Source organism: Caulobacter hibisci (assembly GCF_016135805.1).
Classification (GTDB): domain Bacteria; phylum Pseudomonadota; class Alphaproteobacteria; order Caulobacterales; family Caulobacteraceae; genus Caulobacter; species Caulobacter hibisci.
Genome location: NZ_JADWOX010000021.1, coordinates 1 through 54,102 on the forward strand (window position 1 = coordinate 1; position 54,102 = coordinate 54,102).

At 69.2% G+C, this 54,102-nt stretch carries 55 protein-coding genes (1 of these 55 only partly in view); 29 read left to right on the forward strand and 26 right to left on the reverse strand.

All coding sequences use genetic code 11. The annotated features are described in order from the left end of the window. Window positions 1-71 precede the first annotated feature (71 nt). From I4Q42_RS21855 to pnp, 7 genes are all read left to right on the forward strand, one after another. Entirely contained in the window at window positions 72-530 is a 459-nt protein-coding gene (locus I4Q42_RS21855) for a MaoC family dehydratase (RefSeq protein ID WP_198578215.1), read from the forward strand. Between the two features lie 65 nt (window positions 531-595). Then, a complete protein-coding gene (locus I4Q42_RS21860; protein WP_198578216.1) occupies window positions 596-1,990 on the forward strand; it encodes a serine hydrolase domain-containing protein in 1,395 nt (464 codons plus the stop codon). Window positions 1,991-2,019: 29 nt separating this feature from the next. After that, a complete protein-coding gene (locus I4Q42_RS21865; RefSeq protein WP_198578217.1) occupies window positions 2,020-2,823 on the forward strand; it encodes a dienelactone hydrolase family protein in 804 nt (267 codons plus the stop codon). A 138-nt stretch (window positions 2,824-2,961) separates the two neighbouring features. Beyond that, the gene (rbfA, locus tag I4Q42_RS21870; protein WP_198578218.1) at window positions 2,962-3,417 is read left to right on the forward strand and encodes a 30S ribosome-binding factor RbfA; all 456 of its coding nucleotides are present in this window, start codon (window positions 2,962-2,964) and stop codon (window positions 3,415-3,417) included. Window positions 3,418-3,420: 3 nt separating this feature from the next. After that, a complete protein-coding gene (gene truB / locus I4Q42_RS21875; RefSeq protein ID WP_198578219.1) occupies window positions 3,421-4,353 on the forward strand; it encodes a tRNA pseudouridine(55) synthase TruB in 933 nt (310 codons plus the stop codon). A 14-nt stretch (window positions 4,354-4,367) separates the two neighbouring features. Then, a complete protein-coding gene (rpsO, locus tag I4Q42_RS21880; protein WP_198578220.1) occupies window positions 4,368-4,637 on the forward strand; it encodes a 30S ribosomal protein S15 in 270 nt (89 codons plus the stop codon). 250 nt (window positions 4,638-4,887) lie between these two features. After that, window positions 4,888-7,038, forward strand: coding sequence for a polyribonucleotide nucleotidyltransferase (gene pnp, locus I4Q42_RS21885; protein WP_198578221.1), 2,151 nt, complete (start codon window positions 4,888-4,890; stop codon window positions 7,036-7,038). A gap of 85 nt (window positions 7,039-7,123) precedes the next feature. Here pnp and I4Q42_RS21890 read toward each other — a convergent pair whose 3' ends face one another. Further along, the gene (locus I4Q42_RS21890) at window positions 7,124-9,175 is read right to left on the reverse strand and encodes a hypothetical protein (protein WP_198578222.1); all 2,052 of its coding nucleotides are present in this window, start codon (window positions 9,173-9,175) and stop codon (window positions 7,124-7,126) included. Between the two features lie 91 nt (window positions 9,176-9,266). Further along, window positions 9,267-9,959, reverse strand: coding sequence for a TorF family putative porin (locus I4Q42_RS21895; protein WP_198578223.1), 693 nt, complete (start codon window positions 9,957-9,959; stop codon window positions 9,267-9,269). Window positions 9,960-10,097: 138 nt separating this feature from the next. Here I4Q42_RS21895 and I4Q42_RS21900 point away from each other — a divergent pair, with 138 nt between their 5' ends. Next, window positions 10,098-11,723 carry a sensor histidine kinase gene (locus I4Q42_RS21900; RefSeq protein WP_332873132.1) on the forward strand — a complete coding sequence of 542 codons (1,626 nt, stop codon included), beginning with the start codon at window positions 10,098-10,100 and terminating at the stop codon, window positions 11,721-11,723. A gap of 13 nt (window positions 11,724-11,736) precedes the next feature. Here I4Q42_RS21900 and I4Q42_RS21905 read toward each other — a convergent pair whose 3' ends face one another. Next, window positions 11,737-12,333 carry a YqgE/AlgH family protein gene (locus I4Q42_RS21905; protein WP_198578224.1) on the reverse strand — a complete coding sequence of 199 codons (597 nt, stop codon included), beginning with the start codon at window positions 12,331-12,333 and terminating at the stop codon, window positions 11,737-11,739. Window positions 12,334-12,445: 112 nt separating this feature from the next. Here I4Q42_RS21905 and I4Q42_RS21910 point away from each other — a divergent pair, with 112 nt between their 5' ends. Further along, complete coding sequence (locus I4Q42_RS21910; RefSeq protein WP_198578225.1) at window positions 12,446-12,928, forward strand: peroxiredoxin; 483 nt, start codon at window positions 12,446-12,448, stop codon at window positions 12,926-12,928. A gap of 46 nt (window positions 12,929-12,974) precedes the next feature. Here I4Q42_RS21910 and I4Q42_RS21915 read toward each other — a convergent pair whose 3' ends face one another. After that, on the reverse strand, window positions 12,975-13,709 hold the full coding sequence (locus tag I4Q42_RS21915) for a M48 family metallopeptidase (protein ID WP_198578226.1): 735 nt from the start codon (window positions 13,707-13,709) through the stop codon (window positions 12,975-12,977). Between the two features lie 112 nt (window positions 13,710-13,821). Here I4Q42_RS21915 and I4Q42_RS21920 point away from each other — a divergent pair, with 112 nt between their 5' ends. Next, window positions 13,822-14,766, forward strand: a complete 945-nt coding sequence (locus tag I4Q42_RS21920) for a lipase family protein (RefSeq protein WP_198578227.1) — start codon at window positions 13,822-13,824, stop codon at window positions 14,764-14,766. Here I4Q42_RS21920 and I4Q42_RS21925 read toward each other — a convergent pair. Then, the gene (locus I4Q42_RS21925; protein WP_198578228.1) at window positions 14,763-16,028 is read right to left on the reverse strand and encodes a polyhydroxyalkanoate depolymerase; all 1,266 of its coding nucleotides are present in this window, start codon (window positions 16,026-16,028) and stop codon (window positions 14,763-14,765) included. The two genes, I4Q42_RS21920 and I4Q42_RS21925, sit on opposite strands and share 4 nt — an antisense overlap. A 108-nt stretch (window positions 16,029-16,136) precedes the next feature. Then, complete coding sequence (locus I4Q42_RS21930; protein ID WP_198578229.1) at window positions 16,137-16,730, reverse strand: SCO family protein; 594 nt, start codon at window positions 16,728-16,730, stop codon at window positions 16,137-16,139. Between the two features lie 56 nt (window positions 16,731-16,786). On the opposite strand from I4Q42_RS21930, the gene I4Q42_RS21935 reads away from it, so the two are divergent. Both I4Q42_RS21935 and spdR read left to right on the forward strand, forming a co-directional pair. Next, the gene (locus tag I4Q42_RS21935) at window positions 16,787-18,190 is read left to right on the forward strand and encodes an ActS/PrrB/RegB family redox-sensitive histidine kinase (RefSeq protein WP_198578230.1); all 1,404 of its coding nucleotides are present in this window, start codon (window positions 16,787-16,789) and stop codon (window positions 18,188-18,190) included. 89 nt (window positions 18,191-18,279) lie between these two features. Next, on the forward strand, window positions 18,280-18,837 hold the full coding sequence (gene spdR, locus I4Q42_RS21940) for a stationary phase response regulator transcription factor SpdR (RefSeq protein ID WP_198578231.1): 558 nt from the start codon (window positions 18,280-18,282) through the stop codon (window positions 18,835-18,837). 172 nt (window positions 18,838-19,009) lie between these two features. Here the strand turns inward: spdR and I4Q42_RS21945 are convergent, their stop codons facing one another. From I4Q42_RS21945 to I4Q42_RS21955, 3 genes are all read right to left on the reverse strand, one after another. After that, window positions 19,010-19,795, reverse strand: a complete 786-nt coding sequence (locus I4Q42_RS21945; RefSeq protein ID WP_198578232.1) for an SDR family oxidoreductase — start codon at window positions 19,793-19,795, stop codon at window positions 19,010-19,012. Window positions 19,796-19,857: 62 nt separating this feature from the next. Further along, window positions 19,858-20,145 (reverse strand): 4a-hydroxytetrahydrobiopterin dehydratase, encoded by a 288-nt coding sequence (locus I4Q42_RS21950; protein ID WP_198578233.1) that lies wholly within the window; start codon window positions 20,143-20,145, stop codon window positions 19,858-19,860. Between the two features lie 29 nt (window positions 20,146-20,174). Next, window positions 20,175-20,819: an HAD-IA family hydrolase gene (locus I4Q42_RS21955; protein WP_198578234.1), complete on the reverse strand. Its 645-nt coding sequence runs from the start codon at window positions 20,817-20,819 to the stop codon at window positions 20,175-20,177. A 157-nt stretch (window positions 20,820-20,976) separates the two neighbouring features. On the opposite strand from I4Q42_RS21955, the gene I4Q42_RS26210 reads away from it, so the two are divergent. After that, on the forward strand, window positions 20,977-21,612 hold the full coding sequence (locus I4Q42_RS26210; protein ID WP_232793348.1) for a hypothetical protein: 636 nt from the start codon (window positions 20,977-20,979) through the stop codon (window positions 21,610-21,612). Window positions 21,613-21,615: 3 nt separating this feature from the next. On the opposite strand, the gene rsmD is transcribed toward I4Q42_RS26210, so the two are convergent. Together rsmD and I4Q42_RS21970 are read right to left on the reverse strand one after the other, a co-directional pair. After that, window positions 21,616-22,179: a 16S rRNA (guanine(966)-N(2))-methyltransferase RsmD gene (gene rsmD / locus I4Q42_RS21965; protein WP_198578235.1), complete on the reverse strand. Its 564-nt coding sequence runs from the start codon at window positions 22,177-22,179 to the stop codon at window positions 21,616-21,618. Beyond that, window positions 22,179-22,835, reverse strand: coding sequence for a TMEM175 family protein (locus I4Q42_RS21970; protein ID WP_198578236.1), 657 nt, complete (start codon window positions 22,833-22,835; stop codon window positions 22,179-22,181). The genes rsmD and I4Q42_RS21970 overlap by 1 nt, the downstream gene beginning before the upstream one ends. 132 nt (window positions 22,836-22,967) lie before the next feature. Here I4Q42_RS21970 and I4Q42_RS21975 point away from each other — a divergent pair, with 132 nt between their 5' ends. Beyond that, window positions 22,968-23,921: a CPBP family intramembrane glutamic endopeptidase gene (locus I4Q42_RS21975; RefSeq protein WP_232793349.1), complete on the forward strand. Its 954-nt coding sequence runs from the start codon at window positions 22,968-22,970 to the stop codon at window positions 23,919-23,921. Here the strand turns inward: I4Q42_RS21975 and I4Q42_RS21980 are convergent. Both I4Q42_RS21980 and I4Q42_RS21985 read right to left on the reverse strand, forming a co-directional pair. Then, window positions 23,918-24,595 carry a lysophospholipid acyltransferase family protein gene (locus I4Q42_RS21980; RefSeq protein ID WP_198578237.1) on the reverse strand — a complete coding sequence of 226 codons (678 nt, stop codon included), beginning with the start codon at window positions 24,593-24,595 and terminating at the stop codon, window positions 23,918-23,920. The two genes, I4Q42_RS21975 and I4Q42_RS21980, sit on opposite strands and share 4 nt — an antisense overlap. Window positions 24,596-24,603: 8 nt before the next feature. Beyond that, window positions 24,604-25,590: a phosphatidate cytidylyltransferase gene (locus I4Q42_RS21985; RefSeq protein ID WP_198578238.1), complete on the reverse strand. Its 987-nt coding sequence runs from the start codon at window positions 25,588-25,590 to the stop codon at window positions 24,604-24,606. Between the two features lie 109 nt (window positions 25,591-25,699). On the opposite strand from I4Q42_RS21985, the gene I4Q42_RS21990 reads away from it, so the two are divergent. Further along, on the forward strand, window positions 25,700-26,371 hold the full coding sequence (locus I4Q42_RS21990; protein WP_198578239.1) for a CDP-alcohol phosphatidyltransferase family protein: 672 nt from the start codon (window positions 25,700-25,702) through the stop codon (window positions 26,369-26,371). A 3-nt stretch (window positions 26,372-26,374) separates the two neighbouring features. On the opposite strand, the gene I4Q42_RS21995 is transcribed toward I4Q42_RS21990, so the two are convergent. After that, complete coding sequence (locus tag I4Q42_RS21995; RefSeq protein ID WP_198578240.1) at window positions 26,375-27,685, reverse strand: pseudouridine synthase; 1,311 nt, start codon at window positions 27,683-27,685, stop codon at window positions 26,375-26,377. A 142-nt stretch (window positions 27,686-27,827) separates the two neighbouring features. On the opposite strand from I4Q42_RS21995, the gene I4Q42_RS22000 reads away from it, so the two are divergent. From I4Q42_RS22000 to I4Q42_RS22010, 3 genes are read left to right on the forward strand one after another with little or no spacing between them, the layout of a single operon-like run. Beyond that, on the forward strand, window positions 27,828-28,340 hold the full coding sequence (locus I4Q42_RS22000; protein ID WP_198578241.1) for a DUF7662 domain-containing protein: 513 nt from the start codon (window positions 27,828-27,830) through the stop codon (window positions 28,338-28,340). Beyond that, on the forward strand, window positions 28,330-28,761 hold the full coding sequence (locus I4Q42_RS22005) for a type II toxin-antitoxin system VapC family toxin (protein ID WP_198578242.1): 432 nt from the start codon (window positions 28,330-28,332) through the stop codon (window positions 28,759-28,761). Before I4Q42_RS22000 ends, I4Q42_RS22005 begins: the two co-directional genes overlap by 11 nt. After that, complete coding sequence (locus I4Q42_RS22010) at window positions 28,758-29,237, forward strand: nucleoside deaminase (RefSeq protein ID WP_332873133.1); 480 nt, start codon at window positions 28,758-28,760, stop codon at window positions 29,235-29,237. The genes I4Q42_RS22005 and I4Q42_RS22010 overlap by 4 nt, the downstream gene beginning before the upstream one ends. Here I4Q42_RS22010 and I4Q42_RS22015 read toward each other — a convergent pair. After that, window positions 29,234-29,638, reverse strand: coding sequence for a hypothetical protein (locus tag I4Q42_RS22015; RefSeq protein ID WP_198578243.1), 405 nt, complete (start codon window positions 29,636-29,638; stop codon window positions 29,234-29,236). The genes I4Q42_RS22010 and I4Q42_RS22015 overlap by 4 nt on opposite strands. Before the next feature lie 117 nt (window positions 29,639-29,755). On the opposite strand from I4Q42_RS22015, the gene pseB reads away from it, so the two are divergent. Both pseB and pseC read left to right on the forward strand, forming a co-directional pair. Further along, window positions 29,756-30,793, forward strand: a complete 1,038-nt coding sequence (pseB, locus tag I4Q42_RS22020) for a UDP-N-acetylglucosamine 4,6-dehydratase (inverting) (protein WP_198578244.1) — start codon at window positions 29,756-29,758, stop codon at window positions 30,791-30,793. Continuing rightward, a complete protein-coding gene (pseC, locus tag I4Q42_RS22025; protein ID WP_198578245.1) occupies window positions 30,793-31,956 on the forward strand; it encodes a UDP-4-amino-4,6-dideoxy-N-acetyl-beta-L-altrosamine transaminase in 1,164 nt (387 codons plus the stop codon). Before pseB ends, pseC begins: the two co-directional genes overlap by 1 nt. A gap of 4 nt (window positions 31,957-31,960) precedes the next feature. Here the strand turns inward: pseC and I4Q42_RS22030 are convergent, their stop codons facing one another. Together I4Q42_RS22030 and I4Q42_RS22035 are read right to left on the reverse strand one after the other, a co-directional pair. Next, the gene (locus I4Q42_RS22030) at window positions 31,961-32,272 is read right to left on the reverse strand and encodes an EthD family reductase (RefSeq protein WP_198578246.1); all 312 of its coding nucleotides are present in this window, start codon (window positions 32,270-32,272) and stop codon (window positions 31,961-31,963) included. A gap of 244 nt (window positions 32,273-32,516) precedes the next feature. Beyond that, window positions 32,517-34,223, reverse strand: coding sequence for a hypothetical protein (locus I4Q42_RS22035; protein WP_198578247.1), 1,707 nt, complete (start codon window positions 34,221-34,223; stop codon window positions 32,517-32,519). Between the two features lie 250 nt (window positions 34,224-34,473). Here I4Q42_RS22035 and I4Q42_RS22040 point away from each other — a divergent pair, with 250 nt between their 5' ends. The 5 genes from I4Q42_RS22040 (at window position 34,474) to I4Q42_RS22060 (ending at window position 37,997) form a co-directional block, all read left to right on the forward strand. Next, complete coding sequence (locus I4Q42_RS22040; RefSeq protein WP_198578248.1) at window positions 34,474-35,187, forward strand: response regulator transcription factor; 714 nt, start codon at window positions 34,474-34,476, stop codon at window positions 35,185-35,187. Beyond that, entirely contained in the window at window positions 35,156-36,811 is a 1,656-nt protein-coding gene (locus I4Q42_RS22045; protein ID WP_198578249.1) for an ATP-binding protein, read from the forward strand. Before I4Q42_RS22040 ends, I4Q42_RS22045 begins: the two co-directional genes overlap by 32 nt. After that, window positions 36,808-37,242 (forward strand): HPr kinase/phosphorylase, encoded by a 435-nt coding sequence (locus tag I4Q42_RS22050; protein ID WP_198578250.1) that lies wholly within the window; start codon window positions 36,808-36,810, stop codon window positions 37,240-37,242. The genes I4Q42_RS22045 and I4Q42_RS22050 overlap by 4 nt, the downstream gene beginning before the upstream one ends. A gap of 75 nt (window positions 37,243-37,317) precedes the next feature. Next, window positions 37,318-37,722 carry a PTS sugar transporter subunit IIA gene (locus tag I4Q42_RS22055; protein WP_058348726.1) on the forward strand — a complete coding sequence of 135 codons (405 nt, stop codon included), beginning with the start codon at window positions 37,318-37,320 and terminating at the stop codon, window positions 37,720-37,722. Beyond that, window positions 37,719-37,997 carry an HPr family phosphocarrier protein gene (locus I4Q42_RS22060; protein ID WP_058348727.1) on the forward strand — a complete coding sequence of 93 codons (279 nt, stop codon included), beginning with the start codon at window positions 37,719-37,721 and terminating at the stop codon, window positions 37,995-37,997. The genes I4Q42_RS22055 and I4Q42_RS22060 overlap by 4 nt, the downstream gene beginning before the upstream one ends. A gap of 5 nt (window positions 37,998-38,002) precedes the next feature. On the opposite strand, the gene I4Q42_RS22065 is transcribed toward I4Q42_RS22060, so the two are convergent. From I4Q42_RS22065 to bioB, 3 genes are all read right to left on the reverse strand, one after another. Continuing rightward, window positions 38,003-38,788 (reverse strand): alpha/beta hydrolase, encoded by a 786-nt coding sequence (locus tag I4Q42_RS22065; RefSeq protein WP_198578251.1) that lies wholly within the window; start codon window positions 38,786-38,788, stop codon window positions 38,003-38,005. A gap of 121 nt (window positions 38,789-38,909) precedes the next feature. Beyond that, the gene (locus I4Q42_RS22070; protein ID WP_408611116.1) at window positions 38,910-41,678 is read right to left on the reverse strand and encodes a M16 family metallopeptidase; all 2,769 of its coding nucleotides are present in this window, start codon (window positions 41,676-41,678) and stop codon (window positions 38,910-38,912) included. Window positions 41,679-41,790: 112 nt separating this feature from the next. Then, window positions 41,791-42,819 carry a biotin synthase BioB gene (gene bioB, locus I4Q42_RS22075; RefSeq protein WP_198578253.1) on the reverse strand — a complete coding sequence of 343 codons (1,029 nt, stop codon included), beginning with the start codon at window positions 42,817-42,819 and terminating at the stop codon, window positions 41,791-41,793. Window positions 42,820-42,926: 107 nt separating this feature from the next. Between bioB and I4Q42_RS22080 the strand changes: the two genes are divergently transcribed. Next, on the forward strand, window positions 42,927-44,420 hold the full coding sequence (locus I4Q42_RS22080) for a CYTH and CHAD domain-containing protein (RefSeq protein WP_198578254.1): 1,494 nt from the start codon (window positions 42,927-42,929) through the stop codon (window positions 44,418-44,420). Between the two features lie 6 nt (window positions 44,421-44,426). Here the strand turns inward: I4Q42_RS22080 and I4Q42_RS22085 are convergent, their stop codons facing one another. After that, window positions 44,427-46,523, reverse strand: coding sequence for an AsmA family protein (locus I4Q42_RS22085; protein ID WP_198578255.1), 2,097 nt, complete (start codon window positions 46,521-46,523; stop codon window positions 44,427-44,429). A gap of 354 nt (window positions 46,524-46,877) precedes the next feature. Between I4Q42_RS22085 and ahcY the strand changes: the two genes are divergently transcribed. After that, window positions 46,878-48,269 carry an adenosylhomocysteinase gene (gene ahcY, locus I4Q42_RS22090; protein ID WP_198578256.1) on the forward strand — a complete coding sequence of 464 codons (1,392 nt, stop codon included), beginning with the start codon at window positions 46,878-46,880 and terminating at the stop codon, window positions 48,267-48,269. Window positions 48,270-48,415: 146 nt separating this feature from the next. Further along, a complete protein-coding gene (locus I4Q42_RS22095; protein ID WP_198578257.1) occupies window positions 48,416-49,264 on the forward strand; it encodes a PfkB family carbohydrate kinase in 849 nt (282 codons plus the stop codon). On the opposite strand, the gene I4Q42_RS22100 is transcribed toward I4Q42_RS22095, so the two are convergent. Together I4Q42_RS22100 and I4Q42_RS22105 are read right to left on the reverse strand one after the other, a co-directional pair. Further along, window positions 49,261-49,653, reverse strand: coding sequence for a hypothetical protein (locus I4Q42_RS22100; protein WP_198578258.1), 393 nt, complete (start codon window positions 49,651-49,653; stop codon window positions 49,261-49,263). The two genes, I4Q42_RS22095 and I4Q42_RS22100, sit on opposite strands and share 4 nt — an antisense overlap. Window positions 49,654-49,730: 77 nt before the next feature. Next, window positions 49,731-50,639, reverse strand: coding sequence for a 2-hydroxyacid dehydrogenase (locus tag I4Q42_RS22105; protein WP_198578259.1), 909 nt, complete (start codon window positions 50,637-50,639; stop codon window positions 49,731-49,733). Window positions 50,640-50,710: 71 nt separating this feature from the next. On the opposite strand from I4Q42_RS22105, the gene I4Q42_RS22110 reads away from it, so the two are divergent. Further along, entirely contained in the window at window positions 50,711-51,850 is a 1,140-nt protein-coding gene (locus I4Q42_RS22110; protein WP_198578260.1) for a serine hydrolase domain-containing protein, read from the forward strand. A gap of 178 nt (window positions 51,851-52,028) precedes the next feature. On the opposite strand, the gene I4Q42_RS22115 is transcribed toward I4Q42_RS22110, so the two are convergent. From I4Q42_RS22115 to I4Q42_RS22125, 3 genes are all read right to left on the reverse strand, one after another. Then, window positions 52,029-52,358: a hypothetical protein gene (locus I4Q42_RS22115; RefSeq protein ID WP_198578261.1), complete on the reverse strand. Its 330-nt coding sequence runs from the start codon at window positions 52,356-52,358 to the stop codon at window positions 52,029-52,031. A 114-nt stretch (window positions 52,359-52,472) separates the two neighbouring features. Beyond that, window positions 52,473-53,390: an EamA family transporter RarD gene (rarD, locus tag I4Q42_RS22120; protein WP_198578262.1), complete on the reverse strand. Its 918-nt coding sequence runs from the start codon at window positions 53,388-53,390 to the stop codon at window positions 52,473-52,475. A 138-nt stretch (window positions 53,391-53,528) separates the two neighbouring features. Next, a protein-coding gene (locus I4Q42_RS22125) for an aspartate-semialdehyde dehydrogenase (RefSeq protein WP_198578263.1) crosses the window boundary here: on the reverse strand, window positions 53,529-54,102 show its 3' portion. The gene runs 455 nt beyond the window's last position; 574 of the gene's 1,029 nt are visible here — the last part of the coding sequence; its start codon lies beyond the right edge, outside the window; the stop codon is at window positions 53,529-53,531.

Sequence of the window (54,102 nt, forward strand, 5' to 3'; positions counted from 1 at the left end):
TTCTGCAAATGGCCCCCGTACTCCGGGGGCCATTTGTCGTTTCAGGCGTCATTCAGGCTCGGAGTCGCGCGATGGCCGACCGCTATCTGGACGATTTGACCGTCGGCGAGACCTGGACCGGACAGCCGTTCACGCTCACCGAGGCCGAAATTCTCGATTTCGCCAGGCTCTATGACCCACAGCCGATGCATGTCGACCTGGAGCTCGCCGCCGGCGGCCGGTTCGGCGGCATCATCGCCAGCGGCTGGCACGTGGCTTCGCGGGTGATGCGCGAATATGTCGACACCGCCCCGTTCGGGGCGACGCCGATGCTGGGGGTCCGCATCGACGAGCTGTGCTGGTTGAAGCCCGTGCGGCCCGGCGACGCCCTGACCGTCCGCCGCGAGATCGTCGAGGCCACGCGCTCGCGCTCCAGGTCCGACCGTGGGACGATCCGCACCTTCACGGCGGTGTGCAACCAGCACGGCGAGACGGTGCTGACCTTCTTCAACCTGATCCAGATGCCGGCCCACGCGGGCGTGACGCTCTAACGACGCTTGCCTTCGCGCCCAGCTCGCCGCCAAGTCTGCCGACGAGTGTGCGAGAGGGACTTTCGATGCGGCGACGGACGGTTCTGGCGGGCGGCTTGGCCCTCTCCGTGGCTTTGGCCCTCGTCTCGGCAGGCGTCGCCGCGCCGCTTTCGGCCGACAAGGCCCGCGAGATCGACGCCATCGCCGGCGAGGTGCTGGCCGCCACAGGCGCGCCCTCGGCTTCCGTCGCCATCGTCGAGGGCGGCGAGCTCGCCTATGCCAAGGCCTATGGCCAGGCGCGGCTGTCTCCGCCCGTCCGGGCCACGACCACCACCCGATACGGCGTCGCGTCGGTCAGCAAGCAGTTCACCGCCGCGGCCGTGCTGCTGCTGGTCGAGGACGGCAAGGTCTCGCTGGACGATCCGGTCGGGAAATACATCCCCGGCCTGACCGAGGGTGACAGGATCACCCTGCGCCAGGTGCTGTCGCACACAAGCGGCTATCGCGATTACTGGCCGCAGGACCTGGTGTTCGCGGCCATGCGCCAACCGACCACGCCGCAGAAGATTCTCGACGGCTGGGCGCGGATCCCGTTGGACTATCCGCCCGGGGAGCAGTGGCGCTACGCCAATACCGGCTTCGTTATCGCCGGCCTGGTCGTCGAGAAAGTCTCGGGCGAGCCGCTGGTCGCCTTCCTCAGGCGCCGGATCTTCGACCCGCTCGGCATGACCGGCGTCACCGAGGACGACACCGGGCCGCTGTCGCCGCCGGACGCCGGAAACTACACCCGCTATGGCCTCGGGCCCGTGGTTCCGGCCGACAAGGAGGCGCCCGGCTGGCTGTTCGGGGCGGCCGAACTGGCCATGTCGCCGTCGGACCTGGCGCGCTGGAACCGGGCGATGATCCGCCGCGAGCTGCTGAAGCCCGCCTCCTGGGAGGCGATGACTACCTCGGTCGACCTGTCGAGCGGCGTGCCGGCCGGCTATGGCCTGGGGGTGTCGATCAAGGTGCGTGACGACATCACCACGATCAGCCACGGGGGCATGCTGTCGGGCGTGCTGACCAGCAACACGGTCTGGCCCAGCGAGAAGCGGGCCGTGACCGTGATCGCCAATGCCGACTTCGGCGATCCGCAGGCGGCGATCTCGCAGCGCATCGCCTTCCTGCTGCGGCCCTCGACCGGCGCGACGGCGACGGCGCGCGCGCTGCTCGGCCAGCTGCAGGCCGGGCGCATCGATCCGACCCGGCTCACCGCCAACGGTCGCGACTGGTTCACGCCCGCGCGCCTGGCCGATTTCGGCAAGAGCCTGGCGCCGCTGGGGCCGTTGCGGATGCTCGAGGGCCAGGGTGTCCAAGTGCGCGGCGGTATGACCTGGTATGGCTTCGATGCGGCGTTCGGAAAGCGCACGCTGACGATCTCGATGCGGCTGACGCCGGACGGCAAGGTCGAGCAGTTCCTGATCGGGCCCAAGTCGGGCTGACGCGGCCGAGCCGCGGGGAGGAGGGGGCGATGTCGAAGCAGGCGAGCTACGAGGCGGCGTTCGAAGGCTTTTCCCGGTTCGAGTTCGAGGATGGCGGCCGTACGCGTCCGGTCTGGCGCATCGGCCAGGGGCCGGCGGTCATCGTCATCCACGAGGTGCCGGGCCTGCATCCGGGCGTGCTGGAGTTCGCCCGCGACGTGGCCGCCGGCGGCATGACGGCCTTCTGCCCCAGCCTGTTCGGTGACCCAGGACGGCCGGCCGACGCGCTCTACAAGACCGGACAGGCGCTGAAGGTCGCCTTCTGCATGCGCCGCGAGTTCAACGCCTGGCAGGACGGCCGCTCCAGCCCGATCGTCGACTGGCTGCGCGCCCTGGCTCGCCACGCCCACGGCGAATGCGGCGGCAAGGGCGTGGGCGCGGTGGGTATGTGCTTCACCGGCGGTTTCGCCCTGGCGATGATGACCGAGCCGAGCGTCGTGGCCCCGGTGCTGTCTCAGCCCTCGCTGCCGCTCAGGAACGGGCGCGGCCTGGACGCCTCGCCCAAGGAGATCGCCTGCGCCAGGGCGCGGTTCGAGGCCGAGGACCTGTCGATCATGGCCCTGCGCTTCAAGGCCGACGGCCTGGTCCCCGACGCCCGCATGGCGCGGCTGCGCGAGGAATTCGGCGATCGTCTGGAGGCGATCGAGCTCGAAACCGCCGACGCCGGCCAGCACGGCCCGTTCCCGCCGCACTCGGTGCTGACGCTGCAGCTCGACCGCAGCCGGCCGGACGGCGAGGGCATGAAGACGCTGCGGCGGGTGGTGGCTTTCTTCAAGGAGCGGACGGGGGCGTGATGCAGACCCTCTCCCCGAAGGGGGAGGGGCGCGCTGGACTGGACTTTTCGGCCTTACGCGCCTAGACACCGCGCCTTCGATTTCCCCCGCGCTACCGGCGTTCGATCCGCCGGCCGGGCTGCAAAGGCTATCCGCGCCATGAAGCGCCATTCCGACAAACCCAAGAGCGGACCCGTGGGTCCGTCGCAACGCCAGCTTCGCGCCGGCGAGCTGATCCGCCACGCCTTGGTCGACATCCTTCGCGAGGAGGAGCTGCAGGACGAGGCCCTGACGGGCGTCTCCGTCACCGTTTCCGAAGTGCGGATGAGCCCGGACCTCAGGCACGCCATCTGCTTCGTCGAGCCGCTCGGGGCGGGCCTGGTCGACCGGGGCCCGGGCCCGAACGTCGATGAGATCATCAAGGGCCTGAACCGGGTGGCCAAGTTCCTGCGCGGACGCCTGGGCCGGTCGATCGACATGAAGTTCACGCCCGACCTGAAGTTCCTTCACGACGAGAGCTTCAGCACGGCCGCCTATATGGACAAGCTGTTCCTCGATCCGAAGGTCATGCAGGACACCCGCCTGAGCGACGTCCTCGACGAAGACGAGGACTAGTCCATGGCGCGCCGCAAGAAGGGCGACGCCGTCTCGGGCTGGGTGTGCCTGGACAAGCCCTACGACCTGACCTCGACCAGCGCTGTTTCCCGCGTGCGCCGGGCGTTCAACGCTCAGAAGGCCGGCCACGCCGGCACGCTGGATCCGCTGGCGACGGGGATCTTGCCTCTGGCCCTGGGCGAGGCGACCAAGACGGTCCCGTTCCTGATGGACGCCGACAAGGCCTATCGCTTCACGATCGCCTGGGGCCGCTCGACCACGACGCTGGACCGCGAGGGCGAGACCACAGGCGAGTCCGACGTGCGGCCCGATCCCGCGGCGGTCGAGGCCGCCCTGGGCGCCTTCATCGGCGAGGTCGACCAGATCCCGCCGAACTATTCGGCCATCAAGGTCGACGGCGAGCGGGCCTATGACCTGGCGCGCGACGGGGTGGAGTTCGAGCTGGCCACCCGCAAGGTGACGATCCACGCCCTGCGCCTGCTGTCGGTTCCCGACATCGACCACGTCGAGCTGGAGATGGAATGCGGCAAGGGCACCTATGTGCGCGCCGTGGTCCGCGACCTGGCGACCGCCCTGGGGGCCTGTGGACATGTCAGCCAGCTTCGCCGCACGCGGGTTGGCCAGTTCACCGAGGAAACGGCGATAAGCCTGGAAAGTCTCGAGAATTTGAGCTATGAGGCGCGCCTGTCGGAGGCATTGCTTCCGGTCGAGACCGCGCTGGACGACATCCCGGCGTTGGCCGTGACCGATGAAGACGCCTTCCGGCTTGCGCAAGGACGCGCCATCGTTCTGCTACCCAGGCAGGTGGAAACGCTGAAAGCCGAGCTCACGCCCGGCGATCGTACCGTTTCCGCCATGTCCGGAGAGCGCCTGGTGGCCTTGTGCGAGATGCGCGCCGGAAAGCTCAATCCGGTGCGGGTCTTCCAACTCACCTGAGCGGAGACAACCCGATGTCGATCACTGCCGAGCGCAAGACCGCTCTCATCGCCGAACACGCTCGTACCGAGGGTGACACCGGCAGCGCCGAAGTCCAGGTCGCGATCCTCTCGGAGCGCATCTCGAACCTGACCGAGCACTTCAAGACCCACAAGAAGGACAACCACAGCCGTCGTGGCCTGCTGAAGCTGGTTTCCCAGCGTCGCCGTCTCCTCGACCACCTGAAGAAGTCCGACGAAGGCCGTTACGCGGCTCTCATCGAGAAGCTGGGTCTGCGCCGCTAAGGCGCATTTCCGCCGCCTTACTCCGGTAGGGCGGCGGAACGCTTTTTAGGGTCCTCGCTTCGAGACAGGCCGAAGCGGCCGATCCAAGGGTTCCAGGTCCTAAAGGACCGGCGCCCCGTACGTGTGAGGGTTCACGTCCTCAAACCCCCGCCTGTCACATTAGGATGAGGATCATCGGGCCGGCTCCATTGGCCGTCCGCCCCTGTCCACCCCCGACGGGAATCCGCCCGCGGGAACCGAAAGAAGAAAAATGTTCGATATCAAGCGCAAGACGATCGAGTGGGGCGGCAAGACGCTGGTCCTCGAAACCGGTCGCATCGCCCGTCAAGCCGACGGCGCCGTTCTGGCCACCATGGGCGAAACCGTCGTCCTGGCCACCGCCGTGTTCGCCAAGAAGGCGAAGCCCGGCCAAGATTTCTTCCCGCTGACGGTCAACTACCAGGAAAAGACCTTCGCGGCCGGCAAGATCCCCGGCGGCTTCTTCAAGCGCGAAGGCCGTCCGTCGGAAAAGGAAACCCTGGTTTCCCGCCTGATCGACCGTCCGATCCGTCCGCTGTTCGTCAAGGGCTTCAAGAACGAAGTCCAGGTCGTCGTCACCGTGCTGCAGCACGACCTCGAGAACGATCCCGACATCCTGGGCATGGTGGCCGCCTCGGCCGCCCTGGTGCTCTCGGGCGCCCCGTTCCAAGGCCCGATCGGCGCCGCGCGCGTCGGTTATGTTGACGGCGGCTACGTGCTGAACCCGACGCTCGACGAGCTGAAGGAAAGCAAGATGGACCTGGTCGTCGCCGGTACGACCGAAGCCGTCATGATGGTCGAAAGCGAAATCCAGGAACTCTCGGAAGAGATCGTCCTGGGCGGCGTCAACTTCGCCCACAAGGAAATGCAGACGGTGATCGACGCGATCATCGAGCTGGCCGAACACGCCGCCAAGGAGCCGTTCGACTTCCAACCGGAAGACACCGACGCCCTGAAGGCCGAAGTGAAGAAGGCCGTCGGTCAGGACCTGGCCGACGCCTACAAGATCCAAGGCAAGGCCGACCGCGTCGCCGCCCTCGGCGCCGCCAAGACCAAGGCCATCGAGACCTTCGCCAAGAGCGACACCAACCCGGCCGGCATCGACCCGCTGAAGCTGGTCTCGGTGTTCAAGGAACTGGAAGCGGACATCGTCCGTCGCTCGATCCTCGACACCGGCATCCGCATCGACGGCCGCACCGTCGACAAGGTCCGTCCGATCCTGGGTGAAGTCGGCATCCTGCCGCGCACCCACGGCTCGGCCCTGTTCACCCGCGGCGAGACCCAGGCGATCGTGGTCGCCACCCTGGGCACCGGCGACGACGAGCAGTTCATCGACGCCCTGGAAGGCACCTACAAGGAATCCTTCCTGCTGCACTACAACTTCCCTCCCTACAGCGTCGGTGAAACCGGCCGTATGGGCAGCCCGGGCCGCCGCGAAATCGGCCACGGCAAGCTGGCCTGGCGCGCCCTGCGTCCGATGCTGCCGGCCAAGGAAGACTTCCCCTACACCATCCGCCTGGTCTCCGAGATCACCGAGTCGAACGGCTCGTCCTCGATGGCCACGGTCTGCGGTTCGTCGCTGGCCATGATGGACGCGGGCGTTCCGCTGATCCGTCCGGTCTCGGGCATCGCCATGGGCCTGATCCTCGAAAAGGACGGCTTCGCCGTTCTGTCCGACATCCTCGGCGACGAAGATCACCTGGGCGACATGGACTTCAAGGTGGCCGGCACCAGCGAGGGCCTGACCTCGCTGCAGATGGACATCAAGATTGCCGGCATCACGCCCGCGATCATGGAGCAGGCCCTGGCGCAAGCTAAGGGCGGCCGCGAGCACATCCTTGGCGAAATGAACAAGGCCATGGACGCGCCGCGCGAGGAAGTCGGCGACTTCGCTCCGAAGATCGAGACCATCACCATCCCGACCGACAAGATCCGCGAAGTGATCGGCACCGGCGGCAAGGTGATCCGCGAGATCGTCGCCACCACCGGCGCCAAGGTCGACATCAACGACGAAGGCACCGTGAAGGTCTCGGCCTCGGACGGCGCCAAGATCAAGGCCGCCATCGACTGGATCAAGTCGATCACGCAAGAAGCAGAAGTCGGCGCGATCTATGACGGCAAGGTCGTCAAGGTCGTCGATTTCGGCGCCTTCGTGAACTTCTTCGGCGCCAAGGACGGCCTCGTCCACGTCAGCCAGATCAGCAACGAACGCGTCGCCAAGCCGTCGGACGTGCTGAAGGAAGGCCAGATCGTGAAGGTGAAGCTCCTGGGCTTCGACGATCGCGGCAAGACCAAGCTGTCGATGAAGGTCGTCGATCAGACGACGGGTGAAGACCTGTCGAAGAAGGCCGAAGTGACCCCGGAAGAAGCCGTCAACACCTGATGACGGACTTCAGGGCGACCTGAAAAAGTAGCGGGCGGCTCCGAAAGGGGCCGCCCGTTTTCTTTTGTGGCTATTGCCTATGGGCTCAGTTGCAGGTGGGCGTGGCCGGCGTCGCGGAAGCCGGGATCACGGCCTTGCCGTGGAAGGTCTTGGTCACCGGCTTGGGATCGATCGGAATGCCGTCGAAGCTGATGATCTCGACCGACCAGCGCTTGCTGGTCACCAGCAGGTCGATCTCGAGGAAGGCCGAGATCGTGCCCTTCATCGCCGCGCCGCTGAACGTATAGGCCTGGGTCACCGTCACGTCGTTGATCGGCGGCTGGATGGTCGAGCCCATGGAGCCGATCAGGTCGGCCTCGAACAGGGTCAGCTTGCCGTCGATCCCAACCTTGGCGACGAAGGCGTCGGCCGACGCCTCCAGGCCGATATTGATGTCGCCGCCGATGCCGACGCCGGCTTTGATGTCGCCCTTGTCGCCTTGCTTGAAGGCCAGGGGCGCGGCGGTGAACACCGAGCTCGACTTGCCCACGGTCATGCTGGCGTCGAGATAGGACGTGATCGTCAGCGGCACCGGGCCGAGCAGGAAGGTGGCCGACGGGCCGTCATAGTGCTCGCTGTTGGTCTGCGGGTTGAGGGTGGTGTTGATGTTGGGATCGACCACCTTGGTCGCCGGCTTGGGCTCGGCCGCGCCGCCGCCGCCCATGGGCTGCACCCAGCGCAGTTCGTGCGAGCCGTCGATCAGCACGTCGGTCAGGCCGAAGATGACCGTCTTGGCCCGGGCCCCGGCCGAGTTGGAGATGTCGAAGCCGGCGCTCGGCGTATATTTGTTGAGCGAGGCGTAGTTCAGGCAGAGCGAGGCGCCGAACCAGCCGTTCAGCGCCGTGCGGCCCAGGCAGTCCGAGGCGCCGGCGACGCTGAAGTTCAGCGTGCCTTCCCAGAAGGTCTTGGGCGGCGCGCCCTGGGTCTGGGTGACCGTGCCGCCGCTGCTCTGGTCGGTGAAGTCGTACAGCGTGTCGAAGGTCGAGAAGCTGAGCAGGCTGCGCATGTCGCAGGGCTTGCCGAAGCTGGCGAGAAATTGGCTCAGCTGGGCGGGGTTCTGGAACAGATAGCCGTAGAACTCCCGCGCGCGGATCACCTTGTGGACGATCCAGCCGCCGGGGCCTGCGTCCTTGTCGCACTGCTGCTTGGTGGTGGCCGTCGACACCTTGCAGGTGGCGATCTCCTTGACGACGACGTCGGCGACGATGTCCTGGCCGATCTTGGTCAGCCAGGCGGTGCCGCCGTCGCCGAAGGTCAGGGTGCAGGGGGTCTTGCACTGCATCGCCTGCAGCGGTTCGGGCGTGAAGCTGGCCAGGCTGTCGCCGCGCGCCAGCCGCAGGGCCGGACCCAGGTCCGACAGGCCGGCGGCGGTGAAACGGCGATCCGACGAGCGGGGTTGGGCGGTGATCAGCACCCCGTCGGACAGTTCGATGATCTTCTGGCGGTTGGCGCCGGTCGCCGGCTCCAGCACGCCGCCGCGGCGAAGTCCGATCCCCGGGTCGTGGGGGCTGAAGAAGTCCGGGATCTGCAGGGCCAGGGGAATGTCGCGGGCGAGGCCGCCGTTCAGAATGCCGCCGCCGAGCGAGACGCCCCCGGGACCCTTGCCGCCGGGGCCGCTCGGGGCGCCGGGCTTGGTGTCCCAGCCTGGCGGCTTGAGGCGAAACTTGAGGCCCAGATTATTGGTCTTGAGCAGCGGCGGCGGGCGGCCGCCGGGGCCGCGCGTCGGGGCGACCTCGCGCAGGGTGTAGCCGTAGCTGTTCAGCCACTTCTCGTGGCCGCTGAGTTCGGCCGCGTAGGACTTGGCCGGCAGCCAGTCGCCGCTCTTCAGGCGCACCTGCCAGCCCAGCGGCGTTTGCCGCTTGCCGTCGCGCGGCGCCATGGCCAGCACCTCGGTCTCCTTGAACGGTACGAAGGGGATGGCCGCGCGCGGGGTCGAGACCAGCTCGAAGGCCTGGGCCTGGAACTCGACGTGGCCGCCCAGCGGAATCCGCGGACCCGGGGCCTTGGTGGCCGTCTGGGCGCCGGCCGCGCCCGCTACGCTTAAGACACAGGTCACGATCGCCACGCACCGGGCGATACGCTCGCAAACTCGGATCATGTTTCGCCTCCAGGATGAGAAGGCGATCGTCACCACTATAAAGAGAAATGCAACGTTTAAGAAACCGGCGTTACGCCAGTGGCCGCGATGCTCAGAATCCCGCCGTCACCGAGGCCACGACCGTGTCCGGCGAGCGGTCGCTGCCGACATAGGCCAGGCCCAGGTCCAGCGCCTTGACCTTGCGATTGACGCCCAGCGACCAGTCCCACTTGCCGTCGGGCGCGAAGGCGCCGTCCTCGTAGCCGAACTGGGCGGCGATGGTCAGGGGCGCCTTGGGCGAGGTCCAGGCGGCGCGGACATAGCCGTAGCGGTTGTCCATCCCGCCCAGGGCGTCCTGCTCGGGCGACCAGGCGAAGCCCAGGCCATAGGTCCAGTCGCCGACGGCGCGGCTGGCCGAGACCGGCAGCTCCCAGTAGTCGACGCCTTCGCCGCCCGGATAGCCGTAGCGGGCGGCCGACAGGTCGAAGGTCGTGCCGCCGGCGGTGAAGGCGTAGCCGACGGCGACGTCGAGCTCGGTGGTCGCGCCGGCATAGTCGTCGATGGTCGAGCCCCAGACCCAGCCGTAGAGGCCGTTGGCGGCCGTGGCGGTGACGCCGCCCTGCAGGGCCGGCTGCTCGTCGGAGAAGGTCACGCCGCGGAACCGGTAGTCCGACACCACGCCGATCTTGTAGCTCAGGGTCAGGGGCGCGGCCGTCGTCGCTGCGGCGCTCGGAGCGCTCTCCTGAGCCAGGGCGGGGGCGGTCATCAGGGCGGCCAGGGTCAGGCCGGCGAGGAAGGTGCGCATCGAAAGCTCCGGATCTTGCCGATCCTGTCGCCCGCGACTCCTGACCAAGGTCCTTACAGCCCAGGAAAAACAACGCCTTGCGGCCATCGGCCGCACTTAACGAACCGCTAGTCGTGAAGCTCTAGGCGAAGAGGGGTGGTGCGCATCCCTCCCTCCCTCGAGACCCGCAGGCTGCAGGCGATCCACTGGATCGTCGGCTCGGCCGTGGTGCTGGTCGCCGTGTCGATCCTGGGCGGCCTGGCTATGATGCTGGCGGCGGCGCAGTCGCTCGACCACATCGAGACCCTGGATGAACGGGCCCTGGTCGAGCGAACGGTGCACCGCACCCTCGACCGGATGACCCGCGAACTGACCTCGGCCACGGTGTGGGACGAGGCCTACAAGGCGATGGGCGAGCCGCTCGACGAGGCCTGGGCCGACATCAACTACGGCGAATACTACCATCGCTACTTCAGCCACGACCTGACCTTCGCCGTCCGCGAGGACCGGATCGTCTACGCCTCGGTCGCCGGTTCGCGGGCCTCGGCGGCGCGGGTCGGGGGCCTACAGGCCGACGCCCGCCCGCTGATCGGCGCGGTGACCGCCAGCGCCCTGGCCGCCCGCAAGGCCGGCCGGGTCGACCTGGAAGGGGTGTCGACAGCCTCGGGACTCGTGCGCTCTGGCGGCGAGGTCTTCCTGGTCGCGGCCAGTGACGTCATCGCCGAGCGGCCGGAGCTGCTGGTCCAGCGACCGGGGCCGCCGGTGGTGGTGATCACGGCCCGCCGGATCGACGCCGGCTTTATCGAAGGCATGCGCGAGGATCTCGGGGTCGAGGGCCTGACCCTGGTCGCGCCCGAGGCCGCCGTGCAGCCCTTTGTCGTCCTGCACGACCGCCAGGGCCGTCCCATCGGCGCCCTGGCCTGGCCGGCCCGCAATCCGGGCATGTCGTTACTGTTGCGGGCGGGACCCTGGATCGGCCTGGCCTTCGTGCTGCTGGTCGTCGCCAGCCTGGTGCTGTTCGCCTGGCTGTCGCACGTCCTGACGTCGCTGGCCGTCAAGCGTCGGGCCCTGGTCGAGGCCAAGGAGCAGGCCGAGGCCGCCAATCTGGCCAAGAGCCAGTTCCTGGCCAATATGAGCCACGAGATCCGCACCCCGCTGAACGGCGTGCTGGGCATGACCCAGATCATGGCCGCCGGCGAGCTGCCGGCCGTCCAGCGCGAGCGGCTGGGGATCGTCGAGGAGTCGGCCAAGGCCCTGCTGGCCCTGCTGACCGGCGTGCTCGACATCGCCCGGCTCGAGGCCAGGGCCGTCGGCCTGCGCCAGGAGGCCTTCGACGTCGAGGACGTGGTCGAGGCCAGCTGCGCGGCCTTTTCCGGCGCCGCCGCCAGCCGGCGGATCGGCCTGACCTGGTCGGTCGCCGAGGGATGCCGCGGGGCCTGGACCGGCGACGCCATGCGGCTGCGCCAGGTGCTGGGCAATCTCGTCGCCAACGCCGTCAAGTTTACCGAGGCCGGCTCCGTTCGGATGACGGTCGCCGCCGTCCCGCAAGGACTGGCCTTCACCGTCGCCGACACCGGGGTTGGCGTGGCCGCCGAGCATCTGCCCAGGCTGTTCGAGACCTTCTCCCAGGTCGACGCCTCGTCGACGCGGTCGCACGGCGGCTCGGGCCTGGGCCTGTCGATCTGCCGTGAGCTGGTCGAGCTGATGGGCGGGACGATCGGCGTCGAAAGCGCGCCGGGCGCCGGCTCGACCTTCCGCTTCGAAATCCCGCTGACCCGGGCCTAGTCCGGCGTCGGCCTCAGGCCCGTCCGGCCTGGGCCGACAGGTGATCGGCGGTGATGCCGATCTTGGCCAGGGCCCGCGTCCACTTGCTGTCGTGGTCGTCGTCGAACAGCAGGCCCTCGTCGGCGTCGCAGATCAGCCAGACATTGTCGCGCAGTTCCTGCTCCAGCTGGCCGGGGCCCCAGCCCGAATAGCCCAGGGCCAGGATCGCCCGGCGGGGGCGCTGGATGCGGCTGCCCAGGGCGTCGAGGGCGTCGCGGGTCACCGTCAGGGCCAGGCCGTCGGCCACCGGCGACGTCGATTCCGGCGAGCTGTAGTCGTCGGTGTGCAGCACGAAGCCGCGCTCGCGCTCGACCGGTCCGCCCAGCATGACCAGGTCGCTGGGGGCGCGCACCTCCGGATCCACGCCCAGCTTGTCGAGCAATTCGTAGACGGTCAGCCCCTCGACCGGGCGGTTGACCGCCAGGCCCATGGCCTGCTCGTCGTCGTGCGAGCACAGATAGACGACGGCGCGCTCGAAGCGCGGATCCTCGATGCCGGGCATGGCCACCAGGAGCCGGCCGGTCAGGAATTGGCCTTCGCCGTCGAGGAGATCGGTCTCGGGAGCGTCCATCTGTTGAGGATCGGCACACAACGCGTCGGTTTCAAGTCAAACCGCGTTATTGGCGAACCGATCCGGACGCTTTATCTCCGGACGGCCCTTTCAAGCACAGGATTCAAGAGACATGGCGATCAAGGTTGGCGACGCGCTTCCGGCGGCCACGTTCATGACCAGCTCGGCCGAAGGCCCCAAGCCGGTCACCTCCGACGAACTCTTCAAGGGCAAGACCGTCGCCCTGTTCGCCGTCCCCGGCGCCTTCACGCCGACCTGCTCGGCCAAGCACCTGCCGGGCTTCAAGGAAAAGGCCGCCGAACTGAAGGCCAAGGGCGTCGACACGATCGCCTGCGTCTCGGTCAACGACGTCTTCGTGATGAAGGCCTGGGGCGCCGACCAGGGCATCTCCGACGAGGTGCTGCTGCTGGCCGACGGCAACGGCGACTTCACCAAGGCGCTGGGCCTGGACTTCGATGGTTCGAAGTTCGGCATGGGCGTGCGCTCGCAGCGCTACTCGCTGGTCGCCAAGGACGGCGTCGTCGAGACGCTGAACGTCGAGGAAGCCGGCGAATTCAAGGTCTCGTCGGCCGACTACCTGCTGGGCCAGCTGTAAGCTTTCCCGCTCTCGCCATCCCGGCGCTTTGCCGGGGTGGCGAGATCTACGCCGAGATCGCGTGCAGCTGCGCCGCATGGGCCCGCAGCCACGCCCGGTGCGGCGCCGGATCGCCGACCAGGGTCTCGCACAGCGCCCAGAACCGGGGTCCGTGATTGGCCTCGATCAGGTGGGCGCATTCGTGGGCGACGACATAGTCGGCCACCGCCGCCGGGGCCAGCACCAGCCGCCAGCTGTAGCGGATCGCCGCCGGGACGCCCGGCCGCGCCGGCCGGCATGAGCCCCAGCGCGCCTTGGGATCGGCCACCGCCACCGACGGCATCGGTCGCGCCAGGCGTCCGGCGTGATAGGCCGTCCGCTCGGTCAGTTTCTCCAGCGCCTCGCGCTTGACTAGCCGCAGGATCTTCAGGCTCCAGTTGGCGTCGTCCGGGGCGATCAGGGCGTCGCCCGTGATCCGCGCCCGGCCGGGACCGACCTCCAGCCGATAGGGCTTGCCCCACACCTTCAGCACGCCGCCCGGCTCAATCACCTGGCGGCCTGGCAGGGCGGCCAGCTGCAGGCTCATCCAGCCGGCCTTCTCGTGGGCGAAGGCCACCGCCTCGGTCAGGCGGCGCGGCGTGGGGGCGATGGCGACGATCTCGGACTTGGCCCGGTCGACCCGCAGCGACACCCGCCGGGCGCGGCCATCGACCTTCAGCCGCAGCGCGCAGCCCTCCACCTCCAGCCGGTCGCCGTCGGCGAAGCGTTTCGGGGCTTTCGGCTGCGGGCGGAAGAGGTTCATCGTCCCTTAGATCGCGCCCGCCGCCGTTCGGCGCAAGAGGCGGCGTTGACCGCGCCCCGCATGAAACCTACCTTGGCGATAACGGCGTTATTTCTCAATTGAGGGGTGTGGCGTGGCGGTGCTGTTGAAAGTCCCCGCGCGCGCGGATCGCAGCGCCGCCCTGGCCGCGACCATTCGCGACCATGTCAGGACGGGCGCGCCCTTCGGATCGGGCCATGCGGTGCTGGCGGCCTTGAGCGCCTGGGTCTACCGCACCTTCCACAAGCCCTCGACCGAGGCCACCGAGCCGTTGTGGATCGGCAAGCTGGGCCTTCTGGCCCCCGTCGGCCCGGCCAACGACAAGCCCAGCGGCTACGACGCCTTCGCCTTCTACGCCCCCGGTCCGGCCGAACTGGTGGTTGTCAATCGCGGCACCGACAGCGAGCTGGACTGGCTGCTGAACTTCAAGTCGGCGGTGCTGCACGACACTCGGACGGTCACCGCGGCCCTGGCCTACGCCCTGGCGGCGCATGCGGAGCTGGTCGCGCGCGGGCTGCCGGTCAATCGGGTCACCTTCACCGGCCATTCGCTGGGCGGGGCCATGGCCGAGGCCCAGGCGGCGCTGTTTCGCCAGGCGGCCAGCCTGCCGGTGACCTTGCCGATCTCGGCCACGGGCTTTGCCTCCGCGCCCTTCGCCGCCGCCATCCGGATCGTGGCCGCGGCGCGCGGCGGGGTGGTGGACGCCCAGGCCATCGCCGCCAGCCGCCACTACATCCGGCCCAACGACCCGATTCATCTGACCGATGTGGCCGGGACGCGGCTGGCGCCGGTGATCGCCGAGGACCTGAACCTCTATGGCGTGGTCAAGCAGACCAACGGCCCGCCCAAATCCGCCTTCGACACCTTCTCGCTGATCGGCAATCCGATCGCCCACGACTCGTTCCTGTATCACCAGTTCTGGGACCGGAACGGCGCGTTCCATATCGTCCGGCACCTGAAGGGCGCCTTCCATCTGTGGGACGAGGCCGAGCCCGAGCGAACCGCTCTGGGCCGCAGCCTGCCGCCGGAGTTCGCCTAGGCCTTCTTGCCGCCGAAGTTGGGGTCGCTGCGCAGGATGAAGTCGCGGACCTTGGGATAGATCTCCTCGCGGAACCGCCGGCCGTTGAACACGCCGTAGTGGCCCACGCCCGGCTGGACGTAGTCTTCCTTCAGCTCGGCCGGGATGTTGGCGCACAGGTCGTGGGCGGCCTGGGTCTGGCCGATGCCGGAGATGTCGTCCTTCTCGCCCTCGACCGTCATCAGGCCGATGTCGGTGATCGCCGCGGTGTTCACGTGGCGGCCGCGATGCATCAGCTCGCCCTTGGGCAGCAGGTGGCGCTGGAAGACGATGTCGATGGTCTGGAGATAGAACTCCTCGGTCAGGTCCAGCACCGACAGGTACTCGTCATAGAAATCCAGGTGCTTGTCGGCGCTGTCGCCATCGCCGTCGACCAGGCTGTGGAAATAGCGCTGGTGGGCTTCCTGGTGTTTCTCGGCGTTCATGCTCATGAAGCTGGCCAGCTGCACGAAGCCCGGATAGACGCGCCGGCCCATGCCCGGATAGGGCGCGGGCACGGTGTAGATCATGTTCGACTGGAACCAGGTGAAGGGCTTTTCCTCCGCCAGGTTGTTGGTCACGGTCGGCGACAGGCGCGCGTCGATGGGCGAGCCCATGAAGGTCATGCTGGCCGGGCGCGAGGGATCGTTGTCCTCGGCCATCAGGGCGGCGGCGGCCAGCACCGGCGGTCCGGGCTGGCAGACGGCCAGCACGTTGGGGCGCGGCCCCAGCACCCGCAGCATGTCGCGGATGTGGTCGATATAGTCGTGGAAGTCGAAGCGGCCCTGCAGGACCGAGACCTCGCGGGCGTTCTGCCAGTCGACGATGAACACCGCGTGGTCGGGCAGGAAGGCCTCGACCGTGCCGCGCAGCAGGGTCGCGTAGTGGCCCGACAGGGGCGCGACGATCAGCACGGCCGGGTCCAGCTCGAAGCGGCCGGCGCGGCGCATGTCGGACATGTCGCGATCGAACTGGATCAGGCGCGCCCAGGGGCTCTGCCAGACGACGGTCGGGCGCACGCGCACGTCGACGTCGTTGATCTTGACGCTGTCGATGCGCCAGTCGGGCTTGCCGTAACGGCGGGTGACATTGGAGAACAGGTCGGCGCCGGCATAGAGCCGCCGGCCCAGCTCGCTGTTGGCGGCCGGATTCAGGGGCGAGCCCCAGAAGTCCCTGGCCGCGCGGGCCGCGAGGCGCAGCGGGGTCGAGGCGTAGAAGCTCGCTTCGTGCAGGGCGTACAGCATGCCGTCTCCAGCGATTGTGCAATGCAGCATAACACGCCGACGGTTAAGAAGGTACAGCCCAGAGGTGACCTAGCGGCATTGCGCCGTAAAAATGGGCGGTGGTCCCGTTCAGCGACCTTCCATCGCCGCCTTCAGCTGGCGGGCGATCTCTTCGGGCGGGCTGCTGTAGGCGATGACCCGGTCGAAGCGGCCCTTGGGATCGATGACATAGATCGCCGTGGAGTGGTCGACGCTGTAGTCGGGGCCCTCGCCGACCTTCTTGTAATAGGCGCGATAGGTCTTCACCGCCGCGTCGACCTGGGCCGGCGCGCCGGTCAGGCCGACGACGTTCCGGGGCAGGTAGCCGGCGGTCAGGTAGGTCTTCATCACCGCCGGGGTGTCGCGCTGCGGATCGACCGAGATCATCACGATCTGCAGGTCCTTGGCCTTGGGGCCCAGCTGGTCGCTGGCGGCGGCCAGGGCCTGCAGGGTGCCGGGGCAGACGTCGGGGCAATAGGTGAAGCCGAAGAACAGCGCGCTCCACTTGCCCTTGAGGATCTTTTCGTCGACCGGCTTGCCATCGTAGTCGACCAACTGGAACGGTCCGCCCACCGCCGCAGGCGGCGGCGCGGGCTTGAAGGCGCCGCTGCGGACGATCAGTCCGCCGGCCAGGATCGCCCCCACAACGCAGACGGCCAGAACGATCAGGCGGTTGCGGTTCATGGGCTTGCGTCCTTTGGGGCTCGCCAGATCGAAATTTCTGGCCTTAATGTGGCGACATGGCCGACGCTTCGTTCAAGGACGCGCCGAAAAAATCATCCTACGACGGGCTCGATAGGCCCGACGGCGGGGCGGCGCAAGACAGCGACGACTGGTCGTGGGCGGGCCCGGGTCTGCGTCGCGGCCGCCTGCGGGTGCGCACTCTCCTGGCCCAGCGTTGGCTGACCGTCGCCGCCCAGTCGGTGACCGTGCTGTTCTGCGGCCTGGTGCTGGACGTCCAGGTTCCCTACGCCCTGTGCTTCTCGCTGATCGCCCTGTCGGCCTGGCTGAACGTGCTGATCGGCTTGGCCTCGACCGGCCAGCGCATGGCCCGCGACGTCGAGGCCACCGCCCAGATCGCCTTCGACATCCTGCAGCTGGCCGGCATGCTCTATCTGACCGGCGGGGTGTTCAATCCGTTCTCGCTGCTGCTGATCGCGCCGGTGACCCTGGCCGCGGCCACCCTGCCGGCCCGCTACGCTTTCGGCCTGGGCATACTGGCGATCATCGTCAGCATCGTGCTGGCCTTCCTCTACATGCCCCTGCCGACGGCATCGGGCGTTCCCGCCACGCCACGGCCGGAGGGGATCGTGGTCGCCGCCATCGTCGCCGCGCGGGTGCTGGGGATCGTGGTGACCGGCCTCTACGCCTGGCAGGCGGCTACCGAATCGGCCCGCATGGAACTGGCCCTCAACGTCACCGAGACGGTGCTGGCCCGCGAGCAGCGGCTGTCGGCCCTGGGCGCCCTCGCCGCTGCCGCCGCGCACGAACTGGGCACGCCCCTGGCCACCATCTCGGTCGTGGCCCGGGAAATGGCGCGCGGCGCGCCCGACGAGCAGACCCGCGAGGACGCCGAGCTGCTGATCGGCCAGGCCGCCCGTTGCCGCGAGATCCTGCAGCGCCTGACCGAGATGCCCGAGGCCCAGGACGCCGTGCACGAGCGCATGAGCCTGACACAGCTGGTGCACGAGATCATCGAGCCGCACATGATCCACGGCGTGCGGGTCGAGGCGGTGGTCAACGGCCCGTCCGGCGAGTCGGCCCCCGACGTCTGGCGACGAGCCGAGGTGATCCACGCCCTGACTTCGATCGTCGAGAACGCCGTCGACTTCGCCCGTTCGGAGGTGATCGTCATCGCCCGCTTCGACGCCCGCTCGATCCTGATCGAAGTGCGCGACGACGGTCCGGGTTTTTCACCGGAAGTACTGGCCAAACTGGGCGAACCTTACGTAACGTCACGTCCGGGGGCGGAAGGCTCGCGCACCGGCCACATCGGCATGGGGCTGGGATTCTTCATCGCCAAGACTCTCTTGGAACGAACTGGGGCGGCGGTGGATTTCAGAAATGGGCGACGCGGCGGCGCGGTCGTGGCCGCGCGTTGGCCTCGCCCGGCGATGGAAGCCCCCGGCTTCATAGGTGTTTGAGTACGAAAGACTTGCCAAGGTTTGCAAGTCGTAGACATGATGCTTGCACGACACCCGGTTGAGTATAGGCGCGGGGAGGCGCTGAGTTCATGGCGGATATCGGTGAACTGGTCGCGGCTCTGCCGGACAAGTCCCTGCTTCTGCTCGACGACGATGCGCCCCTGCGGACGCGCCTAGGTCGAGCTTTGGAACAACGCGGCTTCGAGGTGACGCTTTGCGCCTCGGTGGCCGAGGCGATGACGACTCTGAAGAGCAATGCTCCGGCCCATGCGGTGCTGGACATGCGGCTCGAGGACGGATCGGGCCTGAAGGTGGTCGAGGCCGTGCGCGACGCCCGCGCCGACGCCAAGGTCATCATGCTGACCGGCTACGGCAACATCGCCACCGCGGTGGCGGCGGTGAAGGCCGGGGTCGTCGACTATCTTTCCAAGCCGGCCGACGCCGACGACGTGGCCCGCGCCCTGCTCGCCGCCAAGGACGCCGCCCCGGCCCCGCCGGAAAACCCGATGAGCGCCGACCGCGTGCGGTGGGAGCACATCCAGCGCGTCTACGAGATGTGCGGCCACAACGTCTCCGAAACGGCCCGTCGCCTCAACATGCACCGCCGGACGCTGCAGCGGATTCTGGCGAAGCGGGCTCCGCGGTAAGTCCCTCTCCCCTTGCGGGAGAGGGTGGCCTCCGAAGGAGGTCGGGTGAGGGGTCTCTCAAAAGCAAGACGCCGCGACAGCTGATCAGCCGTCGCGGCGTTTTTCGTAGGTGCGACCCCTCATCCGTCGGCTTTGCCGACACCTTCTCCCGCAAGGGGAGAAGGATCACGGCTCACATCGCCGATATGCCCCCGTCGAGCTTCAGCTCGGCCCCGGTCATGAACTTGCTCTCGTCGCTGGCCAGGTAGAGCACCGCGTTGGCGATGTCGTCGGGCTCGCCGATGTGGCCCAGCGGGATCTGCCGGCCGAGCTTGGCGTGGGCCTCCTCCTTGCCGATCCGCTGGCTCAGCGGATCGAGGATCGGGGTGTCGATGAAGGTCGGGTGGATCGAATTCGAGCGGATATCGAGCCCCTGCTTGGCGCAGTAGAGGGCTATGTTCTTGCTCAGCAGCCAGACCCCGGCCTTGGAGGCGTTGTAGGCTGGCGAGTTGTGGTTGGCGATCAGGCCGGCGATCGAGCTGATGTTGACGATCGAGCCCGGCTGGTGCGCGCGCATGTGGGTCAGGGCGTGCTTGGCTCCCAGGAAGACGCTGTCGACGTTGATCGACATGATCTTCTTCCAGAGGTCGAACTCCATCTGCTCCAGCGGCTTGTCGCCGGCCACGCCGGCGTTGTTGACCAGCACCGAGATCCCGCCGAGCTCGTTCGCCGCCGCTTCGAGGGCCGCGATCCACTGGTCTTCCTGGGTGACGTCCAGGGCGTAGGCGAAGGCCGTGCCCGCGCCGTGGGCGGCGTTGATTTCGGCGGCGACGGCCTTGGCGCCTTCGTGGTTGATGTCGGCCAGGGCGACCTTGGCGCCCTCGACGGCCAGCTTGCGCGCGGCGGCCGCGCCCAGCCCCTGGGCCGCGCCGGTGATGAAGGCCTTCTTGCCGGCGACCCGGCCCGTGGTCTGCGCCATTCGGCGTCCTCCCTGTAATTCAAACGATAGTTTGAACTGGATGCGGGAGGAGGGGAAGGGCCTTATCCCGCGATGCCGTCCATGAACTTGGCCAGCTGCACGTCGCGCTCACTGACGCCGTCGGCGTCATGGGTGGTCAGGGTGACCTCGACGCGGTTGTAGACGTTGAACCACTCGGGGTGATGGTCGCGCTTGTCGGCCTCGATCGCCACGCGGGTCATGAAGCCGAAGGCGGCGTTGAAGTCGGCGAACTTGTAGGTCTTCTCGATGGCGTCCTTGCCGTCGGCGGCGGTCCAGCCTTCGAGCTGGGCGAGGGCGGCGGCGGCGCCGATCTTGGCGGGGCGGGTCATGCGGACGGCTCCAGAAACTGCGAGCCTCTTCAGAACGCCAATCCGGTCGCCGCCGCAAGCTCGGCCAGGGCCTGTTCCTCGCTGCTCACCTTGATGGCGGTCATGCCCAAGGCCGCCGCCGGCTTGCAGTTGACCCCCAGGTCATCGAGATAGACGCAGGCCTCCGGCGCGACGTCGAGCAGGTCGCACATCATCCGGTAGATGCGCGGATCGGGCTTGCGCACCCCGGCCTTGGAGCTTTCGATCAGGGCGTCGAACAGCGACAGGATCCCGGCCACGGCCGCCGCTTTCTCGGGTGAGGAGGCCATGCCCGTGCCGTGGCCGGCGCCGGGCACGTTGTTGGTGATGCAGCCGACCTTGAATCGCGCCTTGCAGGCCTTCAGCGCCGCGACCATCCCCGGCCGCACCTCGCCCGACAGCAGCGGCAGCACGTCGGCGCCTGGCACGGCGTGGCCCAACCGCGTCGACTCCTCCAGGAACAGGGCGTCGAAGGCGGCCGCGTCGATCTCGGCTCGCTCGAATCGCGCCCAGGCATTCGTGTTGGGATCGACGGCGTTGACCCCGCGCAGGAAGTCGGTCGGCAGGGCGTTGCGCGCTTCGTAACGACGGAAGGCCTCGAAGGGCGAGGTGGTGAACACCCCGCCGAAATCCCAGATCACCGCCTCGATCGCCATCGCCTGCCAGCCTTCGAACGATTGTTTGAAATCGACCCTAGGCGAGGTCGGGCCTGAGGAAAAGCCATCTTCGATCAACAGCCAAGCTCGCGCCGAGCGCGAAAGGGCAGGCGCGGTTCGCCCGGCTCTGGTTTAGTGACGGGCCTGGAGTGACCCCATGCGCCATGCTTTCCGTTTCGCCCCGCTCGTGATCGTCGCCGGCCTGTCGCTGGCCGCGCCGGCTCTGGCCGACGACCATGGCCTGGCCGGCGGCCCGCCCGACCGTTCGGGCCTGCCCGTCGATCCGCAGATCCTGCCGCCCGACACCCGTCCGGGCGAATGCGTCTCGCGCCGGGTCACCGGCCCCGGCGGCGCCTATCGCTGGGAGCGGGTCGAGTGCGACGACGGCGAGCGTGGCTGGAGCGACTTCGATCGCTGGAGCTACGGCCGCGCGCCGCTGCGCGTGGACGATCGCGCGGCCCTGCCGCCGCCTCCGCCGCCGCCCGAATATGCGCCCGACCGCTACAGCCGCCGCCATGACGACGCTGGCTATCGCGACGGCGGCTATCAGGATCAAGGCTATCGAGGCGACCTCGCCCGCCAGGAAACCTATCGCGGCGGCTCGGCCTATTCCCGCACCGAGGAAGCCTACGAATCCAGCCGCGAGCGCTACGACAGCGCCGTCAGCGGCTATGCCTCGTCGGCTGCGGGCTATGGCGAGGGCTATGCGCCGGCCTACGGCGCCTATGGCGAGTACCAGTCGGCCGGTCGCGACGAATACGGCTACCTCGTCTGGCCGGGCAAGCGGCCGTAAGAGCTACAGCAGCTTCAGGAACAGCACCCGCGCCGCGCCGTAGTCGCGGGCGTCGAGCGTCTCGAACCCCTCCAGCACGGGATCCGGCTCGCCGACCCCGCGCTCGAACACCACGATCGCGCCCGGCGCCAGCCAGCCGCCGGCGACCAGTTCCGACAGCGCCTTCTCGCCCAGGCCCTTGGCGTAGGGCGGATCCAGGAAGGCGATGTCGAAGGCCGGGCCGGCGCTGGCCGGACGCAGGCCGAGGTCCGTGGCGTCGCGGCGGTGGACGCGGGTCTGGCCGAACAGGCCGAAGGTGTCGATGTTCTGGCGGATCGCCCCGCGCGCGGCCTCGTTGGTCTCGACGAACAGGCAGTTCACCGCCCCGCGCGAGAGGGCTTCCAGACCGAGGGCTCCAGAGCCGGCGAAGACGTCGATCACCCGAGCGCCGTGCAGTTCCGGCGCCCAGGCGGCGTGCTCGAGGATGTTGAACACGGCCTGGCGGGCGCGGTCGGAGGTCGGGCGGGTGGCGTCGCCCGGCGGGGTGGCGATGGCCTTGCCGCGGAACTGGCCGGAGACGATGCGCATCAGGCCGAGGCCTCCTGGACTTGCGCTGTTGCTTCGCCCTTCATGGCCAGGCGGCGCATGTAGCGGCCGCCGCCGATGAAGGCCGCCAGGGCCAGGGCCAGCAGAGCCAGGCCCCAGGCGTTGTTCAGGGTGAAGAAGATCAGGCCGCACATCAGGCCAGGGGCGATGGCCACCCGCGCCAGGGTGAACAGGGCCTCGCCGCGATGGACCTTGCCGGTCAGCTCGCCAGCGAAGGCTGCATAGCCCCACAGCGCCGCCAGGGCGAAGCCGATCGCCGTCACCAGGCCCAGATAGACGAGGGCGGCCTGGCCGCCATGCTCCCAAAGCAGTTCGGTGACCAGCGGCAGCAGGCCGATCAGGCCCAGCACCAGCAGATTGAGCACGTCGAGCACGCCGTCGGCCGTCCGCAGCCGGGCGAAGATCCGCCGGTGGCTGATCCAGTAGACGCCGATCACCGCGAAGCTGACGGCGTAGGCCCACAGCTTGTGGCCCATCTGGCGATAGAGGTCGGCGACGCCGCTCCAGTGCTCGGGCGGGTGGATCTCGATGGCCAGCAGGGTGATGGCGATCGCGAACACCGCGTCCGAGAACAGCACCAGCCGGTGCAGGTGGGGGGCGCTGCCCTCGTGGCCCGTCTCGCTCGCCGTCTTGCTCATGAAAACCCCATAGATGACGGCCGATGTGTGCCGCCATTGCCCCGCGTCGGCAAGTCGCGGGGGCCGATTGATCAAAAACCCTTTTCCTTCGGCCCGCGCCGCTCTAGCGAGGAGCAGGGGCTGTGCGAGGGGATGGCGGCGGTGTTCGAAGACGCGAGAGGCTCGGCCTTCCTGGGCGACCTGAAGCCGGCGGACCGCCGTATCGGCCGCGTGGCGCTGACCCTGCCCGTGGGCCTGATCGCGGCGGCCCTGGCGGCGATCATCGGCGTGGTGTTCGTCATGGCCCTGTTCGCGGGCCTCGCCGACGGCGGATTCAATACGGCCAAGGCCCTGATCGAGTCGCTGAGCGATCCAGCGGCGGCCGCGGGCAGCCTGCAGACCCTGCTGTTCGTCCTGTGCCTGCTGGCCGCCACCAACGGCGGCATGGCCACGGCCTTCGCCGCCGTCGCCGCCATGCTGCACGAGCGCCCTCTGAGGAGCTACCTGACCAGCGCCGCGTCCTATCGCTGGCGGCTGACCCTGCTGGGGCTGGCCCTGTTCGCCGTGACCCTGGGTCCGCTGCTGGCGGGCCTGGCCCAGCTCGACCCGCATCCGCCGGCCGCGCCGATCCTGACCCTGACGCCCGACCTAGACAGCCGCATCGTCCACGCCGTCGGGGCCATCGCCCTGCTGCTGGTCGCCGCCGCAGCAGAAGAGCTGGTGTTCCGTGGCTGGCTGCTGAAGCTGACCGGCGCCTTCACCCATCGGACCTGGCTGATCCTGATCATCAACGGCCTGGCCTTCTCGGCCGTGCATTTCGATCCCAACCCCGACGCCTTCCTGGTGCGCATGGTGCTGGGCCTGGGCCTGGCCTGGTCGACCCTGCGGCTGGGCGGCGTGGAGTTCGCCGTTGGCGCCCACGCGGCCAACAACATCGTCATCCTGCTGTTCCTGCAGCCGATGACCCTGGCCCCCGAGGCGCCGCATCCGTTCCGCTGGGAGGTGCTGCCGATCGCGGCGGGCATGCTGGCGCTCTATGTCGGCCTGGCCGAGCTGGTGGCCCGCACGCCCCGGCTGTCGCGCTGGGCGGGCGTGGCGACGGCCTAAGGCGCTTCGGCCTCGTCTTCCGACCATCGCAGCGGCGGAGCCTGGGCCTTCAGGGCCAGCATCGCCTCGCGCAGGGCGTCCATGAAGCTGGTCCGCTTGCCGGTCCAGGCCACCGGCTCGCCCACCAGCACCGCGCAGTTCAGCGGCACGGGCACGCTGGCGCCCTTGGGCAGCACGCGGCCGGCGCCCTGGATCCACACCGGGATCACCGGCGCGTCGGGAAAGGCCTCGGCCAGCCGCGCGACCCCGCCCTTAAGCTGGCCCATGGCGTCGCCGGCCCCGTCGCCGCGCGTGCCCTCGGGGAAGACCAGCACGATCTCGCCGGCCGCCAGGGCGGCGCGGGCCGGGGCCAGCACGTCTTCACCTTCGGCAGCGCGCCGCCCGGCCTTGCTGCGGGCCACCGGCACGATGCCGATCACGTGGCGCGAGAACCAGCCGATGACCGGGTCCTTGAGGAAATAGTCGGCCGCCGCCGCCGGCCGCAGCTTCGACACCGCGCGCGACGGGAAGACGGCCAGCATCAAGAGGGTGTCGACATGGCTGGCGTGGTTGGCGGCGATGATCGCCGGGCCCTTCAGCGGCAGGCGCTCGCGCCCGATCACGTCGGCCCCGGTCATCAGCACCGCCAGGGGCCGGGCGACGAGCAGCAGCAGGAGGAAACGGAGTAGGCGCACGGGCGGGATCAGAACTTCTGCAGGCCAAACAGGGCCAGCAGGTGGAAATAGAGCGGGGCGGTGAAGGTCAGGCTGTCGGCGCGGTCCAGCACCCCGCCGTGGCCGGGAATGGCGTGCGAGGTGTCTTTGACGCCGATGTCGCGCTTGATGGCGCTCATGGTCACGTCGCCGGCGAAGCCCGCCACCGGCAGCACGAAGGCCACCAGGGCCAGACCCGTCCCCTTCAGCGGCGTGAACACCGGCCCCAGGAACCAGATCAGGGCGGCGGTGGTGATCCAGCCGCCGATGAACCCCTCCCAGGTCTTGTTGGGGCTGACCTTGGGCAGGATCTTGTGGCGGCCGACCAGCTTGCCCCAGCAGTACTGGGCGACGTCGTTGAACTCGGTGGCCAGCAGCAGGAAGAACACCAGGCCCGCCGCCCCGGCCGGCAGCGGCTCGCTGTCGGGCACCCGCATCAGGAAGGCCACGACCCCCAGATTGTAGACGCAGGTGACCAGGCCCCAGTGGAAGGTCGCGGCGCTGGCCAGATAGCCGCGCGTCTGGCCGATCAGCGCCATCAGGGCGGGCAGGCCCAGAAACACCCAGACCGGGATGAACACGATGTAGAACATGTAGCGGTCGGCGACGATGAAGCCGTAGGCGGCGATCAGGCAGCCATAGGCGGCCAGGATCGCGGGCCGATCCTCGCGCCGGCGCACGGCCAGCGACAGGAACTCGCGCAGGGCCAGGAACGAGATGAAGGCGAAGACGGCGGTGGTCGCCTGCCAGCCCAGCAGCAGGGCGCCGGCCAGCAGGGCCACCATCCCCCACCACGAGGCGATGCGCAGCCGCAGTTCCTCGAACGACTTGCCGGGCTTGAGCAGCGGCAGGACGGCGGCGATGGCGCTGGCGACCCCGAGCAGGATGACCACGCCGGCCAGTCCCGCCAGCAAGGCGGGCGGCTTGGCGGCCAGAAAGGCCTGCGCGCGTCCGACCCAATCCCCGAAGACGTCCATGGATGCTCCCGTTGGCGCTACCGAGGGTATAGCCTAGTTGGCGCGGAGCGTGGAACTTCCCGCCGTCGCCGCTCTTGAGGGAGCGACATCCCCGCCCGAAAGTCTGCCGATGACCGATGCGCCTGACCTGTCCAACCGCCGTCCGCTGAAGAGCCGCGGCGCGGCCTGGGCCCGGGGACTGGCCGCGTCCCTGGCGGCCCGGCGGATCAGCGCCGACGTCATCTCGGGGTTGGGCCTGGCCTTCGCCGCGCTGGGCGGGGCCCTGCTGGCGGCCAGCGGCGGGGTGGAGGGCTGGCCGCGCGGCCTGTGCCTGATCCTCGGGGCCGTCTGCATCCAGCTGCGCCTGGCCTGCAACCTGCTCGACGGCCTGGTGGCGGTAGAGCACGGGCGCGCCAGTGCGGCCGGTCCGATCTGGAACGAGCTGCCCGACCGCTTCGCCGACGTCCTGCTGCTGGCCGGGGCGGGCTATGGCGCGATGAGCGCGGGCTTCTCGGGCGGCGCGGCGATCGGCTGGATCACGGCGGTGCTGGCGGTGCTGACGGCCTATGTCCGCGAGCTGGGCCGGGGCCTGGGCCAGCCGGCGAACTTCTCGGGGCCGATGGCCAAGCCGCATCGGATGGCGGCGCTGACGGCGACCTGCGCGGTCGCCGTCTTCGAGCCGCTATGGCGCGGCCGGGGCGAAGCCTTGGCCCTCGGCCTGGCGGTTATCGCGCTCGGGACGCTGGTCACCGTGGTGCGGCGGACGCGGCGCCTGGCGATCGCGCTGGCGGATCGGGGCTAGTCCCTACCGCTTGGGACCCCGCGGCGCCGGCTTGCCGCCGGTCGGATGGGAGCCCTTGAAGCCGGTCGGCTTGGCGGCGGCGGTGCGCACCGGCGTGACATTGCCGCGCGTCGGGCCCGGCGCGGCCTTGCCGGCGCCCGGCTTGCCCACGGACCCTCTGCCAACAGGACCCTTGCCGATCGGACCCTTGCCCGCCGCATCCTTGGCCACGCCGGCGCGCGGACCCGGCGGCTTGCCGCGCGGCGGGGCCTTGTCGACGAACTTGGTCTCCAGCGACTTCGGCTTGTGGGTCTTGGCCTTGTGGCCGTCGGTGCGGATCTTGGCCTTGGCCCAGCCGGCCTTGTAGACCTTCTTGGGCTCCTCGACCTTAGGGGTGGCGATCTGCGGGGCGCGGCCCGAGGGCGCGCGGCGCTGGACCTCGCCGCCGCGCAGGCGCTCGCCTTCCTTGGCCACGCCCGGGGCGTAGAGCGGATCGGCGACGCCGACGAACTGCGGCCGGTCGCCCGTGGGCATGTTCTCTTCGGCGATGACGCCTTCGAGCAGCTCGCGGATCACCCGGGGGCCGACCTCCTCGACCTGGCCGGCCTGCAGCGTGCCCAGGGCGAAGGGGCCGTAGGACAGGCGGATCAGGCGGTTGACCTTCAGGCCGATCGACTCCAGCACCTTGCGGACTTCGCGGTTCTTGCCCTCGCTGAGGGTGACCGTGATCCAGACGTTGCGGCCGCCGCCGGCCTTGTCCTGGGCCTTGTCGAGGCGGGCCTCGATCGGGCCGTAGCGGACGCCCTCGATGGTCGTGCCGTCCTTCAGCTTGTCCAGGGTCTCCTGGGTGGCGTGGCCGAAGGCGCGGGCGCGATAGCGGCGGGTCCAGGCGTTCTGCGGCATCTCCAGGGCGCGCGACAGCTCACCGTCGTTGGTCAGCAGCAGCAGGCCCTCGGAATTGAGGTCGAGGCGGCCGACCGAGATCACGCGCGGCAGGCCGTGGGGGAGGGCGCCGAACACGGTCGGGCGCTCCTTGGGGTCGTTGTGGGTGGTCACCAGGCCGGTGGGCTTGTGATAGCGGAACAGGCGGGTCTGCTGGCGCTCCTCGACCAGCTTGCCGTCGACGACCAGCAGGTCGCCGGCGAACACGCGCACGGCCGGGGTGGTCAGCACCTGGCCGTTCAGCACGACCTTGCCGGCCTCGATCAGCCGCTCGACCTCGCGCCGCGAGGCCACGCCCGCGCGGGCCAGGGCCTTGGCGACGCGCTCGCCGCCCTCGGCGTCGGCGTCGTGCTCGACGGCGTCGTGCAGGGCGGGCTGATACTTGTCGGTCATGATCTCGATCCTTCGAAGGGAGGGGCGCATCTCACGATGGGCGTTGAACAATTCTCATGGCGCCGAACGGCGGGCCGATCAAGGCGCGGCCTTGCCGCATGCGTTATGATGTAAGAGTATATATGAGTATCCGAGGTCTCCGATGAAGTACCAAGCCCTGAAGCGCCATCTGGAAGGCGTGTCCGACGCGCCCTCGGTGCGCCTGGGCTTCGACGCGATCGAGGCCTTGCTGGGCTTCGACCTGCCGCGCTCGGCGCGCACCCACCAGGCCTGGTGGTCCAACACTCGGGCCGGCCACAGCCACGCGGCCGCCTGGCTCGACGCCGGCTGGAGGACAGGTGCGCTGGACCTGGCCGGCGCCCAGGTCAGTTTCTTTCGCGACGAGCGACGCGGTCTGGCCGAGGAGGCCTCGGCATTCGTGCGGGATGGCGAGGGCCTGGCCATCGCCCTGTCCGCCCTGTCGCCGGCCGCCCTGCAGATGATCGATCGCCGCGCCGCCGTCTCGGGCGAGACGCGGGGCGCCGCCGCCGCCGCCCTGCTCAACGAGGCGGCGCTGGAGAGGCGGCGGGCGCTGTTCGCGGGCCTGGCCCAGCCGGTGCCGCCAGGCGGCGACGACAGCGCCGCCATCGTCCGCGAGGACCGCGATGGCCGCTGAAATCGTGCTCGACGCCTCGGTGGCGGCCAAGCTGTTCTTTCTCGAGGCGGGATCCGACGCGGCCCAGGCCCTGGCGCTGTCGGACGCCCGGCTGATCGCGCCCGACCTGCTGTGGGCCGAGATGGCCAGCATCGCCGGGCGGCGGGTTCGCGCGGACGGGCTCGACGAGGCCCTGGCGCGCCGGGCGGTGTCGGCCCTGGGCGAGATCGTCGCCGAGTTCCAGCCGATGGAAACCCTGGCCGAGCGCGCTTTCGAACTGGCGGCCCGCCATGGCGTGAGCGCCTATGACGCCACCTATCTGGCCCTGGCCGAACAGCGCGGGGCGATCGTGGTCACCGCCGACGCCCGGCTGGTCGCCAAGGCGCGGGCTGCTGGCCTCAGCGCCCGCGTGCGCCTGCTGGAAGAGGGAGAGCGGCCGTGACCGACGAAGACGCCATGGCCCTGGCCCTCGACGCGGCCCGCGCGGCCGCGGAGCGTGGCGAGACGCCGGTGGGGGCGGTGATCCTCGATCCCAAGACCGGCGAGGTGATCGCCACGGCCGGCAACGGCCCGATCGCCGCCCACGACCCCACGGCCCACGCCGAGATCGCCGCGATGCGGCTGGCGGCGGCGAAGCTCGAGAACTACCGACTGACGGACCTGACCCTGGTGGTGACGCTGGAGCCCTGCGCCATGTGCGCCGGGGCGATCAGCCACGCCCGCATCGGCCGGGTGGTCTGGGGCGCCGACGATCCCAAGGGCGGGGCGGTGGTGCACGGCCCGAAATTCTTCGCCCAGCCCACCTGCCACTGGCGGCCGGAGACGACGGGCGGGGTGATGGCGCAGGAAAGCGCCGACCTGCTGCGGGGGTTCTTCCGGGCGCGGCGGAAGGCCAAGGCCGCGTCGCCGGAAGCCTAGTTCACCATCGCCGAGCCGAGCAGCACCTTCGCGCCCTTCTTGCCCAGCACCTTGTCGGCGGCCTTCTGCATCTCGGCCCCGACATAGTCGAGGTCGGGCGGCGTGCCGCGGCGCAGGCCCGCGGTATAGGTCATCAGCACCTGGGCGAAGGCCGCGCGCAGGCGCGGGGTCGAGGCCACGGCGTATTCCATGACCTTGGGGTCCTTGGCCTCGATGCCGGTCTCAAGGGTCATCACGCCCTTGCGGCCGTCGCGGCGGATGGCCGTGGCGGTGATGGTCGGCAGGGCGAAATAGGTCGGCGGCGCCTTCTCGCCCTTGCCGCCTTCGTTGGCGAAAGCGGGCGCGACGGGCAGGCCGGCGAGCGTCAGTATGGCGAGGAGCAGGGCAAGGATGCGGCGCATGTCGCTTCCATAACCCGTCGTGGTTGACGTCCTCTTTACGTCTGGTGCGTCACAAACGGCGTTAACCTAGATTCGCCGGGCGCTCATGCGCGCGCGGCGGACGCGAGGAGGCTGATCTTGGGACGCTTTTCACCGCAGACCCTGGACCTGGACGGCAAGGTGATCCTGGTCACCGGCGGCACGGGCTCGTTCGGACGCCGGTTCATCGAGACGGTGCTCAGGCTGTCGGACCCGCGAAAGGTCATCATCTATTCCCGCGACGAATTGAAGCAGAGCGACATGCAGCTGGAGCTGCGCGAGCAGTTCGACGAGGCGACCTTCGCCAAGCTGCGCTTCTTCCTGGGCGACGTGCGCGACCGCGAGCGGCTGACCCTGGCCCTTCGCGGGGTCGACATCGTGATCCACGCCGCCGCCCTAAAGCAGGTGCCGGCGGCCGAGTACAATCCGTCCGAATGCATCCACACCAACGTGCTGGGCGCCGAGAACGTGGTCTGGGCCAGCCTGACCAACCACGTGAAGCAGGTGGTGGCCCTGTCGACCGACAAGGCCTGCAATCCGACCAATCTCTATGGCGCGACCAAGCTGGCCTCGGACAAGACCTTCGTGGCGGCCAACAACCTGTCGGGCGACATCGGCACGCGGTTCTGCGTCGTGCGCTACGGCAACGTGGTCGGCTCGCGCGGCAGCGTGGTGCCGCTGTATCGCCGGCTGCTGGCCCAGGGCGCGACCGAGCTGCCGGTCACCGATCCGCGCATGACCCGCTTCTGGATCACCCTGACCGAGGGGGTCGACTTCGTGCTGTCGTCGCTGAACCTGATGCGTGGCGGCGAGATCTTCGTGCCCAAGATCCCGTCCATGGCCATGCCCGACCTGGTCAAGGCGATGTCGCCGGACGCCGGGATCAAGGTGGTCGGCATCCGTCCCGGTGAGAAGCTGCACGAGATCATGATCAGCGCCGACGACGCGCGCTCGACCGTCGAGTTCGAGGACCGCTTCGCCATCGAGCCGAACTTCGCCGAGTTCGGCCGCGTGCCCTATGCGGAGTCCGATGGCGCCAAGCCGGTGGCGGAAGACTTCTCCTACAGCAGCGACAACAATCATGACTGGCTGAGCCCCGAGGGCCTGCTGGCCATGCTGGAGGAAAAGGCGGGCTGATGGCCCCTCCCTTCCTGCCCTACGGTCGCCAGACCATCGAGGACGACGATGTCGCCGCCGTCGCCGCCGCCCTGCGGGCCGACTTTCTGACGACGGGTCCGACGGTCGAGGCCTTCGAGACGGCGTTCAAGGCCAAGGTCGGGGCCGAGCACGCCATCGCTGTTTCCAACGGGACCGCCACCCTGCACCTGGCCATGCTGGCGCTGGGGGTCGGCGAGGGCGAGGTCTGCATCGCCCCGTCGGTGACCTTCCTGGCCACCGCCAACTGCGCCCGCTACGTGGGGGCCGAGGTGGTGTTCGCCGACGTCGATCCGAACACCGGCCTGATGACCCCCGACACGCTTGCCGAGGCCCTGTCGCGCGTCGGCGATCGCCGCGTGCGGGCCGTGCTGCCGGTGCACCTGCGCGGCGACGTCTGCGACCTGCCGGCCCTGAAGGCCATGGCCAGCGCCGCCGGCGCGGTGCTGGTCGAGGACGCACCCCATGCGCTGGGCTCTACGGCGACCTTCGGCAATGTCGAGCATCCGGTCGGCGACGGCGCCTTCTCGGCCTTCGCCAGCTTCTCGTTCCATCCGGTCAAGACCCTGGCCACCGGCGAGGGCGGCATGCTGACCACCAATGACGGGACCCTGGCGGCCCGCGCGCGGTCACTGCGCGGCCACGGCATGGTCCGTCCGCCCGGGGCCGAGCCCTGGGTCTACGAGATGCCCGAGCTGGGCTTCAACTACCGCATTCCCGACGTGCTGTGCGCCCTGGGGATCTCGCAACTGGCCAAGCTCGACCGCTTCGTGGAGCGCCGACGGACCCTGGCCGCCCGCTACGCCGAGCTTCTGGCCCCGCTGTCGCCGCTGGTGACCCTGGCGGCCACGCCCGACCATTCGAACCCGGCCCTGCACCTGCTGACCGTGCTGATCGACTTCGGCGCGGCCATGACCACGCGCGGAGCGGTGGTCGACGCCCTGAAGGCGCGGGGCGTCGGCAGCCAGGTCCACTACATCCCGGTGCACCGCCAGCCCTACTACGTGAACCGTCAGGGCCTGGCCGACCTGCCCGGCGCCGACGCCTGGTATCGGCGCTGCCTGACCCTGCCGCTCTATCCGACCATGGACGACGGCGACGTGGATCGCGTGGTCGAGGCGCTTGCTGAGGCGTTGGGGGTCTAGCCGTTCAGCCCGCGGCGTAGATCTCGATAACTGGCGCGATGTCGGTGAAATTGGCGACGTCGGCGTGCAGGCCAGGCGCGGCCGGGCCTTCCAGGCAGGCGCGCATGGCCGCCTCGTCGCGGAAGGTCAGGTGCGCCATGGCCACGAACGGGGCGGGCCCGCCGTCCAGGGCCGACACGCCGCGATAGACCCGGGCGTCCAGCAGGCCGGTCTCGGCCAGGGCCTCGCGCACCATCCGGATGTGGGTTCGGGCGTAATAGTCATGGTCGAAGCGCGCGCCGTCGCGGGCCGGGTAAACGATGCTGATGAAGGCCATGGCGGGGTTCCGGGAAGGTCGCGAGAAAAGGGCGCCAGATTGGCCGCCTGCGTCCGCCGGTCAAGCTCGGAGGCGTCTCTCGGAACCTGGAACGATCGCCTTCCTGGGCCTTGTGCCCAGGATCCATCGTCCAGCCGCTCAATCTTTGCGGGATGGTCGAGGTCTGAGCGGTCGCCGACATGGATCCTCGCCACGAGGGCGAGGAAGGCGAGCTTGGTTGTGAAAGAGGGGGCCGAAAAGCGGCCTAAGCCGCCTGTTGCTGCTGGACCAGGCCCTTGAGCAGGTCGAGCGTCTCGGGGCTGGCGGCCAGCTGTTCGCGGGCCTCGGGGGCGCGGGCGAGCTTCAGGGCTTCCAGGCGGGCGCGGTCGGCGACCGGGCCGGTGGGGCCGGCCTCGCCCATGGCCAGGCGGGCCAGGAGGTTCAGGCGCTGGGGCAGGGGCGCGGGGGCGCGGGCCAGCAGCGACAGCAGGCGGCTGTCGGCCTCGACCAGGCCGCCGACGTCGCCCAGCTTGGCGCACAGCGGCTGGTAGTCCTCGGGCACCAGGCCCGAGCGCACCAGCGACTTCTGCAATCCCGCCAGGGCGGCCAGTTTCACCGACGGACTGTCGGGACCTTGGCGCAACTCCTTCTCGAAGCGCATGGCGGTGATGTTGGCCGACAGCCAGCGGGCCGCGTGGCGCTTGTTGACCGCGCCCATGACGTTCTCGGCCAGGCGGATCAGCATGACGACCTCTTCGCGGGCCGAGCGGTCGCGGCCGAGCAGGGCCTCGATGAAGTCGCCGTTGAGCAGGGTCTTGGAGCGGGTGGTGAAGGCCGCGGTGATGTCCTCGGCCGGCAGGATGCGTCCGGCGGCGGCCGTCAGGCTCATGGCCAGGGCCCGCAGGTGCTCGATCTCGGCTTCGGCGTCGGTCGGCTTCAGGCGGCGCACGCCGTTCAGCTCCTTGAGCACCCGGCGGGCGATCGAGGCGCGGACGGTCGGGAAATCGGAGCCGGACAGCCATTGGCCCAGGCGTTTGGCCGTGCCCGACAGCTCGGGCATGCAGCCCCGGACGCTGGCCTCGACCTTGATCAGCATCTCGACCTGCGCCCCACCCGCCAGGCGGGTCATGGCCGCCAGGGTCGAGCCCAGGTCGTCGGCGGTGTTGAGCAGGTCGGCCATGCCGGCCTTGGAGCCGATGATCTCGGCCAGGGGCGTCTCGATGGCCGACAGGGCCGCGGCGCGGGCCTTGGGCTCGGTCGGGGCGGCGTCGGCCAGGTCGAGCAGGCGGGCGATCTTCTCGCTCCAGTCCTTGGCGGGGGCGATCGAGGCGGCGACGCCGGCCCCCAGCAGGAAGGCGCGGTCGGGATCGGAGGCCAGACGCTCTGCGGCTTTCGCGAAGCCTTCCTTGTCGAGGTCCGGCAGCTGGCCTTTCTTGAAGGCCTTGGCCAGGTTGGCGACCGAGCGCTCGACCAGGCCCTGGAAATTGCGGATCAACTCGTGGACCGACATGCCCCGGGCCTCGGCCTCGGGAATGGCGATCTTCTGAAGGGCGTGCTGCAGGTCGGTACCGGAGGCTTCCAGCTTCTCGACGAGGTCAGGACGGTGCAGCAGTTCGAACGGCGTGGCCTTGTGGCGTTGCAGCCAGTTTTCCAGCAGGCGGCCGATGCGGTCGCGGGCGTGGGCGGTGTAGAGGTCGGCCGGCTGTACGCACAGCGCCTCCATCTCCTCCACGGGCTTCTTCGGCTTGCCGCCGTCGACCATGCCCTTGGTGAAGATCGAGATGGAGCGATATTCGCGGGTTTCGGGGTCCAGCGTCTCTTTCGAGACCCGCACGGCGACGGCGCGCCCCGAGTTCAGCACTTCCTCGGCCTGGGCCAAGGCGTGGCTGCGGATCTCGGTCGCCATGTCCAGAGTCCATTGCGCGCCGACCTTGCGGCGCACGAACAGCTCGTAGTGGACTTGGTCGCTCATGGGCTGATGGGGCTCCTGAGACTCGACTATGACGTACGAGACCTTAAGGGCAGGTTGAAGCCCAAGACCGGCGTTTTACGCGCTGGACTGTCGCGGCCGCCATGGACGCCCCATCTGTGTCCAAGCCCGCCATGCCCTGGCCGCAATGCGGAACCAAAAGGCGCGATGGAAAGCTTGGCCGCTCCGTGCGTTGTAGCGGGGCGCAGGGGTCGATAGGATCGGCCTACGGATTTTCGGAGGATTAGACGGCTTGGCCGAGATCACGCTCATCGACGACGACGAAAACATCGTCGCATCGGTCTCCCTGGCCCTGGAGAGCCATGGCCACACGGTGAAGGCCTATTATGACGGCGTCTCCGGGCTCGAGGCGGTGGAAAGCAATCCGCCCGACCTGGTGATCCTCGACGTCAAGATGCCGCGCATGGACGGCATGGAAGTGCTGCGCCGCTTGCGCCAGTCGACCGAGACGCCGGTCATCATGCTGACCTCTAAGGACGACGAGATCGACGAGATTCTCGGCTTCAACCTCGGGGCCGACGACTACATGCACAAGCCCTTCAGCCAGCGCCTGCTGCTGGAGCGGGTGAAGGCCGTGCTGCGTCGCGCCCGTCCCGAGGAAGAAGATCCCGCGGCCCCGGCCGCCGCCGGCGCCGCCGGCTCGAAGATGATGAAGCGCGGCAAGCTGACGCTCGACCCGGCCCGCCATGACAGCCTGTGGGACGGCAAGCCGGTGCGCCTGACGGTCACCGAGTTCCTGCTGCTGCAATCGCTGGCCCAGCGTCCCGGCTTCGTGAAGAGCCGCGACAACCTGATGGACGCCGCCTACGACGATCAGGTCTATGTCGACGACCGCACCATCGACAGCCACATCAAGCGGATGCGCAAGAAGTTCCGCCAAGTGGATCCCGAGTTCGATTCCATCGAAACCCTGTATGGCGTCGGCTACCGCTACCGCGAGGCCTGAGCCGGGTCCTGAGCCTGCGCCGCGCGAGCGGCGCCGGCTGGCCTGGCCGCGCGCCTCGCGGCTGGGGCGGCTGATCATCGGCCTGAACCTGCTGGCCCTGGCCATCCTGGTGGTCGGGGCCCTGGTGCTCAACGAGCTGCGCAACGGCCTGATCAACGCCCGGATCGACAGTCTCAGCACCCAGGGCGAGCTGATCGCCAACATCATCGAGCGGGCCGCCACCGTGGGCGAGCCCGAGCCGGCGCTCGACGTGGCGGCGGCCAACGACATTCTGCAGTCGTTCTTCTCCGGCCATTCGCAGCGCGCCCGCCTCTATGACGGCGAAGGCCGTCTGCTGGCCGATTCCTACCTCGTCGAGGACCGGGTCGAGTGGAAGGTGCTGCCGCCGGCCCGCAAGCCGGGCGACAACGGCTTCAGGCTGTCTTTGCAGGACAAGGACGCCAAGCCCCGCGCCCTGGAGCGGGCCCGCGCCGAGTTCGAGCAGGAGATCGCCCGCGCCCGCATGGGCGAGACGGTCAAGCAGCAGCGCGTGGCCGAGAACGGCGAGCGGGTGGTGTCGGTGTCGATCCCGATCCAGCACGTCCGGGCGGTGCTGGGCGTGCTGACGGTCGAGGCGGGCGACGTCGACGAGATCATCACCGCCGAGCGCAAGGCCCTGCTGCCGTTCGTGCTGGTCGCGGTGGGCGCGGTGCTGGTCTCCAGCGTGCTGCTGCACCGCCTGGTGGCCCAGCCGGTGCTGCGCATGGCTCGGGCCGCCGACCACGTGCGGCTGGAGGGCGCGCGGGCCATCAGCCTGCCCGACATTTCGCGCCGCAACGACGAGATCGGCGACCTTTCCCGATCCCTCGAGGAAATGACCGAGGCCCTGTCCGAGCGGATGGGGGCCATCGAGCGCTTCGCCGCCGACGTGGCCCACGAAATCAAGAACCCCCTGACCTCGATCCGGTCGGCCATCGAGACCCTGGACCTGGTCACCGAGGCCAAGGCCCGCCAGCGCCTGCTGGGCATATTGCAGCAGGACGTCGGGCGGCTGGACCGGCTGGTGACCGACATCTCCAACGCCTCGCGGCTGGACGCCGAGCTGTCGCGCGAGTCGCCCCGGCCCATCGACCTTGCGCGCCTGCTGACCGAGGCGGTGACCATCTATCAGGGCCAGGTGCGCGGCGAGGAGCCGCCGTTCAGCGTCAGCGTGGTGCTGGCCGGGGTCCCGGCCGGCCCGGTCCGGGTGCTGGCGCGGGAGATCCCGGTCGGCCAGGTGTTTCGCAACCTGATCGACAACGCCCGCTCGTTCAGCGCCGGCGACGGCGAGGTGCGGGTCGGGCTGGTCCGCCAGAACGGCCGCCTGCTCACGACGATCGAGGACGACGGCCCGGGAATCCCGCCCGACAACCTCGAGACCATCTTCGAGCGCTTCTACACCTCACGGCCCAAGGGCCGGGCGTTCGGCGGCAATTCGGGCCTGGGCCTGTCGATCGCCCGCCAGATCGTCGAGGCGCACGGCGGCAAGATCCACGCCGAGAACCGTCAGGACGACGCCGGCAAGGTGATCGGCGCGCGGTTCGTGGTCGAGCTGCCCGAGCATCGCGACGGTCACCACGGCCATGGCCACGGGAGCCGCGAGTGATCCGCCACGCCGGCCTCGTCGCGCGCCGCATCTGCGGTTTGTGGCGGGGGGCGCTGATCGAGGGGCCCTCGGGCGCGGGCAAGAGCGACCTGGCCCTGCGGACGCTGGAAGCGGGCTTCCGCCTGGTCGCCGACGACCGGGTGGTCGTCTTCGCCTCCGGCGGCCGGCTCTACGGCCGCGCGCCCGATCCGCTCTCGGGTTTGATCGAGGCGCGAGGCCTGGGCGTCGTTCCCGAACCCGCCATCGCCCTGTCGGAAATCGCTGTTCTGGTGCGCTGCGTCGAGGCTGCGGACCGCGTCGAGCGCATGCCGGAACCCCGTCTGGAGACGGTAATGGGGGTTTCCATCCCCGTCTTCGACCTGTGGCCGTTCGAACCCGCCGCGCCCGCGAAGATCGGGCGCATGCTGGAGCATCTTGGAGTCGGTCCCTAACAAGCGTATCAAGGCGGCCCGCGCGGCGCCTCCCTGCCGTTTCGGGCGAAGGGGATCCCGTTTGAGAGACCAGGCATGATCGGGCTCGTGATCGTCACGCACGGGCGATTGGCGGAGGAATTCGTTTCCGCCATGGAGCATGTGGTGGGGCCGCAGACTGCGGTGAAGGCCATCTGCATCGGGCCGGAAGACGACATGGAGCGTCGCCGGTCGGACATTCTGAAGGCCTGCGCCGCCGTCGATGACGGCGCGGGGGTCATCCTGCTGACCGACATGTTCGGCGGCACGCCCAGCAACCTGGCCATTTCGGTCATGGAGCAGACCAAGGCCGAGGTCATCGCCGGCCTGAACCTGCCCATGCTGATCAAGCTGGCCAGCGTGCGCACCCGCGACGACCTGGACGCCTGCGTCGCCCACGCCCAGGAGGCTGGACGGAAATACATCTCCGTGGCCTCCTACGTGCTGGCGGGAGAAAAATGAGTCGAACGGCGACAGCCACGGTCGAGATCATCAACGAGCGCGGGCTGCACGCCCGGGCTTCGGCCAAGTTCGTCAAGCTGGCCTCGGGCTTCGACGCCGAGGTCAAGGTGGCCCGCGAGGGCTCCAGCGTCGACGCCCGCTCGATCATGGGCCTGATGATGCTGGCCGCCGGCATCGGCTCCACCATCGACATCGCCGCCGAGGGCCCCGAGGCCGAAGCCGCCGTCGACGCCCTGGTCGAGCTGGTCGGCAACCGCTTCGACGAGGAGCGGTAGGGCTCTCAGCCCGCCTTTGCCGTCATCCACCGCGCCGCCAATTCCGGCCAGGCTCCCTGCGTGCCGTCCAGCTCGCGCAGGGCGAAGCCGTGCGGGGCCTTGCCGAACACGTGGACGTCGAGATCCAGCGCCGCGTCACGGGCGGTCTTGATGAAGTTCAGCGCGTGCTCCACCGGCACCACCTGGTCGAGCAGGGCATAGGCCAGGAAGACCGGGCAGGACGGCACGCCGTGCGGCTCGGACGCGATGCCGATGGCCCAGTCGTCGTAGAAGGCCTGCTTTTCGGCCGGCGGATAGTCGGGCTTGCCGGCCGGGGCCTTGTGGTCGCGGTGGTTGGCGTTGATCGGGGCGTAGGCGATCAGCACCCCGGCCAGGTTCGCCTCAGGCTGGCAGGCCAGGGTTCCGGCCAGGTGGCCGCCCGACGACAGGCCCAGCACGAAGCGCGGCAGGTCGCTGGGGATGCGCGCCAGGGCCGCCCGCCCATCCGTCAGAGCGATGTCCTTGGGCCATACCCCGTCGGGGCTCGCCGCGCCGGGCAGGCGATGGGCCAGGACATAGGCGTCGTAGCCGAGGCCGTTCAACCACAGCGCCGCCTCGACCCCCTCGCGATCGTGCATGAGCCGCAGATAGCCGCCGCCGGCGCAGACCAGAACCCGGCCCTTGGGGGCGTCGATGCGATAGGCGTGCAGTTCGGCGCGCGTCACCGTGTCGATCGTCCGGTCGGGCCAGGTCCCCGCGATGAGGTTGGCCGGGCCGTCGCTGAGGGCGATGATCTCGGTCGGCTGCTGCACGGGGCGTGCTCCTGGCTGGGTTCGGCGGATGGTCGAGCGGCTTATCGGGGCGTCCGCCCGGGCGCGCAAACGAAAAGGGCGGCGCCGAAGCGCCGCCCTTCGCACAGGCCTTGCCTGACGCTTATTTCGCCGGCTTGCCGTCGGCGTCGATCACCTGGATGTCGAGCTTCAGGGCCTTGAGCTTGGGCTCGATGACGGCGCGATCGCCGACGATCACCCAGACCAGCTCGTCCGGCTTGATGGCCTTCTTGGCCGCCGCCGTGGCGCTGTCGACGGTCACCGCCCGCACGTCGGCCGGATATTCGTCGAAATAGCTGTCCGGCAGACCGAAATTGACCAGTTCGCCGATCGAGTCCGAGACCGCCCCGCCGGTTTCCCAGCTGCCCGGCATCGACAGGGTCAGACTGTTCTGGGCCTTGGCCAGCTCGGCCGGGGTGACCGGGCGCGGACCGATGATGTCGGTCAGCTCCTTGCGGGCCTCGGTGAAGGATTCGGCCGTCTTGTCGGTCTGCACGGGCGCGCGGATCAGGAACAGGCGCGAGCCGCGGGCGTCGCGAACGCCCGAGAAAGCGCCGTACGACCAGTGCTTGTCCTCGCGCAGGTTCATGTTCAGGCGCGAGACGAAGTCACCGCCGAACAGGGTGTTGAAGGTGTCGAGCGCGGCCTGGTCCTTGGGATCGCGCGGCGGCACCAGGTTGCCGGCGGCGATCACCGACTGCTGGGCGCCGGGCTTGTCGATCAGATAGACCGCGGCCTTGCTGGACGCGGCTTGCACCGGCGGCTTGGTCTTGGCCGGAGCGCCCTTCCAGCCGCCCAGCTGGGCTTCCAGTTTCGGCAGCAGCGCGGCCAGGGTGGTGTCGCCGACCACGATCAGGGTGGCGCCCTGCGGCTGCAGCCAGGTCTTCTGGAAGCGCACCACGTCGTCGCGGGTGATCGAGGCGATCGAGGCCTCGGTCGTCAGCTGGCCGTAGGGCGAGCCGGCGCCGTAGGCCAGGACCGGCAGGATGCGGTTGGAGAGCGCCTGCGGGTTCTGCTTGGCCTGCTGGATGGCGGCGATGTTCTGCTTCTTGAAGCGGTCCAGGTCTTCCGACTTGAAGGCCGGGTTCTGCAGCACGTCGGCATAGATCGCCAGGGCCGGGTCCAGCGTCGTGGTCAGGGTGTTGAGCGACACCGAGGTGAAGTCCAGGCCGCTGCCCGAATTGATCCCGGCGCCCAGCTGGGCCAGTTCGCGGCTGATGGTCAGGCCGTCGCGGTGCGTGGTGCCCTCGGTCAGCATGCTGGTGGCGACGCTGGTCAGGCCCGCCTTGTCGCCGGCGCTGGCGGCGACGCCGGCGTCGAACAGCAGGCCCATGCGGATCTGCGGGGTCTCGTGACGTTCGGCCAGGATCACCTTGATGCCGTTCGACAGGGTGGCGCGCTCCAGCTTGACGAAGGCCGGAGCCTTGGTCGCCCCGACCTCGGGCATGACCTTGCGGTCGACGCCGGCGGTGGTCGTGTAGGTCGGGAACGGCGTCACGGTCAGGGTGAAGTCGCCGTCCGTCAGCCAGGCCTTGCCGGCCGCCTGCAGCTGGGCCGCCGTGGCGCCGCGGATGCGCTCGAGGCCGGTCTTGTAGGCGTCGGGCGAGCCCAGATAGACTTGGCTTTCCGCGAGAATGTCGGACTTGCCGCCGAAGCCGCCGATCCGTTCGACGCCGCGCACGAAGTTCGACAGGCTCAGGGTGCGGACCTTGGCCACTTCCTCGGGGGTGGGGCCGTCGCGCAGCAGGCGCTGGAACTCCTCGTCGAAGGCCTTCTCCACCGCCGCCGGATCGCCGCCCGGCTTGACGGTGAGGGTGACCATGAACTGGCTGCCGATCTCGCTCTCATTGACGCCGGCGCCGACATTGACCGCGGTCTGGTCGGTGTAGACCAGGCGCTGGTAGAGCCGCGAGGTCTTGTCGGAGACCAGCACGTCGCCCAGCAGGGCCAGGTAGTCCGAGGCGGCCGAGCCGTATTCCGGGATGTTCCAGATCTTGTAGATCCGGGTCTGGGGCACGCGGTCCTGCATCTCGGCGCGCTGGCTGCCTGTGCGCTTGGCCGGCCAGGCCTTCTGCCGGGTCAGGGGCGGGCCCGAGGGGATGTCGCCGAAGTACTTCTCGACCTTGGCCTTGGCCTCGGCTGGGGTGATGTCGCCGGCCAGCACCAGCACGGCGTTGGCCGGGCCGTAGTAGTTCTTGAACCAGTCCTTGACGTCGTCCAGCGAGGCCGCGTCCAGGTCGGCCATCTCGCCGATGACGGTGTGGCCGTAGGGATGGTCGGCGTCGTAGGTGCTGGCGGTGATCACGTCCCAGACCTGGCCGTAGGGCTGGTTCTGGCCCTGGCGCTTCTCGTTCTGAACGACGCCGCGCTGTTCATCGAGCTTGGCCTTGTCGATCGCGCCGACGAGGTGGCCCATGCGGTCGCTCTCGAGCCACAGCACCTGGTCCAGGGCCGCGGTCGGCACGTTCTGGAAGTAGTTGGTGCGGTCCTCGTTGGTGGTGCCGTTCATGTCGGTGGCGCCGAGCTTTTCCAGCGCCTTGAACCAGTCGTCGTTGAAGTTCTCCGAGCCGTTGAACATCAGGTGTTCGAACAGGTGGGCAAAGCCCGTGCGGCCCTTGGGCTCGTTCTTGGAGCCGACGTGGTACCAGACGTTCACGGCCACGATCGGGGCCTTGTGGTCCTCGTGCACGATCACCGTCAGGCCATTGGCCAGGGTGAACTTGGTGTAGGGGATGTCGACGCTGGGCAGCTGGGCCAGCTGGCCCGTGACCTTGGCAGCCGGTTTGGGGGCGGCCGGCTTGGGCGCGGCCTGCGCCAGCAGCGGATTGGCGAGCAGCAACGCCGCGACGGCGGCGGAGGCGAACAGCTTCATGAAGAGCCCCGAATAGGATTTCGCGCAAAGCGAAGATGCCCCGCACCATAGGTTGCGGGGCATCCGGAGCAAGCAAGCCTCGCGGCCGCCTTCATTAAATTTCGTCCAGAAACTACTCGGCCGGAATGGCTTCCGGGGCCGCGACCTCGGCTTTCACCATGACCATCGGCTTCAGGTCGAGGTCGTGGAACAGGCGGCTGTCGTCGTCCATGTCGGGCAGGGGCGTGGTCAGCAGCTTGCCGCCGACGAAGATCGAGTTGGCGCCGGCCAGGAAGCAAAGGGCCTGCAGCTCGCGGCTCATGCCCTCGCGGCCGGCCGACAGGCGGACCATGGCCTTGGGGCAGACGATGCGGGCCACGGCGATGGTGCGCACGAACTCGACAGAGTCGATCACCTTTTCGCCCTCGGCCAGAATCTGGTCGCCCAGCGGCGTGCCGCTGATCGGCACGAGGCCGTTGATCGGCAGGCTGTCGGGGTGCGCCGGCAGGGTGGCCAACTGGTGCAGCAGGCCGGCGCGGTCGCGGCGGGTCTCGCCCATGCCGACGATGCCGCCGCAGCAGGTGCTCATGCCGGCGTCGCGCACGTAGGCCAGGGTGTCGAGGCGCTCCTGGTAGGTGCGGGTCGTCACCACGTCCTTGTAATAGTCGGGGCCGGTGTCGAGGTTGTGGTTGTAGTAGTCCAGGCCCGCGTCCTTCAGCTGCTGGGCCTGCTGCGCGGTCAGCATGCCCAGGGTGGCGCAGGTCTCCAGGCCGAGCGCCTTCACCCCGCCGATCATTTCGGCCAGCTTGGGCAGGTCGCGGTCCTTCAGCTCGCGCCAGGCCGCGCCCATGCAGAAGCGCTGGGCGCCGCCGTCGCGGGCGGCGCGGGCCTTGGCGATGACCACGGCCGGTTCCATCAGCTTCTCGGCCTTGAGGCCGGTCTTGAAGTGGGCGCTCTGGCTGCAGTAGCCGCAGTTTTCGGCGCAGCCGCCGGTCTTGACCGACAACAGTTGCGACAGCTGCATCTCGGAGGGGTCGAACCAGGCGCGGTGGACGCGCGCGGCTTCAAAGGCCAGCTCCATGAACGGCAGGGCGAACAGGGCCTCGACCTCGGACAGGGTCCAGTCGTGGCGGGGCTGTGCGGAGATGTTGATCTTCGTCATGGCGCGCAGGTTTGAACTTGGGCGATCCGAATGGCAAGACGGCGTGCGCGTCCGCACGATGTTGCGTTGCGGAAGCCAAACGCTGTCAGGCTGTTTATAGTCGGATGATGGACCGCGAAATCGAACTGAAGTTCCTGATCGCCCCGGAGGCTTCCGACGCGGTCCTGGACCGTCTCGACGGCCGCCAGGCCGTGCGCCGGCTCGACGCCACCTATTACGACACCGCCGACCACGCCCTGCGAAGGGCGGGTTTCGGCTTGCGGGTGCGCGACGGCGACGGCGGCCGCAAGCAGACCCTGAAATCGGCCTCGGCCGGCGGGGTGTTCGCGCGCGGCGAATGGGAGGCGCCGGTCACCGGCCCCGGTCCCGACCGCGACCTGCTGGACCAGACCCCGGCCGGCCGCATCGTCAACGGCGACGTGCTGGCCCCCGTCTTCGCCGCCAAGGTCGAGCGCACCCTGCGCCTGGTCGAGCACGGGGGCGCCACCATCGAGGCGGCTCTGGACCGCGGCGAGCTGCAGGCCGGAACCGACCGCGCCGCCGTCAGCGAGCTGGAGCTGGAGCTGAAGTCCGGCCAGCCGGCCGCCCTGTTCGCCCTGGCGCGCGACCTGATGGCCCACGCGCCGCTGCGCCTGTCGCTGGTCAGCAAGGCCGAGCGCGGCTACGCCCTGGCCCTGGGCGAGACTCCGTCGGCGAGGCGCGAGGCGGCCGTTTTGCGACCCGACATGACCGCCGCCGAAGCCTTCCAGGCCCTGGGCAACACGGCGCTGGGCCGGCTGTGCGTCGCCGCCGAAGACCTGTCCGACCTGCCGGGACCGGAGGCGGTGCACAATCTGCGCGTCGCCGCCCGCCGCCTGCGGGCGCTGATCAAGCTGTTCCGCCCGCTGACCGGCAAGCTGTCGGCCACGCCGGTGGCGGACGCCCTCAAGGCCCTGGCCGACGCCCTGGGGCCGGCGCGCGACCTCGACGTCTATATCGCCGGCACCTGGCGGCCGGCCGCCGTGGCCGATCCGCAGTCGGTCGAGGGCCTCGCCGCCCTGGGCAAGGCCCTGATCGAGGCCCAGCAGCACGCCTATGGCCAGGCGCGCGCCGTCGCCGACGCCGAACGCTTCGGCCCCGTGGCGCTGGACGTCGCCGCGTGGCTGGAGACCGGCGACTGGCTGGAGGATCCCGAACGCGCCGACGCCCGCCGCACGCCCGCCAGGGCCTTCGCGGCCAAACAATTGAAGAAGCTGGCCAAGGACGTGCTGGAGCAAGGCGCGGACCTGGACGCTCTCGACGCCGAGGCCCGCCATCACCTGCGGATCCGCGGCAAGGGCCTGCGCTACGCCATCGACGCCCTGGCCCCGCTGTTTCCCGACCATCCCAAGCGGCTGGAGCGGTGGTCGGTCGCGACCCGCGCCCTGCAGGACGCCCTGGGCGGCCTCAACGACGAGACCCTGGGCGCGAGCCTGGCCCGCGACGCCGCCCTCGCCGACGGCGACGCCCAGGCCGCCTACGCCGCCGGCCGCCTGTCGGCCGCGCCCGAGGCGACGAACCGGCTGACCCGTGAGGCCAAGGCGGCGCTCGCCGAGATGGCGGACCTCAAGCCCTTCTGGTGACGGGGCCTACTTGCCCTTCTTCGGCGCGGCCTGGGTGGTCTGGGTCGTGCGCACCGCCACGCCGTCGCCGCGGGCCTCGGCCACCAGCGAGGCGCAGTCGGCGTCCTTTTCCAGGCCCGGCGTCACGAACGGCAGGATGGCGGCCAGCGGGTTGAGCAGCGAGCCCAGCGCCGCGGCGACGCCGCCCTGGGCGATCGCCCCGCCGGTCTGCAGGCCGATGCGCGGGGCGCCGAGCGGGCCCTTGATCTCGATCGGAATGAACAGCCGCACCAGGCGCGGCTTCTTGCTGTCGCCCTCGATCTTCAGGTCCAGGCGTTCCTTCTCCAGGTCGATCGTGCCCTCGCCCTTGGCCAGGACCACGCCGGTGTCGGCGACGATCTTGTCGGTGCGCATGACGCCGTTCTTGACGTCGAAGCTCGCCACCGCGCAGCGCAGGCTGGTTTCCTTGGTGTCCTTCGACAGCAGCATCAGCAGGCCCTTGGAGGCGTTGACGCCCAGGAGTTCGGCGAAGGCCTGGCGCACCTGGCCCTTGGGAGCGACCAGGGTCACCGTGCCGTTCGACGAGGCCGCGGCGCGGTGCACCGAATTGCCGGTGCCGCGCAGCTTGGCCCGGGCGACGATGCCGCCCTCGATGGCCGGCTTGCCGTCGGTCTTCAGCGGGATGAAGTCCTCCAGCTTGGCGTTGGTCAGGCGCAGGTCGAGGTCGGTGATCGGCGTGGCGGGACGGGCGTCCAGCCTCACCTTCCCGGCCAGATCGCCGCGCGAGAAGGTGAAGGCGATCGGGTCCATGTTGAGCACGCCCTTGTCGAGCGTCAGGTCCAGGCGGACCTTCTTCAGCGGGAAGTTGGGGGCGTTCACGGCCAGGGCGCGATAGGTCACCTTGGCGTCCATGGCTCGCACGCGCTCGACCTGCAGGGTGGCGTCGGGCAGCAGGCGGCCGGTGGCTTCGCGCTGGCCGGCCTCGACCTTCTGGCCGGCCGAGGCGGTCTCGCCCTTGCCCGTGGCGGGCGCGGCGCCGACCAGGCTGCCCAGGTCGTCGAAGTCGAGGCGCTTGGACTTGAGGTCGGCCTCCAGGTACGGCCGCTCGCGATCAACCAGCACGAACAGGTCGCCGCTGACGTCGCTGTCGCCGATGCGGCCGTTCAGCTTCTCGAAGTCGAACCGGCCGCCCTTGCGCACCAGGTGGCCGCTGATCCTGTAGGGCGGGGTGTTGGGCAGGGTCAGGCCGGTCAGGCCGTAGAGGCGGTTCAGGTCGCTGCCCGCGATGGTCAGGTTGCTCTCGAACCGGTTCAGGTCGAACGGCTTGGTGATCGAGCCCTCGGCCGCGATCCGCGTCGAGCCGGCCGACACCCGCGCGTCGAACGGATAGGGCTTGTTGGGCGTGATGTTCAGCAGTGGGCCGCCGGTCACCCGGGCCACGAACGGCGAGCGGTTGTACTGGCCGTCGCCCTCCAGCACGAACCGGCCCTGACCGTCGCCGCTGGCGTGCTCGTTGGAGCTGACCGTACCGACGAACAGCACGTCGCGGGGCTTGTCCTCGACCCGCAGCTTGCCCTCGTTGATGATGAAATGCTGGATGGCCGGCAGCTTCAGCGCCTTGCCGTCCTTCTTCTTGCTGGGGGCGCCGAAGGTCCAGTTGGCGCGATCCTCGGCCTCCCGCAGCAGCCGTACGTCGGGCCGATCGACGGCCAGCAGCGGCAGGATGACGTCGCCCTTCAGCAGCGGCAGCAGCTTGATCTGCACCGCCACGCGATCGACGCGGGCCATGTAGCCCGACTGAGGCCCGGTCTTGGGCGCCCAGTCCGGCTGGCCGACGAACAGACCGTAGGCTTCGGCCTTGGGCGAAAACGACCAGGGATGGACCCGCAGGTCGCCGTCGATCCGCACTTCGCGATGCAACTGGGTCGAAGCGAAGCGGCCCACCGGTCCGCGCAGCATGTTCCAGTCGAACCAGACGATGAAGGCGACGATCGCCGCCAGGATCAGCAGGGCGGCGCCGATCCCCCAGCGCGCGGCGCGCGGCAGGGCGCGCCAGGACCTGCGTCGCGGCGTGGCGGTGGCCTCGGGCGGAGGCGGTGGTGTTGGAACAGAACCTTCCGGCATGCGCCTACAACGCGCGGCCGGCGCCGTTTCGTTCCAAGACGGCGCGTTTGGCGGGTCTAGTAGACCAGCTTCAGGCTGCCCACGAAGACGGCGATCGCCACGAAGGCGACGATGGCCACGATCTCATAGGCCTTGAAGAAAGGCCGGCTCGGCGAGCGCATAATTGATGTCCCCACATCCCACTTCGGGATTTGAAGCGTTTGGATCGCAAGCGTCACGCCAGTTTGCCCACCGCGCGACATTCGGCGGCCGATTGCCTGCTCCGCAGACATAAGGAAATCTTTATGTCGATTTGCCAGTATAGCCGCCGCGCGCTATAGAGCGCGGTAAGACACCCCCGATCAGGAGCCGACCGTGGCCGACTATATCGTCAAGGACATCTCGCTCGCCGATTTCGGCCGCAAGGAACTCGCCATCGCCGAGACCGAAATGCCGGGCCTGATGGCCACGCGCGCCGAATATGGTCCGGCCCAGGTCCTGAAGGGCGCCCGCATCGCCGGCAGCCTGCACATGACCATCCAGACCGGCGTGCTGATCGAGACCCTGACGGCCCTGGGCGCCGAGGTCCGCTGGGCCTCGTGCAACATCTTCTCGACCCAGGACCACGCCGCGGCCGCCATCGCCGCCGCCGGCATCCCGGTCTTCGCCTTCAAGGGCGAGAACCTGGTCGAGTACTGGGAATACGCCCACAAGATCTTCGAGTGGCACGACGGCGGCTATCCGAACTTGATCCTCGACGACGGCGGCGACGCCACCCTGCTGTGCGTGCTGGGTCCGAAGGCCGAAAAGGATCCGACGATCCTCAACAACCCGACCAACGAGGAAGAAGAAGCGCTCTACACCGTGATGAAGCGCTACCTGGCCGAAAAGCCGGGCTTCTACACCGCGATCCGCGACGCCATCGGCGGCGTGTCGGAAGAGACCACCACGGGCGTGCACCGCCTGTACCAGATGGCCGCCAAGGGCGACCTGCCGTTCCCGGCCATCAACGTCAACGACAGCGTCACCAAGAGCAAGTTCGACAACCTGTACGGTTGCCGTGAATCGCTGGTCGACGCGATCCGTCGCGGCACCGACGTCATGCTGTCGGGCAAGGTGGCGGTGGTCTGCGGCTACGGCGACGTGGGCAAGGGCTCGGCCGCCAGCCTGCGCCAAGGCGGCGCCCGCGTGATCGTCACCGAGATCGACCCGATCTGCGCCCTGCAGGCGGCGATGGAAGGCTACGAGGTCCAGACCCTGGACGACGTCGCCGGCCGCGCCGACATCTTCGTCACCGCCACGGGCAACAAGGACGTCATCACCGTCGATCACATGCGGCAGATGCGCAACAACGCCATCGTCTGCAACATCGGCCACTTCGACTCGGAAATTCAGGTCGCCGGCCTGAAGAACTTCAAGTGGGACGAGATCAAGCCGCAGGTCCACCACGTGGAATTCCCGGACGGCAAGAAGATCATCCTGCTGTCGGAGGGCCGCCTGGTGAACCTGGGCAACGCCACGGGCCACCCCTCGTTCGTGATGTCGGCCTCGTTCACCAACCAGACCCTGGCCCAGATCGAACTGTGGACCAACAAGGCCGCCTACCAGAACCAGGTCTACACCCTGCCCAAGCACCTCGACGAAAAGGTCGCCTTCCTCCACCTGGAGAAGCTGGGCGCCAAGCTGTCGAAGCTGAACAAGGAACAGGCCGACTATATCGGCGTGCCGGAAGCTGGCCCCTTCAAGCCGGACCACTACCGCTACTAACAGCGCGTCTGGCCCAGGCGTGGCAGGAAAGCCCTCTCTTCGGAGCGGGCTTTTTTGTTGCGGGTTCGACCATCGGGCGAATGGTCATCTTTTTGCTTTCGTGACGCCCTGTTCAAGTTCCGCAGGCTCGGCTAACTGCTTTGGCCATGCCGCTCGCGCTTCTCATTTCCAGTCACGTCGCCGGCAGCCAGGTGGGCGCCACCGCCCAGGCCGCGGCCCTGACCCAGTTCCGCATCGACACCATGGTAGTCCCCACCGTGCTCTACGGCCGCCATCCCGGCTGGGGCGCGCCCGGTGGGGCGCCGGTGCCGATCGAGGTGGTCGAAGGCATGCTTGACGGGCTCGAGGCCAACGGCCTGTTCGGCCTGACCGACCTGGTCATCACCGGCTATTTCGCGACCGCCGCCCAGGTGCGCGCCGCGGCGCGGGCCATCGACGCCGTGCGGGCCACTCCGCGCGAAGGGGCCTCGGCCCGCAAGCCGACCATCCTCGTCGATCCGACCATGGGCGACGCCGGCAAGGGCCTGTACGTGCCGGCCGAGGTGGCCGAGGCCATCGCCGCCGACCTGATCCCCCGCGCCGACGTGGTCGCCCCCAACGCCTGGGAGCTGCAACGCCTGACCGGCGCCGAGGTGCGCGATCCGACCGGCGCCGTGCGCGCCGCCCGCCTGCTCAACAAGCCGGTGATCGTCTCGTCGGTGCAGCGCGGCGCCGAGATCGGCGTCGTCTATGCCGACCGCAAGGAAGCCTGGCTGGCCGCCCACGCCAAGGCCGCGCGCTCGCCCAGCGGCACCGGCGACCTGCTGACCGCCCTGTTCGCCGCCTCGATCCTCGAAGGCCAGACCCTGTCCTACGGCTTGGCCCGGGCCGTCGGCGGCGTCGCCGAGACGGTGACCGCCGCCAACATCTGGAACGCCCCGGAACTGCCCATCGTGGCCATGGCCGCCCGGATCAAGCAGACCTCGCCGACCGTGCGCATCGAGCGGTTGGCCTAGTCCTTCTTCAGCGCCACGGCCTCGGGCTTCTCGCCCGGCGTCGGCCGGTCCGGACCCCAGGCGGCCGGATTGATCGGCTGCTTCAGGTCGGGACCGTCGCGCACGGTGCGGCCGGTGGCGTGGCAATAGGAGCGGATGGCCGCGCCCAGCTGGAAGTAGCCATAGGCGGCCGCGCCCTCCTCGGCCTCATCGCAGCGGTTGGCGGCGACCAGTTGGCCGGTGATCACCTTCATCGCCTCGTAGTGGGTCTCCCAGTCGCCCTGCTGCTGCGGGACCTGCCAGCGGCTGCCTATGGCTTTCAGCGCGTCCGGAGCAGGGGGCGGGGCCGGCGCGGCGGCGGGCGGCGTGGCCGAGGCCAGGGTGGCGGCCAGGAAGAAGGTCGTCAGCACAGGTCGTCTCCGCGGATGACTGTCGTGGAGGCAAGGTGCCGTCCGGCGGGGCGGCGATCCAGCGGAAAAATCGACCTCTAGTTGAAATGTTCTGCAAGCTTTTCCAGCACCAGCGCCGCCATCGCCGCGCGGGCCTCGGCCGTGGCGCTGCCGCGATGCGGTTGCAGCACTACGTTGTCCATCGCCAGCAGCGCCGGCGGCACGTGCGGCTCATCCTCGAACACGTCCAGCCCCGCCCCAGCGATGGTCCCATCCGCCAGGGCTGCGACCAGTGCCGCCTCGTCGACCACCGAACCGCGCGCGACGTTGATCAGCAGGCCGTCGGGGCCCAGCGCCTCCAGCACCGCCGCATCGACCAGGGGAGCGCCCGCGCCCGGCGTGGCCAGGAACAGCACGTCGACCGCCCGCGCCAGGTCCAGCAGGCTGGCGTGATAGGCGTACGGGACGCCCTCGACCGGCCGGCGGCTGTGATAGGCGATGCTGGCCGCGAAGGGCCCGGCCATGGTGGCGATCGCCTGGCCGATCTGGCCCAGGCCCAGGATCCCAACCGTCCGCCCGGCGGCCCGCCGCGCCAGGGGCAGGCGCTCGGCCTTGGGCCAGCGGCCTTCGCGCACGTAGTGGTCGGCGGTGACCATCCGGCGCGACAGCGACAGCCACAGACCGATCGCCAGCTCGGCGACGTCCTCCGTCAGCACGCCCGGCGTGGTGGTCACGGCGACACCCCGGGCGGCGGCGAGGTCGAGGTCCACCTTGTCGAGGCCGACGCCGTGCACGGCGACGATCTCCAGGGCCGGCAGTTGGTCCCACAGCGCGGCGGGCACGCCCAGGTCGCCGCCGGTGACGAGGCCGCGGGCCTTGGGACCGACCTGCGCGATCAGGGCGTCCGGATCGGCGGCGCGATAGGGGCGGTGGACAGCGTAGTGGGCGTCGAGGCCGGCCTCGAGCTGCGGCGACAGGGGCTTGAGCTGCAGGATGTCGGGCTTCATCGGCGGGCTCCGTTACGCGGGGACTGTCCTTCGGATGACAAACCCCGGCGCGCCGGGCTAGAGCAAAAGCCATGAGCCTCGACATCACTGGCGTCTGCCCCGCCCCGTTCGCCCAGGTCTATGACGCCTTCGAGGCCAATTTCGATCCGGCCTCGCCGGGCGGCGGCGAGCTGGGCGCGCGCTTTTCGCTGGCCATCGACGGCGAGATCGTCGTCGACCTGATGGCCGGCTTCGCCGATCGGAAACGCGAGGTCGCCTTCGGCCCCGACACCCTGACGCCGCTGTTCTCGACCACCAAGGCCATCGCCGCCCTGCTGGTCGCCCGTCTGGTCGATCAGGGCAAGCTGACCTACGACACGAGCGTCGCCTCGGTCTGGCCGGAGTTCGCTCAGAACGGCAAGGACGCGATCACCGTCGGCCAGGTGATGTCGCACCAGGACGGGCTGTCGGGCTTCCTCGACGAGGTCGATCCGGCCATCTGGTTCGACTGGGAGGCGACGACGGCGAAACTCGCCGCCATGGCCCCGCTGTGGCCCGTCGGTACGGCCAGTGGCTATCATCCGGTGACCTTCGGCTATACGGCCGGCGAGATCTTCCGCCGCGTCGATGGCCGCACCATGGGCACGGCGTTGCGCGAGGATCTGGCCGGTCCGCTGGGCCTCGACATCTGGATCGGCCTGCCCGACAGCGAGCACGAGCGCTGCGCCGACCTGATGCGGCCAACGGCCTTTCCGAAGTTCGGCGAGATCAACGACGCCATCCGCGCGGCCTTCATGACCAAATGGGCCGCGCCCGGCGGCCGTGGCACGGGCGAATGGCGGCGGGCCGAGATCCCCTCGGCCAACGGCCACGCCACCGCCCACTCCCTGGCCCGCCTGCTGGGGGCCCTGGCCAGCGGCGGCACGCTGGACGGCGTGAAGGTGTTGTCGCCGCAGACGATGGAGCTGGCCCGCGCGGAACGCATCGCCGGCCAGGATCTGGTGCTGCCCTACCAGATCAGCTGGGGCGCGGGCTTCATGCGCAACACGCCCAACTTCTTCTACGGCCCGACGGCGGACGCCTTCGGCCACTCGGGCTGGGGCGGCTCCTGCGCCTTCGCCGACCCGAAGACCGGGGTCTCGGGATCCTATGTGATGAACCGCCAGGGCAACGAACTGATCGGCGACCCGCGCGCGGTCAGCCTGATCAAGGCGGCTTACGCGAGCTTGTAGGGTTCGCCCAAACCCTATCCGCCCGTCATTCCCGCCCTTGTGGCGGGAACCCCTCTTTCAGCTGCAAGGGCAGATGGGGCGGCGTGCTTAGCACGCCGCTTGCGTCTCACGTGCGACCGGACCCAGGGTTTCCCGCCACAAGGGCGGGAATGACGGGAGTTGTTGGATGGTGGCGGCCTCAGACCCCCAGCCGCCCCCGCAGCCGCTCGGCGACGGCGCCCAAGGTGATGGTCGACAGGGCTTCCTGCACTTCCAGCGGCACGCCGTCCGGGGCCGCCTGCACCAGCTTGGCGGTGAAGTCGGTGATGGCGGTGATGTGCTGGGCCAGGTGGTCGACCGTGTGCAGCTCCTGCATCACGGCCAGGCGCGATTCCGGCGGGGTGTTTTCCAGGATCTTGCCCAGGGCGCTGTCCAGGTGGCCGCAGGCCTCGGCGGCCAGCGACATTTCGGCGGAAAGGGCCTCGAGCACGGCGGCGAGGTTGGGCGTGGTGACGGCGTCCGTGGACATGGTTTCCCCCTGAGTAAAGACTGCCGGCATACCTGCAATCGCTTCCGTTGCCGCCGACTTAAGCGCCGGCGGCGGTGCGACAAATTGACCAACGTTTTTTGACGGCGGTGGTTCTCAGGTCGCGGACGAAACGTTGCGGGTGCGTTTCCAGACGCCATAGGCGAACACCGCAACGCCCAGCCAGATGAACACGAACGACAGGGCCCGCAGCGGGGTGAAGGCCTCGCCGAGGAACACGCCGAGCAGGAACTGCAGGGTCGGGGCGATGAACTGCAGGAAGCCCATGGCGCTGAGCGGCATGCGGCGGGCCGACCAGGCGAACATGGCCAGGGGCACGACGGTGGCCGGACCGGCCGCCATCAGCAGCAGGGCCGTCTTCGAATCCTGGGTGAAGTGGCCCGTGCCATTGGCCTGGATGTGCCAGACGTATAGCAGGCCCGGGATCGCCAGATAGGCGCACTCGATGAACAGGCCCGTCTGGGCGTCGGCCTTCACCTGCTTGCGCAGGATGGCGTAGACGCAGAAGGTCAAGGCCAGGCCCAGCGACACCAGCGGCAGGTGGCCCAGGGCGATCGTCTGGATAGCCACGCCGACGGCAGCGAAGCCGATGGCGATCTTGCCTTCCGTGCTCATCCGCTCGCGGAACAGCAGGGCGCCGGCGGCCATGTTCATCAGCGGATTGATGTAGTAGCCGAGGCTGGCCTCGATCACCCGGCCGGCGTTCACCGCCACGACGTAGATCGTCCAGTTGCCGAAGATGGCCAGGGTCGACAGCAGCAGCAGGCCAAGCGTCTTGGGCTGTCGCAGCACCGCGCCGACCTGGCCGCCCTGGCGGGCCAGCAGGACGAGGCCGCCGGCCCAGATCACCGACCACAGCGTGCGGTGGGCGATCATCTCGAACGAGGTGACGCCGAAGCTGCCCAGGGTGTGGAAATAGAGGGGCAGGAAGCCCCAGAGCAGATAGCAGCCGGCGCCGGCCAGATAGGCCGAACGCATGTCGCCGGAGGGACTGCTCGTGGAACTGGGGGACATGGACCGCACCTTTCGCGGAGGGATCTGACAGGGAGTCGTCCCGGTGTCCGCCCGCTTTTTGCGGAGAGGTGCGAAATCGGCCCGAAGGCCTGTCCCGTCGTCCCTCCGCTGGCGGAAGGACGACGGGGAGGTCGTTCTTTAGGCCGGCGTCTTCTGCTTGATCAGGCCCTTGTCGTGCAGCAGCTGGGCGATCTGCACCGCGTTCAGGGCCGCGCCCTTGCGCAGGTTGTCGGCGACGCACCAGAGGGCGATGCCGTGCTCGACGGTCGGGTCCTTGCGGATGCGCGACACGTAGACCGGGAACTCGCCCTGGGCTTCCTTCGGCGTGATGTAGCCGCCGTTCTCGCGCTTATCGACCACGACAATCCCTTCGGCGTCGCGCAGGATCTCGCGGGCGTCGTCCTCGTCCAGCGGGCCGGTGAACTCGATGTTGATCGACTCCGAGTGGCCGACCATCACCGGCACGCGCACGCAGGTGGCGACCAGCTGGATCGCCGGATCCAGGATCTTCTGGGTCTCGACGGTCATCTTCCACTCTTCCTTGGTGAAGCCGTCGTCCATGAAGACGTCGATGTGGGGGATGACGTTGAAGGCGATCTGCTTGGTGAACTTCTTCGGCTCGGGCGCGCCCAGGACGAAGACGCCCTTGGTCTGGTCCCACAGCTCGTCCATGCCTTCCTTGCCCGCGCCGGAAACCGACTGGTAGGTCGAC

Bases quoted from the DNA above. Each gene is read 5' to 3' on its own strand.
- I4Q42_RS21995 (WP_198578240.1), bottom strand. From the start codon at position 27,685: ATGACCGACAAGTATCAGCCCGCCCTGCACGACGCCGTCGAGCACGAC.
- pnp (WP_198578221.1), top strand. From the start codon at position 4,888: ATGTTCGATATCAAGCGCAAGACGATCGAGTGGGGCGGCAAGACGCTG.
- I4Q42_RS21990 (WP_198578239.1), top strand. From the start codon at position 25,700: ATGACCGATGCGCCTGACCTGTCCAACCGCCGTCCGCTGAAGAGCCGC.
- I4Q42_RS21975 (WP_232793349.1), top strand. From the start codon at position 22,968: ATGGCGGCGGTGTTCGAAGACGCGAGAGGCTCGGCCTTCCTGGGCGAC.
- I4Q42_RS21915 (WP_198578226.1), bottom strand. From the start codon at position 13,709: ATGAACCTCTTCCGCCCGCAGCCGAAAGCCCCGAAACGCTTCGCCGAC.
- I4Q42_RS22085 (WP_198578255.1), bottom strand. From the start codon at position 46,523: ATGCCGGAAGGTTCTGTTCCAACACCACCGCCTCCGCCCGAGGCCACC.
- I4Q42_RS21985 (WP_198578238.1), bottom strand. From the start codon at position 25,590: ATGGACGTCTTCGGGGATTGGGTCGGACGCGCGCAGGCCTTTCTGGCC.
- I4Q42_RS21930 (WP_198578229.1), bottom strand. From the start codon at position 16,730: ATGAACCGCAACCGCCTGATCGTTCTGGCCGTCTGCGTTGTGGGGGCG.
- I4Q42_RS22045 (WP_198578249.1), top strand. From the start codon at position 35,156: ATGGCGTCGGCTACCGCTACCGCGAGGCCTGAGCCGGGTCCTGAGCCT.
- I4Q42_RS21910 (WP_198578225.1), top strand. From the start codon at position 12,446: ATGGCGATCAAGGTTGGCGACGCGCTTCCGGCGGCCACGTTCATGACC.
- I4Q42_RS21895 (WP_198578223.1), bottom strand. From the start codon at position 9,959: ATGCGCACCTTCCTCGCCGGCCTGACCCTGGCCGCCCTGATGACCGCC.
- I4Q42_RS22000 (WP_198578241.1), top strand. From the start codon at position 27,828: ATGAAGTACCAAGCCCTGAAGCGCCATCTGGAAGGCGTGTCCGACGCG.
- rpsO (WP_198578220.1), top strand. From the start codon at position 4,368: ATGTCGATCACTGCCGAGCGCAAGACCGCTCTCATCGCCGAACACGCT.
- I4Q42_RS21860 (WP_198578216.1), top strand. From the start codon at position 596: ATGCGGCGACGGACGGTTCTGGCGGGCGGCTTGGCCCTCTCCGTGGCT.
- I4Q42_RS21890 (WP_198578222.1), bottom strand. From the start codon at position 9,175: ATGATCCGAGTTTGCGAGCGTATCGCCCGGTGCGTGGCGATCGTGACC.
- I4Q42_RS21970 (WP_198578236.1), bottom strand. From the start codon at position 22,835: ATGAGCAAGACGGCGAGCGAGACGGGCCACGAGGGCAGCGCCCCCCAC.
- spdR (WP_198578231.1), top strand. From the start codon at position 18,280: ATGGCGGATATCGGTGAACTGGTCGCGGCTCTGCCGGACAAGTCCCTG.
- I4Q42_RS22035 (WP_198578247.1), bottom strand. From the start codon at position 34,223: ATGAGCGACCAAGTCCACTACGAGCTGTTCGTGCGCCGCAAGGTCGGC.
- truB (WP_198578219.1), top strand. From the start codon at position 3,421: ATGGCGCGCCGCAAGAAGGGCGACGCCGTCTCGGGCTGGGTGTGCCTG.
- I4Q42_RS22060 (WP_058348727.1), top strand. From the start codon at position 37,719: ATGAGTCGAACGGCGACAGCCACGGTCGAGATCATCAACGAGCGCGGG.
- bioB (WP_198578253.1), bottom strand. From the start codon at position 42,819: ATGACGAAGATCAACATCTCCGCACAGCCCCGCCACGACTGGACCCTG.
- rbfA (WP_198578218.1), top strand. From the start codon at position 2,962: ATGAAGCGCCATTCCGACAAACCCAAGAGCGGACCCGTGGGTCCGTCG.
- rsmD (WP_198578235.1), bottom strand. From the start codon at position 22,179: ATGCGCATCGTCTCCGGCCAGTTCCGCGGCAAGGCCATCGCCACCCCG.
- I4Q42_RS26210 (WP_232793348.1), top strand. From the start codon at position 20,977: ATGCGCCATGCTTTCCGTTTCGCCCCGCTCGTGATCGTCGCCGGCCTG.
- I4Q42_RS21865 (WP_198578217.1), top strand. From the start codon at position 2,020: ATGTCGAAGCAGGCGAGCTACGAGGCGGCGTTCGAAGGCTTTTCCCGG.
- I4Q42_RS21855 (WP_198578215.1), top strand. From the start codon at position 72: ATGGCCGACCGCTATCTGGACGATTTGACCGTCGGCGAGACCTGGACC.
- I4Q42_RS22015 (WP_198578243.1), bottom strand. From the start codon at position 29,638: ATGCGCCGCATCCTTGCCCTGCTCCTCGCCATACTGACGCTCGCCGGC.
- pseC (WP_198578245.1), top strand. From the start codon at position 30,793: ATGGCCCCTCCCTTCCTGCCCTACGGTCGCCAGACCATCGAGGACGAC.
- I4Q42_RS21950 (WP_198578233.1), bottom strand. From the start codon at position 20,145: ATGACCCGCCCCGCCAAGATCGGCGCCGCCGCCGCCCTCGCCCAGCTC.
- I4Q42_RS21955 (WP_198578234.1), bottom strand. From the start codon at position 20,819: ATGGCGATCGAGGCGGTGATCTGGGATTTCGGCGGGGTGTTCACCACC.
- I4Q42_RS22110 (WP_198578260.1), top strand. From the start codon at position 50,711: ATGAGCCTCGACATCACTGGCGTCTGCCCCGCCCCGTTCGCCCAGGTC.
- I4Q42_RS22030 (WP_198578246.1), bottom strand. From the start codon at position 32,272: ATGGCCTTCATCAGCATCGTTTACCCGGCCCGCGACGGCGCGCGCTTC.
- rarD (WP_198578262.1), bottom strand. From the start codon at position 53,390: ATGTCCCCCAGTTCCACGAGCAGTCCCTCCGGCGACATGCGTTCGGCC.
- I4Q42_RS22005 (WP_198578242.1), top strand. From the start codon at position 28,330: ATGGCCGCTGAAATCGTGCTCGACGCCTCGGTGGCGGCCAAGCTGTTC.
- I4Q42_RS22070 (WP_408611116.1), bottom strand. From the start codon at position 41,678: ATGAAGCTGTTCGCCTCCGCCGCCGTCGCGGCGTTGCTGCTCGCCAAT.
- I4Q42_RS22080 (WP_198578254.1), top strand. From the start codon at position 42,927: ATGGACCGCGAAATCGAACTGAAGTTCCTGATCGCCCCGGAGGCTTCC.
- I4Q42_RS21925 (WP_198578228.1), bottom strand. From the start codon at position 16,028: ATGCTGTACGCCCTGCACGAAGCGAGCTTCTACGCCTCGACCCCGCTG.
- I4Q42_RS21935 (WP_198578230.1), top strand. From the start codon at position 16,787: ATGGCCGACGCTTCGTTCAAGGACGCGCCGAAAAAATCATCCTACGAC.
- I4Q42_RS22105 (WP_198578259.1), bottom strand. From the start codon at position 50,639: ATGAAGCCCGACATCCTGCAGCTCAAGCCCCTGTCGCCGCAGCTCGAG.
- I4Q42_RS22055 (WP_058348726.1), top strand. From the start codon at position 37,318: ATGATCGGGCTCGTGATCGTCACGCACGGGCGATTGGCGGAGGAATTC.
- I4Q42_RS21905 (WP_198578224.1), bottom strand. From the start codon at position 12,333: ATGGACGCTCCCGAGACCGATCTCCTCGACGGCGAAGGCCAATTCCTG.
- I4Q42_RS21945 (WP_198578232.1), bottom strand. From the start codon at position 19,795: ATGGCGCAGACCACGGGCCGGGTCGCCGGCAAGAAGGCCTTCATCACC.
- I4Q42_RS22095 (WP_198578257.1), top strand. From the start codon at position 48,416: ATGCCGCTCGCGCTTCTCATTTCCAGTCACGTCGCCGGCAGCCAGGTG.
- I4Q42_RS22115 (WP_198578261.1), bottom strand. From the start codon at position 52,358: ATGTCCACGGACGCCGTCACCACGCCCAACCTCGCCGCCGTGCTCGAG.